Below are 56083 nucleotides of genomic sequence, written 5' to 3' on the forward strand. Positions count from 1 at the left end.
GTTCAGGTCGGTGAGCAGATCGAGAATCTCAACCTGATAGGTAATATCCAGGAAGGTCGTCGGTTCATCGAGAAACAGGATGTCTGTCTGCTGGGCCAGCGCCATGGCGATCCAGACGCGCTGCTGCTGTCCGCCGGAGAGCTCATCAATATTATGATTGGCGAACTCGGTGATATTCATAATCTCCATCGCTTCGGCAACGGCCTCATAATCCTTCCTGGACCATCCGCCAAGCAGGGACTGATGCGGAAATCTGCCCCGTCCCACCAAGTCGGCGACAGAGATTCCTTCCGGAACAATCGGAGACTGCGGCAGGAGCCCAATTACGCGGGCCAATGGTTTGGCGGGCATTTTGGAGATCGGCTTGCCGTCGAGGGTAACCTTACCCGAGGCAGGCTTGATAAGTCTGGCCATTGTTTTGAGCAGCGTGGACTTGCCGCAGCCGTTCGAGCCGATAATCACACTTATTTTATGATCAGGAATCACCAGGTCTATACCGTGGATAACCGTCTTATTCTCATAGCCCGCTACGAGCTGCTCGGCCCCGAAATGATGTGCCTTGTTCATTATAACTCTCCCTTTCGATTCATCCGGATTAACAGGAAGATCAGATATGGCGCTCCGAGTAATCCGGTAATGATGCCTACAGGGAATCTGTACTCAAAAGCAAATTGTCCGATGAGATCGGACGCCAGCACCAAATTAACTCCGACAAGACCCGCCGGAAGGATATTCGAGGAGCCTGTTCCAACCAGTCTTTTGGCAATCGGCCCCGACAGGAAGGAGACAAAGGCAATCGGTCCTGTAGTAGCCGTAGCAATCGCAACCATACAGACAGAACTGACAATCAGCGCAATTCTTGTCTTATCTGTGCTTACGCCGAGCGAGGTGGCCGATTGTTCTCCAAGCTCCAATATACTCAGATGCTTACCCAGCAGGATGATGATTGGCGTACAGATGATTACGATGATCACCAGCGGCGGAAGCTCGCGCATTTGCGAGCCGTTGAGACTGCCGGTCAGCCATCTGATGGCTGAGGGAACGTCTTTCTCGGAGCTGATCAGCAGCAGATAGGAGATTACAGCATCCAGCATAGCCTGCAAGCCGATCCCGATCAGGATCAGCCGCCCGATGGAGAAGGTCTTCCCTCTGGATAGTACATAAATCAGCAGCACCGTGGCCAGACCGGCAATTACCGAAGCAAGGGATATCACTGCTCCGCTTGCGTGAAGTATGACGATGCAGTACACCGCAGCTGCGCTTGAGCCGGACGTAATGCCAATCACATTCGGGTTCGCAAGCGGGTTACGCAGCATGGTCTGGAAGGTGTACCCGGCAATGCCAAAGGCAAATCCGGCGAACAGTCCCGCCAGCATCCGCGGCAGCCGGATAATATTCACCGCGAAAGAGACTCCCTTGAGCTCCTCTCCGGAGAGCGCCCGGATGACATCTGTCACCGGATAGATCGTGTTCCCGAGCAGAAGCATCGCGCAGCACAGAATAAGTGCAAGTACTGCGAGGAGGCTGGTCACCAGTATGCCCCGGCGGTGTCTGCGGCGTCTGCCTGCAATAATATATTCAATCGCCTGATTTGTCATAATGACCGCACTTTCGATTTCATCGCTAATAGAATTAGGATCGGTGCCCCTACAAACGCTGTAACTACACCGACTTCAAGCTCCCCGGGGCTTCCAATAAGCCTGCCGCCTACATCCGATATCGTCAGAATAATGGCTCCGGTAACCGCTGACATAGGGATAACGAAACGCAGGTCTGATCCAAGGATAAGACGTATGACGTGAGTTGATAACAAGCCGATGAAGCCGATCGGCCCGGCCAGGGCCGTAACGGCACCGCATAACAGAACACCTGCAAGCGCCGCAATGAGCCGCAGTGTGCCTGTCCGCACACCCAGACCCGTCGCCACATCATCGCCCAGTGCCAGCGCATTCAGGGCCGGGGCCGTAATGAACGCGATCAGCATACCTGCGAGCAGGAACGGGATAAATGTCGTAATGCTGCTCCAGGTTCCCGAGCCGACGCTCCCCACCTGCCAGAACCGGAACTGGTCCATAACATAAGAACGCGGAATCATGATGGCTGTGACCAGAGAAGATAAGGCAGCGCTTATGGCAGCACCCGCCAGAACGAGCTTAATGGGCGTGGCTCCGCCACGTCCCATTGAGCCGATTCCGAATACGAATACAGCAGTAATCGCAGCTCCGGCCAGAGCTAACCATATATATTGGTTCGCGGAGCTTATGTTCAAGAATGCAATTCCGCAAACCACAAACAAGGATGCCCCCGTGTTCACTCCCAGTATGCTCGGGTCGGCAATCGGATTGCGGGTAACCGCCTGCATCAGCGCTCCCGATACTCCGAGTGCCCCGCCGCACATTAAACTGAATACCGTCCGGGAAATCCGCTTGCGGACTACGTTTGCCCCATAGCTGTCCACCTCCGGATGAAATAAACCATCGATCAGTTCATTCCACCCCACGTGACGCGCTCCCAGTACAAGGGAGGCTATCACGCACAAGACAAGCAATACCAGGCAACTCATCAGGACCGGGGTAAAGTTCTTCGGGATATGCAATTTTAGCTGTTTATCGTCCGAAAGCGGTGAACTATTCATTTATTTTATCAATAGCTCCTCCAATTAAGGCAAGGTATTCATCAATCGTGTATGCAATAGACAGCGGGTTAGGCGTTCCGGCAGCTACCAGCGGTGTATCACTGTCGATGAAGGCAACCGAACCTCTTTCAATGGCAGGGATTTTGCCCAGCAGCGAATCTGCCTGAAGTGTCTTGAGCAATTCGTCATTCCCATATCCGACGATAAGATCAGCATCGTACAGGGCTTCCACATTCTCTGCGCTTAAGCTCAAAGAGTAGCTGGTAGGGTCCGTAATCTGGGAGGTAATGCTTTCCGGATAAACCATTCCCAGCTCATACAGGAACGAGACACGGGAATCCACAGGCGTATAAATATGCAGTTTGGACAGGTCCTCAGCGGAGAAGTTAACCCAAACCACTTTTTTACCGTTAATCTGCGGATATTTGCCCGCCTTTTCGTTAACCAGGGCTTCGGTGTCCTTGATCAGCTGCTCCCCTTCTGCCTTCATGCCCATCCCTTCTGCATTTAACAGGACCTGCTCGCGCCAGGTGGTTGCCCAAGGAGCCGTCGGATAAGCGACTACCGGAGCGATCTGGCTAAGCGTATCATAGTCTTCCTGTGTAATTCCGGAGTATGCGGCCAGAATGACATCCGGGTCTGCATCCGAGATGGCCTCGAAATCAAGACCGTCGGTATCCTGGAACACATTCGGATCGGTTACATTAAGCTCCTTCAGCTTATCTGCTGTCCAGGGCAACAGTCCGCTGTCATCCTGAACGCCGAAGTTCGCTGCCGAGAAGCCTACAGGTACAACGCCAAGCGCGAGAGCCACGTCATGGTTCGCCCATTGAATGGTCACTACGCGTTCAGGCTTGCTCTCAAGTACAGCTTCACCAAGCGCATGCTTGATGGTAATCGGATACTGCGTAGCATCCTGGGAGGCTGGTGCTTCTGTAGCAGCCGCTTCAGCAGATGCCGCAGCAGTTGCAGCCGGAGATGGTGAAGCGGCTGAATTAGACTCCTGATTCGAGCATCCAACCAGCGCTATAGTAAGTGCAAATGGAATTAATAATGTTTTCAAAGAGAACCTTCTTGTTGTGTTCATGCGTGTGGACCCTTCCTTATCTTATAATGTATTTTTGTTGTTCTGCTGCTGACTAAACGGCGGAGTGACCCCTCATCCCAAATAACATTGTGCAACTTTATACGATAATGAGAATCATTATCGATAAATATATAGTTGCCTGGACAGGTTGTCAATGTAAAAAATGGATTTCGCACGAAAAAAAACCGCAAGCGGGCACTGTTCAAGTGCTCCGTTTGCGGGGATTCTACGGTTAGGCTGAAGGGTTTATGGCCTCACCCTACATGCTTTTAGTTAGCGTGATGGATTTATCTCCACCCCATTGTACATCCCAGCCAAGCAGCTCCGTAATAAAGCGGAGAGGTACGACTGTTCTGTTGTCGTCGTTCACAAATACTTTGGCGCCAACAGATTGTCTCATCCCGTTGACCTCCATGAAGTCCTTGTTCATCCAGAATACCAGTGTGTCGCTGCCTGCCTTAATCGTGACCTGCTGCGCCCCTTTATCCCATTTCACTTCAGCCCCGATGCCTTCGCTCAGGTAACGAAGCGGAATGTAGGTCATGCCGCTCCAGATGAAGGGCTCTGTATCCATTTGCGTTACGGTGCCATTAATGTTCAGGACGCTGCTGCCTACCTGCATCCAGACCTGCATCATCGCTGTAGGATCAGCTGGTGCTGCGGGCACTGCTGCTTCCTGGAACTTGCCGTTATACTGCGTTACAATCGCATTGCCCAGCGCTTGTCCGACACTGAACATGGTCTTGTAGCCCTCGCGGCTCGTCTGGTAAGAAGCGGTGTAATCGCCCGCTGCATACTGCGTAAGCACCTGCTGTACCTGATTCTCGTGGGTTGTCAGTGCGGCTTGGCCTGCTGCCTTAGGCAGGTTGCCTGCGGTTGCCGAATCAAGGAACGCGGCGAATTCAGCAGTGAATCCGGCGATACGTGCCTCTACTGCGGCTTTGGCTGCTGCATCTTTAATTTTGACTGCCGATACAAAATCAGCTTGCGCGTTGACATGGTTCGTTACCCAGATTTGCTCGAATGCCGCTGCACCCTCTGCCCCATAGATGGAGGCAATGGCTGCTTTGAAGTCAGCCGTGTTCATGGCTTCCGCGCGGATCAGCGCATCTGAAGCGGCTCTTCCCTCATACTGCTCCTGCATTTGCAGAACCGACAGGGCGAAATGCTCGCCGGCCAATTGATTGAGTGCGGATCTCAGATCAGCTGCTTTGGTATCGGCCTTGGTGCTTTCAAATTTGGCAGGCATCTGGACAACGATTGCGCTCGACAATGCCTTACTGATGCCGAACATTTCAGCGTAGCCTTTACGGTAAGCCTCATAGGCGCCCTGGTAATCACCCGCTGCATAATCCTCGAATACCTCCTGGACATGATCCTCGTGACTGCGGATGACCTGCTTCGCTGCGGCTGCCGGAAGCTTGCCCTCTGTCGCCGCGCCGAGGAAATTGCCGAATTCGTCTACAAAGCCGCTTACTTTATCTTCTGCCATTTGAATTGCGGCTGCATCCTTGTTCTTCGTTGCCTTCACAAGCTCATCTGTGTACTGATTATGGGCGCGGAAGATTCTTTCGAATTCAGCTGCGCCTGCATCGCCATACAGCGAAGCAATAGCCGGCTGCATATCGAGTGCGTTCTGATCAAGCGCCTTGTAGGCGGCCGCCGCATCCGGTGTTCCGTCATAGGCTTTGGTCATGGCCGTTACCGCCAGGGTGAAATGCTCGGAGAGCAAATAATCCAGTCCGGCTCTCAGTTCAGCTGCCGGTGTGTTGACCGATGCCTTCACTGCTGTAGCAGCCGGCGACGCTGCACCCGCCATTGTCGGCATCAGCAAGGTCATGCTTAACATGGGAACGATCCATTTCTTCATTGTCATCTCGCTTCACTCCTTAGGTTAGTGTTATGAGTGTTACGCGGACAGTTCAGGTATGGATCACCCATAGATCAAAAAAAATCCCCACACGCTAAATTTAGCAAGTGGGGAATTTTTTGAAAATAGGCATCATAGGCTGCTATGCCGGGATAGGAGATTAGGCCAAAAGCTGGCGTACACCTTCACTAAGCGGTGTAAGCGGACGGTTCAGCAGCTTCTCCAGGTCACCGCTCTCGATATTCAGTGCACCGTCGCGGATCGCGCCTTGGATGGCAACTACAATCGGCAGCGCAGCTTCCGGTACGCCTGCACCGGCCATGATCTTCGCATAAGTAGCGTCATCTACTTGCTGTACGTTAACCTCTTGCCCGAGCACCTCACCAATCACGGCTGCCAGTTCAGCCTGGGTGAGCGGCTTGCCGGACAATTCGTAAATGACATTCTCACGGCCTTCACCGGCCAGAACCGCAGCAGCCGCCTGGGCATAATCGCTGCGTGTGGCCCAGCCCACCTTGCCGTCTTCCGCGGAGGTCAACCAAGGTGCGCCGGCTTTCACGGCCTGAATGGAGCTGGCTTCATTCTCCAGATACCAGTTATTGCGCAGGAAGGCATAAGGAATGCCGGATTCACGGATGAACTCTTCGGTAGCACGGTGTACCGGTGCCAGGAACAGGGAGCTGTTATCGGCATCGCCTACGCTGGTATAGACGATGAAGCCTACACCCGCACGGACAGCGGCATCCACAGCGGCCTTATGCTGGCGGATACGTGTATCATTGTCACCGTCTGCCGAGACAATCAGCAGACGCTCTACTCCGGCAAAGGCTGCATCCAGCGTCTCCGGCTGATCAAAATCGCCATGACGGACATCGACTCCGCGTGCTTGCAGCTCAGCTGCCTTCTCCGGGTTTCTGACACTGGCTACAATATTCTCAGCCGGTACGGTCTTGAGTAAGGTCTCTGCTGCGATGGAACCAAATTGACCCGTTGCTCCTGTTAATGCGATTTTCATTTCAATTCCTCCATTATGAGTATCTTTTATTTGAATAGCAGTTGTTATTTCCCGTAAACATAGGTGATTCGCTCTCCTGTAACCATTGTAGTTACATGTTGACGGAATGTCAAATGGATTGTTTCATCAGCTGATGACAGGTATGGGATGCGCATAACGCTGAATGGTTAGCATTCCCTTATCATGCTATTCTTAATAGACAAATTCCCTTTCAGAAAGGTTCTGCATAATGGAGAAACAGAGAGAAAGCATCTATACACGCTATGTTCCGGGATTGACTCCGGAATCTGAATTCACCGGCGAGGCCTGCCAGTTCATCTTCCAATCCGGCAAGCTGCTTGTTACGGAGCCTTCCTCCCCTCCCGGCATCCCTATGGCCCGCTCCCTTGAACAGCTGGCGGTTACGCCGCTGCGCATACTCTACCTTGGCACCTTCGCGGGTCTCCCCTGCTACGCCTCAGAGGTAAGCGCGGAAGCTCCCGAGCCGCCGGGCCTCGCTTTCCGTCCGCTGCGCTCCTTATATGAGGTGCTGGAGGAAGACCTGTTCCATCTTGCCGGGAAAGCGCTCCAGCTGCTGGTCTGGGACGGCAATCACCGGTTCTGCGGCCGTTGCGGAACCGAGACCGCCCACTCTCTGACGGAACGGTCCCGGATCTGCCCGCAGTGCGGGCTGGTTAGTTACCCGCAGCTTGCGCCTGCCGTCATTACAGCAATTCTGAAAGATAATCAGCTTCTGCTCGCCCATGCTCCGCATTTCCAGAACGGGATGTACGGGCTGATTGCCGGCTTTGTCGAGCCGGGTGAGACTCTGGAGGATTGTGTGCGGCGTGAGACTATGGAAGAGGTCGGCCTGAAGGTCAAGAATATAACCTATTTCGGCAGCCAGCAGTGGCCTTTTCCCAATTCCCTGATGGTCGGCTTCCTTGCAGAGTATGAGAGCGGGGAAATAACGGTCGACGGCGAAGAGCTTGATCATGCCGCATGGTTCCCTACAGATCAATTACCCGTTATTCCGCCGCCGGTCAGCATCGCCCGCAAAATCATCGACTGGGTCGTAGAGCAGCAATCTGAGTCAGGTGCAGCTGCGGACAAGGAAATTATAGACGGGACCCCATTCAGCCTACCGTCTTGAAATAGCGGTAAATCTGCTCCAGCTTACGGCTCTGCTTGCCCTTCGGACTCTCCATGCTGCCGAACTCGAAGAACTTCACCTTGCGGATGCCCACAAAATTAAATAGGGCTTTGCGCATCAGCGCCTTGTGGGAGTTATTCAGCCACAGCAGCGGATAGTGGGCCGGCCCCTTCATGCTGGAGATGCAGATAACGCTCTTCCCCTTGAGCAGCCCTTCCGGCAATAGTCCTCCCTTATCGCGGTACGCGAAGCCTGAAGCGAACATGCGGTCAATGTACCCCATCAGCATCGCCGGCGGTCTTCCCCACCAGATCGGATAGACCAGCACAATCTGATCGGCCCACAGCAGCTGTTCCCTGTATTCCTCAAGCTCCGGATCACGGTACATATCGCGTCTGCGCTTATTCTCATTAAACACCAGCACCGGATCAAATCCGGCCTCATACAAATCAAGCACTTTGACTTCGTTAATCTTCGTATTCTCCTTGCTGCCGCGCAGCACTTCCTGCAGAAAGGCATAGCTGAGACTGCGGTGGTTCGGATGTGTATAAATAACGAGTGTGTTCATCAGTGTATCCCCTTTAGTTATCATTTGATAACAAAAACATAGCATAGTTTTAATTTAGTTGTCAAATGATAATTGTTTTTTGATAATTAATTTGGTATGTTTTCCTCTGAGGTGATCTTATGGACAACAACCAGCTGTTCCAGAAATTCGTAGCCTTCAGTGCTGCCGTCCATCAAATAACAAACGATATTACCAAAGATGTGAAATCAGAGGCCTTAACGCCGCTGCAATATAAAATTCTCGAATACATCGCCGTCAGCCAGCCGGTAACACTCAGCGAGGTCAGTGACTGTATGCAGATGTCGATGCCCAATACGAGCCGTGAAGTGAAAAAGCTCAGCCAAAAGGGCGTCTGTACCCGGATCACCGACCCGGATGACCGGCGCAAGCAGGGTATTATGCTCTCTGCCGCAGGCGAAGCGCTGATGAACGAAGCCTTTCAGCAGATCGCCGTCCGGTTCGAGCAGCGTATTGCGGGTATAACGGCTGCAGAACGCAAAGAGATCGAGCAGGCGCTCGATCTCTTGCAGCAGAAAGTATTTTATTAAGCCTAGACTATCCTATCCCTATTACACCATTGGTTATTTCACAGCAACGCCCTTCGCCGGAATCTCGGCAGGGGCTTCCTTGCGTTTGATGAAGAAGGCCAGGATCAGCGCAGCTACTGCGGCTCCTGTCGTTACCATAGAAGCCACATTCATCCCGTGAATTAAGCTGTGGACATCTCCCGTTTGTTTCTGGCCGCCACCGCTATGGGTCATTATGGTGACAAGCAGCGCTGTTCCGATGGAACCGGCGACGGTCCGCAGCGTGGTATTCACGGGAATCCCATGCCGGATCAGGGCAGGCGGGAGGGAATTCATCCCGCTGGTGATGACCGGCAGCAAGGTCAGGCTGACGCCGACCATCCGCAGAGAGTAGCCGACCATCAGGAACGTATAGGTCGTATGCTCTGTCAGATTCGAGAACAGCAAGGCAGAGAGGACCGTCAAGCCGAGTCCGGTGATAACCATCGTCCGGGCACCAATTTTATCGAATAGCCTGCCCGCTATGGGCGACATAATACAGATGAGAATCGCACCGGGAAGCAGCATGAGACCTGACTTGAGCGCGGTATAACCAAGCATGGTCTGCATGTAAATAGGCAGCAGCAGCTGGGCACTCAGCATGATAATCATCAGAATCATACTGATCACTGTAGCCATAGTAAAAGCAGGACTGGTGAATACCCGCAGCTCCAGCAGAGGATTCTCCATGGTCAATTGCCGCCAGACGAACAGGCCCAGCGCAATGAACCCGGCCGCCAGGGAGATCAGCACCTCCGTGCTTCCCCAACCTCTGCTGCCGGAGACGCTGAATCCGTATAATACGCCGCCGAAGCCAAGCGAGGATAACGTCATGGATAACGCATCCACCTTGCTTTTCACCTGCGGGGTAACATTCTTAACGAGAAAGACTCCAATGACGGTGATTAGCAGCGAGTATGGAGCCAGAATATAGAACAGCAAACGCCAGGAATGATCCTCTACCAGCCACCCGTTCAATACAGGTCCGATGGCCGGGGCGAAATTAACTGCAAGCCCGATCATCCCCATCGTGAACCCCCGCTTGGCAACCGGGATCAGGATGAACGTTAACGTCTGCACCAGGGGAAGCATGATGCCCACTCCGACGGCCTGCACGATTCTTCCGGTGAGCAGCAGTCCGAAATTCGGCGAGACCGCACACAGGAGCGTTCCCGCAGTCAGCATACCCATGGCAAAGACGAAGACCTGCTTGGTTGTAAACCTCTGAATCAGAAAAGCCGTAATTGGAACCACAATGCCTGTAACCAGTGCAAAAGCCGTTGTCAGCCATTGGGCAGTACTCGTGGACACCTGGAAATCGCCCATAATGTTCGGCAGTGCTGTATTCAGTGAAGATTGATTCAGCAGCCCGAGCATAGTCCCGATAATTAGAATAGCCATGATTAGTACGGTTCCCTTTGGTATTTTCTCCATATTAATTCCCCTCCATTGATACGTATTGATAACCTTCTAAAAGTCCGCCTGATCTATGTCTGGTCGGCATAACGCCACCAGGCAAGAGTACCTATTACGCCAATGCCGCCGGTGAGATACGGAAGTATACGGCTAATCGCCTCCAGATGGGAGCTCTCCTCCCCCGAAGCGCCGCTGAACAATCCGGGAATGGCCCATGGAATATATTCCACAATGCCGAGCGCCCCGCCGAACTGGGCAACTACAATGGTCAGCAGAACCACACCTAGCGGAGTCATATAACCACGGCCGATACAAGCCATCCACGCCACAGGTATGCTCAGGCAGATCACCATGAGACTGACCTCCGCGTAACGTCCGAAGCCATGAAGAATGACCTCCAGGCTCCATCCATCCAAGCCGACAATCCTTGCTGTTAGGCAGCCGACGATGAACACCATTAGCGCCAGCCCCATGCTGAGGACAGCGGCAACAAGCAGCTTGGCGGCGGCCACCCCGTATCTGGACAGCGGCAGGGCCAGCAGATCCTTGAGCGTGCGGTCGGAATATTCCCGGCCGAAGATCCAGCTGAACACAAATCCGAATCCGATGAGGCCCCCCATAGAGATCACAATACCCAGCTCCTTCAGGAGTCCCGCCATATTGATCTCACCCTCGAAGCTGCTCTGGGAGCCAATCGTTCCCGAGAAGACCAGCCCGATCATGACCGGCACCATCATACTGGCGGCAAGCGAGATCCAGAACAGCCTGGAACGGCGAAGCTTCAGCACCTCTACCCCCAAGGCTGATATCCATTGATTCATCCTTTCTTTCCTCCTTCAGCCTCAATCATTCTTAGAAAATAAGCCTCCAAATCCTCTTCCTCCACCTGAATCAGCGTGGGCGGCATATCCGCATACACAAGCAGCTTGGAGATATGGTCCGGGTTCGCGATAGCACGTTCATCGGCAAGCAGCAGCGTTCCCTCTCCGGCTTCCTGCACAGCATATCCGGCCTGAATCAGCCTCTTCCGGGCACTGGCCGTGTCCCGGGTCTGCACAAGCAGGCGCTTGCGGAGCAGATGCTGCAGCTCCTTCACATCCGCCTCCTGCAGCAGCCGGCCCTGATGCACGATGCCAATCCGCGTCGTCAGCCTGGAGACCTCACCGAGAATATGGCTGGAGATAAAAATCGTTACACCGTGCTGAAGTGCAAGCTCCCGGAGCAGCTCCCGCACCTCTACAATCCCGGCCGGATCAAGCCCGTTCGTCGGCTCATCCAGTATCAGCACCTGCGGATGATGCAGCATGGCCTTGGCGAGACCCAGCCGCTGCCCGTTGCCGAGGGAGAGCGTCCCTGCCTTGCGGTCCCGGTAAGCGGTAAGCTGAAGCTTATCGATGATGCTGTCAATGGCCTTGCGGTCAGGAATACTCCGCAGCCTGCGGATAATCTCCAGATTCTCGCGGACGGTCAGCTCAGGGTAGGAGTAGGGCGTCTCGACCATGTACCCTACATTCGCCCACAGCTTATGGCTGCCCGCATCCACCCGCTGTCCGAATACATAGGAGGACCCCGAATCAGGGCGGATCATGCCCAGCAGCATGCGGATGGTTGTTGTTTTGCCGGCACCGTTCAGTCCCAGGAAGCCGTAGATTTCGCCCTGGTTCACCTCCAGCGACAGTCCATTCACAGCATGATTGCTGCCAAAATGCTTCGTTAACCGTTCCGTCTGAATCATTGCGGTCATAACATCACTCCTGCCTTTCTTTAAAACTAACTAGTTGTTTATATTTTGTCCAAAAGAACAGCCGCCTCTTACAGCAAAGACGGCTCCATAACGCCATGGATAATAAATTGCACGATCTGCCGGGTGGTCTCTTCTCTCATCTTTGGGGAATCGAGTGTCCCTAGCAAATGTTCAAACCGTGAAGACGACTGCAGGGTAGCTGTAGTCACATTCATAATCATAATCGGAAACAATGCCGGGTCCAGATCCTGGCGGAGGATTCCGTTCTTCTGTGCAGCTAAGGCCAATTCATGCATTTGTGTAGCATCGTCCGGACGATAGGTGATCTGATTCCAGGTCTTCCAGTCTTCAGCGGCCTCCCAGAATAGAATTCTCAGGTAACTCCGGTGCTCCAGGAGGAAGGACACCGTCTCCCGGGTCATAGATTCCAGGAAGCTCCTGAACGCCTCAGGGTCCGATGCAAGCTTCTCATTCTTCAATAATCCGCTAACGAACGTGCCTGTAATCTGTTCGCCAATCTGGTCCGCGCGTTTGACCACTTCTGTATATAGACCCAGTTTGTCGCCAAAATACTGATAAATCAGACTTTTATTGTACCCGGACGCCTTCGCAATGACATCAATCCTTGCCGCTGAATAGCCAAGTTCGGCAAAGATATTCTCGGCAGCATCAAGAATAATCCCTCTGGTTCGGGCAGCATCGTAAATTTTGGGGCTTCGTTTACTTTCTGCTGATGCTATACTTGCCACCTCCATTTATAACTAACTGGTTAGATTTTATGATGAATTCCTGCAGAAGTCAAGTGCAGCTCAATTAGGCCTGGCCCATTCCTCTTGGGTCGGCCTCCCCTTCCAACAATTGGCACAGAACCATTTCTTCCCCGCAACGTCCAATGTATAGAGTTAAATCTATCCATAAGGTGATGAATCCATGACAACAAGAAGAACTGCGCTGCTCTCCCTGCTCGGGCTGACCCTGTTAGCTCCAGCCTCTGTCCATGCAGAAGCAGCCACTACGATTAAGCCTATCTCCATCTATCTGGACGGGCAGCAGCTTCAGCCCGAAGCCCGGCCGCTGAATATCAGCGGTACTGTGCTCGTACCCATGCGTAACCTGTTTGAAGCCCAGGGCGCCGGGCTCTCCTGGAATAATACCAGCAAGACCGTGACGGCCACCAAAGGCGGCACTACCCTGACCTACACCCTTGGTTCAGCCACTGCCCGGCTGAACGGGCAACCGTTCACCCTGAGCGTACCGGGGCAGCTGTCGCAGGGCTACAGCATGATTCCTCTGCGCTTCGTCAGTGAGGCCCTGGGCAGCACCGTCACCTGGGAAGCATCCACAGGTTCCGTTTCCATCTCTTCGGCTGCTAACTATCATACCTCGGTCACTTGGGGCGTGAATCTGCGCAGCTCCCCGGACTCGGACAGTGAAGCCAACACGCTTGCCCTGCTACCCGCAGGCAGCAAAATCAAGGTCATCCGCGAAGTGAATGCCCTTTGGCTGGAGGTGCAGACGGAAGATCATGTGACCGGATATCTGTCCTCCAAGCCGAAATATACAGATTACAGAAGTACCTCTCTGCTGCAGAAGCAAGGGGACGCACTGATTGCCTACGGGAAGAAATATTTGAATGCGCCTTATGTATTCGGGGCTTCGCCCGATCAGACCGATACGTTCGACTGCTCGTCTTTTGTGAAACGGGTATTTGCGGACACGCTGTCGGTCGAGCTTCCCCGTGTGTCTTATGATCAGGCGCTGGAAGGCACTGAGGTTGGAGTGGACGAGCTGCGCACGGGAGATCTGCTGTTCTTCAGCGCCCGCGGGCTTGATATTGGACATGTGGCTATCTATGCCGGAAATAATCAGATGCTGCATACCTATTCCAAAGACCTCGGTGTACATATCGAGGCGTTCGGCAGCCAGTGGAAGAAACGTTTCGTTACCGCACGCAGAATTTTATAACATCAAGTACATTCTTACTCCTCTACCAAGGCAGGGCGCTGGAATCCATGCAATGCGTGACACGGTTCCGGCCCTGCTCTTTGGAGGTGTAGAGCGCCTGATCCGCTTGCCGCAGCAGGGTTGTCTCATTACCCGTGCCTGCGAATGTAGCAATACCCACGCTCGCTGTAATGCCGCCTGGGATATTTGATCCCCATGCCGCCCGGGCAATTTCATGACGCAGGTTATCGGCAATTAGTATCGACTCCTGGGCATTGATGTCCGGAAGAATAAGCACGAACTCTTCGCCGCCATATCTGGCAGCCATATCCTGCTCCCGGCAATGATAGCGGAGGATGCTCCCCACCTGCTTCAGCACATAGTCACCTGCCTGATGCCCCAGCGTATCATTTACTTGTTTGAAGTGGTCTATATCAAGGATCAGCAGCGAGAATAAACGTCCCTGCTCCCTATACCGTGCGATATGCTCCTCCAGTGCTTCCTGAAAATACCGTCTATTCTTCAGTCCTGTAAGCTTGTCCGTAGTGGAGCGTTCCACCAGAATGGCATTCAGCTCCAGCAGCTCCGCCTGCTTCTGCTCAATCTCGGCATGGAGCTGCTTCAGCTCGGCGAGCGTCTGCTCCTTCTCCCAGTAAGCTTCCTCTATCTGCTTCTTGGCAGACCGCAGCTCCCGCTCATAATCCATGCGCTTGCTCATCTGAACCAAGGCACAATCAATAACCTCTACGCCCTCATGCTCATACCGCCTGCCGTTCAGGATGTACGGAATGGACTGGCCGCCGCTGTGCTTCAAGCTGATGAACAGCTCATCCACCTGCCCGTGCAAATTGATATTAGGATAAAAGTACGAATGGAAAACAAGCCGGTTCGCTTTTGACATAATCGATTCCAAATGCTTGTGCTCCAGCCCTTCCCGCTTATAGCCCGTCATATCGAGGAAGGTCTGGTTCATCTCCGTGATTATACCCTCGTGTGTAATGGAAATATACCCGCAAGGGGCATATTCCAGCCGTTTATCCATGTTCCTATACCCTCTCCATACCTCTTAATGGCTTCAATCGCATTGCAGATATTCCCCGGCCTCTATCGGCACAATACTGTCATCAGAGCACTGCAGAATCAGTGCGGGAACGGTTGACTTGGCCAGCTCCGCCCGGTGATCAGACAGGAAGGTAACCTCGGCGAATTCTCTGGCAATGACCGGGTCCCCGGAAATGAAGGTCCGCTCCAGCTCCCTCGTGAGCTCAGGCAGCTCGGGATTCTTCATCGCCAGCGGCGCCATAAATCCGGCCCAGCCGGAGAAATTCATCTCCATCATTTCCAGCAGCTCGGCGATATCACTCCGCTCAAACCCGCCGATATAGTCTGCTCCCCTTCTCCAATAACCCTTACCTTGTTGCGTGCCATAACACTACTCATGCTCACTTGCTCCCTTTATTCATCACATTCCCTCCATTCTGGGGCGCACCTATGCAAAGTTCAAGCAATCATTATGTGTCTGCATGTATCTGCGCGTCTCATGGTGTCCATTGATCGTGAATAATACCAACCAGCGCATGATCATCACCGTTTGTCTCAAAAACAAGATAGAGGCTGCGCCAGTCCATCCCTTCCTCAGCCAAATCCAGCCCGCCGATGTAATATTCGACGAAATCATGGTTCGCTTCCGGATAGACTTCATTGAGATTTCCGGAGGTCTGCTCCTTACGCAGTTCCTTATTCACTGCAATCCCGGCATCCTGCTCAAAGTCAGCATCATAGATATACCACTTATAATAATCCGCAAAATTCAGCTCAATTACCTCACCCGTACCTTCGAACAACCGCCACACGCGTTTTGCAGGATCCTCCAACAAGGTGTCCACCTCATCTTTGGTGAATACAAGATCATTAGCTGTATCGACATAGGCGAAGGGTGAAAAACGGATTCCCCGCTCAGGATGTACCCAGTCGGCAAGCTGATCCATATCCTTCTCTTTAAGTGCGGTGATCACGGTTGCTGCTGCCTCCAGAATATCGGGCGGCTGTCCTTCTTCGGTTGATGGGGCTGATGGGGTTGATGATGCTGGCGATTGGACCGTTGTTGGATTGGGTGTCTGTAGCGGTGTCTGCTGCGGTGGGTCTACGGGGGCTGTCCCGGGAGTTGACTGCGGTGCTTCCTGTGTGTGCTGCGGCTCCTGCGAAGGCGCTGGTGCTCCCTCCGGTGTCCCGCTGCAGGCGGTAAGCCATAACATAGCTGCCATAAAGGCAGCGCATCCGATGTACCTTTTCATTGGGCAAGTTCCCTCCTACAAAGTTTGTGCGCATCAGCTTTTGGACAATGGGGGCCCGCCTGCTCCGGACGTCTGTACTACATCCTTCCCCTTTCAATAGAGGAATGAATCCCGAACTGCTGGTTATATGCTGAACGTGGGTAAATAACCATTATTATTAATAATTCGGGAGGGATTAGGATGCCAAGTTATGCAAAAAAGCCTGTGATTGTTCCCGTTGACCTGGACCAGCAGCCGTACCCGCTCATGTTCCGGCTGCCCGGATGGCATTATGTACTGGCAGGTGCCGGGGCAGTTATATCCAGCCTGTTTATTGCTGCCGGTTTTTATTTCACTTGGGAGGCCCGGGCTGCCGTGTGGATCTTTGCAGGCTTCGGCCTTTTGATGCTGGCAGGCAGTCTATGGTACTTATTCACAATCAAAGGCACCTTTATTGAACTGACCAAGGACCATATGCGCTACCGGGATTACCGCAAGGTGAAGGAAATCGACCTTAGCCGGATTTATGTGGAAATTATGAATAACACCTTTGTGCTCTATACCCCTGAACAGTCCCAGAAGGTTATCCCTTCAATCTATGATAATAACTCGCTGCTGCATTCCCTTCTCTTCAAACACAGTGAAAAAAATACCGCCCGCTCCGACTGGGAGAGGACCGGGGAAGACGGCGAATACCGCTCCTTTACCGATAAGATCTCCCGGCGCAACAGCAAGAGCTACAAGCTTAATACTGTATTTCTTATCCTCTGCTTCATCGCCGCCAATGTGCTGAATTATATCGGTAAGCCGGAGAAAAGCCTGAATTATCACCTGCTGTTCTTCCTGCTCATGACTGTTTTATTCGGATATGCCCTCTATTCCAGCCGCCGCAGGGCTGCCCGGAGCGGAAACAGCAATGGAAACGGAAGAAATACGGGGCGATGATTCTTTAGCAGCAGGAAATAGAAGGACCGGAATCTGCTGTCCGCTGGGGTTCAGATACCGGTCCTTCTGTTTTATGCTTTGCGGACAAACTCCGACTTCAGCTTCATCGCACCAAATCCGTCGATTTTGCAGTCGATATCATGGTCGCCTTCCACCAGCCGGATGTTCTTCACCTTAGTGCCTATCTTCAGAACGGATGAGCTGCCTTTTACCTTGAGGTCCTTAATCACCGTTACGGTGTCCCCGTCAGCCAGAACATTGCCGTTCGAATCCTTAACCACCTTCTGGTCCACGTTGCTTGCATTCTCTGTGTTCAAAGACCACTCATGTCCGCATTCCGGGCATACCAGAAGCGCTCCGTCCTCATAGGTGTACACGGAACTGCACTGCGGGCAGTTTGGTAATTCATTCATTATTTCTTTTCTCCATTTCTGCTTAAGCACTTTTTTTGGGATAATCCTGCTTAATTTTAGCATATAGCTTGCTAGCCAGCGACAATTATATTATCATCTAATTAGATATTCATCTAATAGAAAGCTGGTGGTTATCATCATCCAATTAGAAGAAGTTTCCGACCCCTTGTCTCCGGAAAGCCTTCAGATTCAAGCCTCAATCCTTAATTCCCAGCCTGCCTTCAACCTTATGGTGGAGCATAAAGCGTACCTCGATCCGCTGGAGATCCGCGAAGACAACAGGAAGAACCTCGAAATGGGAGAAAAGATGCTGTACATCAAGGCCCATAGCGGTTACGCCGGGCTAATTACCTACCTTCCCGATTACGGACAGGATCATCATCCATGGATCGGGCTTCTGGTAATTCACCAGCAGTATAGCCGGCAGGGTATCGGGAAGACTGCGGTTCATAAGCTGGAGCAGATATTTAAGCAGCAGGGCTTACCTGCGGCCAGGCTGGCGGTTCAGCTCGAGAATAAGGCCGGTGAAGCATTCTGGACTGCGAACGGTTTTGTCCGGATCAGAAGTGCCATGGATAACCACAATAATGAAGTGGATGTCTACGAGAAGCAGTTTAAGTAAAATGCCGGTGTGGTAATAACTATGATCCAGCTGATGCAGCTTGTCCGGGTACAAATAATCTTACGAGGAGTGAGTATGGCATGAATACATCTGATCGGATCAGCCATCTTCCCGCAAGCGGGGAGGAATATTCCAGCCTGGCCGCTGAGGCCGTAGACGCGATCGAGGAGCTGTCCGGGGTGCATCCCGGATACCGCCGCGCGCATGCCAAGGGAATCTGCTGCCGCGCTTTCTTCCGGCCAAGCGGCCTGGGCATGGAATTCACTACCGCAGCACATCTTCAGGAGCAGCAGGTGGACGCAGTGGTCCGTTTCTCGGGCAGCTCCACCGATCCGGCGCTGGCGGACCTTCTCTCGCCCGCCAAGGGTATGGCAGTCCAGTTCAGCCTGCCGGATGGAGGGATTACCAATCTGGTCGGAGTGACGATACCTGTCTTTTTTGCCCGCACCCCTGAGTCATTCATAGATATTGTCCGTACGGCCCACCGCGCACAGGCCGGCACACTCGGGACCCTGGAGCTGATCAAGGAGATCACGGTCCACTTCAGTGAGAGCAAGACGAGTCTGCTGGCCGTGAAACGGCTGAAGCCGCCTGCCAGCTATGCGGAGAGTCATTATCACTGCATTCATGCTTATTATATGGTGAATTCAGAGGGAAAGCAGCAGCCCGTGCGGTTCGAGTGGATTCCCGAGACGGGAGTGCGTACCTTATCGGCTGAGGATGCGGCTCAGCAGCCGGAGCATTACCTGGAGGATGAACTTGAGCTTCGCTTCAAAGATGAGTCGGCCATCTTCCAGCTTGTGGCTGTTCTCGGTGAAGAAGGGGACCCGACGGATGACCCTACCCGTGCCTGGCCTGAGGACCGCCGGAGAATCGATCTCGGCCGGCTGCATATCTCGGAGATCATTCCGGAACCGGAGGGGCTGGTAATGGACCCCACCGCCATCACGTCCGGGATACAGCTGTCGGACGATCCGATTCTTAACTTCCGCAGTGCAGCCTATGCCGATTCTCATCATAGACGGAGTGAAGGAAGATAATCCCGGCCGGAGCTGCGGTGAAGGCTGTCCGGATACAAATTAAGCGCCAAAGGGACTTTTTGCTGCCCTTTGGCGCTTTTGATTCAATCGCTAGGCCTGGTTGGGTAATGGATAATAATCCAGACACAAAGAGAGGAGTGCAGTATGCAGCAGGCTATGATTATCATCAACCCCGCGTCCGGCAAAGCAGACGCGCGGGACTATATCCGCAGTGCGGAAGAGATTCTGCAAAGCGCAGGATATCAGGTTACCATCCATGAAACCGCCGGGGAGGGGGATGCAACTGCGTTCTGCGTGCAGGCATGCAGCGGGGGCTATGATCTGGTGGTGGCCATCGGCGGAGACGGCACCCTTCACGAGACCATGAACGGGCTTGCCGATCAGGAGCACCGCCCTACGCTGGGGATTGTGCCCATGGGAACGGTGAATGACTTCGCCCGTGCCCTGCAGATTCCGCTAAGTCCTGCGGATGCCATCCGGACGCTCTCTTCCTCCCGTACGCAAAGAGTCGACATGGGCCGGCTGAACGACCGGCTGTTCGTAAATGTGGTTGCTGCGGGCTCACTGGCCGGCTCACTCTCTTCTGTTACCACCGAAGACAAAACCCGGCTGGGTTTCCTGGCTTATCTGAAAGAAGGCATTAAGGAGCTGGCCAGCAACAGCGCACACGCTCTGACCATTACGCATGACGGGGAGATCTGGGAAGGCTCTTCGCCGCTGTTTATCGCGGCGCTTACGAATTCAGTAGGCGGCTTCGAGAAGCTTGCGCCCGGTGCTGCTGTAGATGACGGGCTGCTTCACTGCTTCATCGTCAAGGATCTTAATCTGCTGAACACCGTTACAGTCAGCATCTCTTTGCTGCTCGGCAACCTGAGAAATCATAAAGATGTTATCTACTTCACGGCCAGAGAAGTCGCGGTGCACTCTCCAGAGCCGGTGAAGACCAATGTCGATGGTGAAGAAGGCCCGCCGCTCCCAATCCGGCTAAGCACGATTCCGCGTCACATCCGGGTTATTGTTCCGGAGCAGTGACTGGCCAGCCGGTTATGAATGGCTACTCCCGTGCAGATCGCTGAAATCCTCATTCAGCGTCCACTCCAGACGCCGAACCCACTCACGCTGCACCTCTTTGGGAGCAATCCGCAGCCGGTGCAGCACATTCCATACTTTATATAGGCTGGATGCCTTCAACTGCTGCGGTGTGAACGACAGCGGATTCCCGGACAGGTAGCCCCGGATGAAGGCTGCATTCAGCTTCTGGGCTTGCCCGGGGTAATGCAGCTTCGTGAACCAGCAGACCCAGGCCACGTCATTAAGCGGACCGCCCCATTCTGCCCATTCCCAGTCCAGCACATGAAGTGTACCTTCCGGTTCACAAAGTATATTATGTACCCCGTAATCCCCATGCGTCAGAACCCAAGGCTGGTCCTGGGCATCGGCAGCCGACAGGAGCTGGAGCGAATCCCTGCTCAGGGGACTCGGTACGAATTCTAACCTCTTAATCATCTGACTAAGTGCGGACCTGTTGCTGAGGCGCAGACCTTGCTCCAGCAGTTGATACGGCTGCGAATGAATCTGGGAAGCCAGCAGCTGGCCCATTCTGCTGTATATTTGTTCCGCTCTTGCCCAGTCTCCTGCATCTAGGACGGATTGTGCACTTACGCCCGGCATGCAGTCCATCACGAGTATCCGCATCCCGTCCATCTCTGACACCTCATGTATGGCGGGTGTATCACAGCTTCCCTGCACCAGCTTCATTGCCTGGATCTCATTGAGCGTGTCTTCGTTGGACAGATTCGTTACTTTGGCTACAAGCGGAGGCTCCGCCCCCGCCATCAGATAGGCGAAATTTGTATACCCTCCTGTAAGCCGCTCCAACCGGCAGGCATATCTTATTTCCAGCGCTCTGATGATATTAGCATTCATGATATGAAATCCCTCTCTTTTTCCTTCAGTAGACAATAATCCAAGAATATCACATGCTCCAGTTTATTACAGATTAAGGCTTTCTGCACAAGCAGCCCGGCGGTCAACTTCAGGTATCAAGCTTCAGGGGAAATTGTGTGCAACATATACATTCTTATATTTGCAGCATAAACAGACCCGCAAGTAACTTTACGGGTCTGTTCGGGATGCTTCTTATCGTTCCGGCAGTATTTACGCAGATAGGTTACTGCCGAAGCGTGATGTATAGCTTGTGTAACACAACCATTTGGCCGATATGGTAGGCATTATGCGTAGCCGCATTGCTGATGATTTCCCACCAGGCAGCCGGTTCAGGGAATCCTTCCACCTGCCCCTCCAGTCCCTCTTCGGACAACAGGGTCTGCCATTGCAGCAAGACCTGCAGCAGGCTTCCCCGCAGCTCGCTGAATGCAGTACCCTCCGGAACCACAAAGCTGCGGTTGTTATCACCAACCGGAGGGACAGCATCCACCCGCCCCGCCCGGTACCTGCTCTGCCAGGTCTCATTCCAGTACAGCAAATGCCCGGTGAGTTCAGCAATACTGTTCAAGCCCGCTCCGGGCTTCCAGAAAGCTTCTTCCTCTGTAACCGCCTCTACCGCCTGAATGAACGGAAGATGCCAGCTGGGGTCATTGGCATTCGCCAATAATTGATTGGCAAGCACATCCTTGGCATGAACCATACTTCCACTCTCCTTTTCTTACTGAAAATACCACAATCCGGACATCCTAAGCCAGGCAGGGTTCAACTATAATTAAAGTCCTCTTCCCTTAACGGGAACGAGGACTTTCTCTACATCCCAGAAGGCTGATAATCGCTTAACTTACCGTAATAAACCAGCTCCAGCCGGTCGCTCTGCCGGAAATCATCCGGGGTCACGAGTGCAGGCAGCTTATTCCACAGCTTAATTCCTGAGCGCTCCAGAATCTCGGCAACAAACTGCGAGCAGAAGTAGGAGTTGCTGAATTCAACCGGTTCCTTCAGCGCTATGCCGATGACACCGAGAATATTATAGAGATACTTCTGGCGGCTGCGGATGAAGACATGCAGAACCCGCTTCATTTTCTCCACCTCACGGTCTGTAACCTGAAGCCTGTAGATGACGCATGTTGTACCCGGATACTTGCTGTATGTACCTGTACGGATATCCTCCTTCACGAACCCGCCGTTCAGCGGATTGGCCGGATGCTTCCGCCCGAAGCTGTACAGCTCTGACAGCTCCCGGTTAAACGAGATGGAGGCATGATTATACGGAGCCTTGGTGTAGCCCTGGATCAGCTTCGTAAAAAGCGTACCTGTATTGGTGAGCAGAATATAGACCGAAGAATCAGCTGACATTACAATTTTCCCCTTATAGTCTGGTATATAGGCCTTATGTGGCAGTGATCCGGTAACTCGCCAGAATCCTGCACATAATACAACATTTCCCTCATTAAATCGGCTCAAACTCAAAATTGTTGTACAAAAGGCAGCATTTCGCCTCTTCCAAGCGGCTTAGCGGGACTTATTCTTGTATTTCATACAACAATTCTCCCGTACACCCGGCTATTAATGATTCTGAGTTGTAGAACGTACAACATTCATGCCTGCAGTGCCTACTAAGAAGGCTACAGACTGCCGGAAACGAATCAGATCAAGTGTAAGCTTCAAAATAAGCTGGACACTCTGTTTATTCTAACATAAAATTCCTTTATTGAAATTCCACCCATAGATAAGTTGGTGATTGCTGATGAACCGCTCGTTATTTACGCTCGTACTTATTTTCGCAGCTTTATCGGTTATACACTTATTGTATCTTGCTGTCAGCAGACTGCAGAAGGACAAGGACTATACCGGAATCGGCTTCCGGATCAAAACCTGGTGGGGCATGCTGTTCATCTTCTGCCTGGCTACCCTGTCCAATTCCGTCGTTTCCCTGCTGTCCCTGATGGTACTGGCCTTCTTCGCGCTCAAAGAGTATTTCTCCATGATCCGGACAAGAAAGGCGGACCGCAGGCTGTTCCTCTGGGCGTACCTGTCTATTCCGCTGCAATTCTACTGGGTCTATATCGAGTGGTACGGGATGTTCATTGTCTTCATTCCGGTCTATGTGTTCCTGCTGCTGCCGCTGCCCAGGCTGATTAACAAAGGAACGCTGGGCTTCCTGCGCAGTGTCAGCGCCACCCAGTGGGGGCTGATGCTGATGGTCTTCGGGCTAAGCCACCTGGCCTACTTCCAGTTTGCGTCGCCGGAATATGGGGCTGGTCTTGTCCTGTTTCTGGTCGTGCTGACCCAGCTTAATGATGCCGTTCACTATCTGGCCTCGATCTATTTCGGCAAACACAAAATCGTCCCTACCTCCAACCCCTACCTGACCTGGGAAGGATTCGCCTGCGCGTTCGTTGTGACTACAGCGGTGTCCTATCTGATCTATCCGCACCTCACACCGCTGAACCCGGCCTTCGGGTATCTCTCCGGCATGCTGATCAGCCTCAGCGGCTTCTTCGGCAGCCTGACCGTATCTGTGCTCAAGCGCGATCTGCTGATCGGCGATGATGATAAATTCGCTGCGCTGAAGAAAAGCTACCTCAGCCGCATCGACAGTCTTACCTATACCGCTCCGGTATTCTTCCATGTGATCCGTTACTTCTTCGACTTCATGTAGCCGTCCGGCAGGCCTGCTGCCGCCCGGGAACACAGAAACAGAGACTATCCGCTAAAGGATAGTCTCTGTTGTGCTGTCAGGCTACAAATGCTCAGCCTGCTTATTTAGTGCTGGCCGCTGCATCTGCAGGAGCTGTGGTGCCTGCATCCGCCGGCTTGGTAGTCCCTGCGTCTACTGGCTTCGTGGTGCCTGCATCCGCAGGAGCTGTGGTGCCTGCATCCGCTGACTTGGTAGTCCCTGCGTCAGCTGGCTTGGTAGTTCCTGCATCCGCTGGTTTCGTTGTCCCTGCGTCTGCTGGCTTGGTCGTGCCGGCGTCAGCTGGCGGTGTGCCGCCTTGGCCGCCTTGACCGCTGCCTCTGCCGCCTCCACCGCCGAATCCGCCTCCGCCGCCAGGGCCGCCCATGCCGCTTGGGGCAGTGGTTATACCGGATTCATTGACCCAGGTTACACTGCCGGTGATATCAAAGGTCACGAATTCGTTGCCTCCGCTGTACTCGCCATCCGTATACAATCCGTCTACGGCTGTTCCGGTAGAGCTGCCTCCGGTATAGACAGTGTATGAGCCTTCTTTCAGCTCAGGGGAGCTCACAACTACCGTCTGGAAGCTCTTCGATGGAGTAAAGATCAGGATGGTAGTTCCGTCAGCGTCTTCCAGGTGAACCATTGTACCCGCTTGCTGGGTTTCCGAAAAGGTCATGCCCACCGAATACTGGCTGGAGTCTTCACCAGGGGCCTGTGCCATACCGGAGGCACCTGCTGCTACCAGATATCCGCCCGTCATGTTGAAGGTTCCGTCATAATCCAGTGCGCCGTTGCCCGAGTTCTCAGGTCCATTCACAATTGCGGTTCCGCCGGTCATCGTGATTGAGCCGTTCGAATCCAGACCGTCGCCTGCTGCATCCACGGTCAGGGTTCCGCCGCTGATGGTCAGCAGGTTGCTTCCGGTGCCGGCAGTGAATTGATCTTGTGCCTGCGTTCCCCCAGCAGCCGCATTATCATCGTTGCCGCCGGCCACATTCACGCCGTCATCCGTCGCGACTACATGAATCTCACCGCCGGATACGGTAATATTTCCTCCTTCAATCCCTTCATAGCTCTTCGTAATGTTGATCGTTCCGCCGGACAGGGAGGTCAGGGAATCGGCATGGATACCGTCATCGCCTGCGGCAATCCCGAATTGGCCGTCCGTGATGGAGACATTGCTGTTGCTGTGCACCGCATCATCTGCGGAATCAATCTTGAAGCTTCCTCCGTTCACGGTGAGGTCTCCGCCTGCTTTCAGCCCCTTGGCACTGGTCGATTCAGTCTCCGTGGTGGTAGCGGCACCGGTGCTGGCAGCTGCAGCCTGGTCTGTTGTTGCCGCTGCATCCATCGCAGGCGGAGTTCCTCCTGCTGCTGCCTGATCCCCGGAAGTCTCTGCTCCCGGACGTTGGCCGCCGAAGCCACCGCCGCCCATGCCCATTCCGCCTTCACCAGCCTTCACTTCCGCATTTACACTGCCGCCGCCGGTTACCAGGGTGTAGGTTCCGCCGTCAATTACAGCCGCCGTCTCGGCCTGAATGCCGTCATTGCCTGCGATAATATCAAAGGTTCCTGCTGCAATCGCGATGAAGCCTTTGTCCGCTTCTTCGTCGTTGGTCGATTTAATGCCATCGCCCTCTGCGTTGATCGTAATCGTACCGTCTTGTACGGCGATCAGGTCTTTGCCGACGATGCCATCATCTGCTGCCTTCACTTCAATCGTGCCGGACATGATCTTCAGATCGTCTTTGCTTGAAATACCATCGTTGTAATTACCGGTTACCGTCAGCTTGCCGGTACCGTTAATGGTCAGATCAGCTTTACTGAAGATGGCCGCGCCTGGTTCATCGGTAGCCGCATCTGCGAACACATAAGCCGCTCCGTCAGTCACGCTATTCTCTGTGCCTTCCTGCAGGGTAATCACTACTTTACCCGCTTCCTTAATATAGATGGGTGCACTGTCGCTCTCCGTCAGCTGTGCACCGTTCATTATCAGCCGTACGGTTCCCTTCGCCTGCTCGTCTACAATAATCTGTCCGTCACTGAGCGTGCCGCTGAGTACATAAGTCCCTGCTTCCGTAATCGTTACTGTTCCGCCTGCAGCTGTGGCACCGGCGCCGTCGACAGCAGCGCTCGTTCCGGCCAGTGTAACCGCGGTCGAAACCGCCTCCGTCCAGGCCGTCTCAGCATCGTCTTCATCAAAAGCTACCAGATCCGTCAGCTTCACACTTGCCAGCTGCACTGCGGCAGACGTACTGCTCTGCTCAGCCGTTACTGCAGTACCTGCGTTGTTACTTGCAGTATTTTGCGTAGCGGCGTTTGTGCTGCAAGCCGACATGACTGCGGCGCATAACAGTACCAGTCCTATTTTACTGCCTAAGATTAAGTTCTTCATCTGTCATCGTTCCCTTCTAGTCCAGCATTAATAGTCATTCATGACCGGAGCCATGGTCAGTGAGAGGTCAAGGTTACCGTTGCGTGTGCGGATAGCATCTAGCAGTTCCTTCTGGCTGGTGTGCTCATCAATCGTTACGGCATAGACCAGTTCATACAGGCTGCCTAGTTCGGTGGTTCTGATTTTCTTAAGCTCGTAAGCCACACCAAACTTGTTGAAGACTTCCGCGAAAGCTTCCTCATACCCCAGATTCTCGGGAATGGTCACTTTCAGTGTCTTTTGCATCGACTTTCTGAGGCCAAAGCCTGTGCGGTTCAGCACGACCATCAGGATACAGAGAATAATGGTGAAGAGTACCGCATATCCGAATGATCCAACCCCGCAGGCCAGGCCGGAGGCCATAGTGAACAGGACGAAGGTGATATCCTTCGGATCGCCGGGTGCGCTTCTGAACCGGATGATAGAGAAGGCGCCGGCAAGGCTGAAGGCCCGGGCCACGTTGCTGCCGATGAGCAGAATGATGATGGCTACAATGACCGGCAGCAGGACCATCGTAAGCGTGAAGCTCTGTGAATATCCGGCAGGGTTCGTCTTCATGTAGGTGAAGCTGATGAGTCCGCCAAGTACAATCGAGATCAATATGGTTAGAATTGCATTAGTGAAGGTTAGCTCCGTAGTGGTCAGGGCTGCGGAAAAAATCGAATCAAGCATATAGGGCACTCTCTCTTTCTGCTTTGCTGTTCTTCAGCATTTTTTTATATTCGTTGCCGTATTTGGAGAAGCTGGTGCGGTACATCTGGTGCTCCGAGAGCATTTTGGCCAGCCAGACCGGAATCGTCTTCTCCGCCTTCACTTCCATCAGCCATTGGCCCGGCTCCAGCAGCTCTTCGCCGTATACGCCGTGCTCCATCTTCAGATCGTACCGCCGGCAGCGGATGTTCGTATCGAAGGTGATGCGCAGGTCGCGGTTGTTTTTGCAGAACATCGCCTTGCGGTCATAGGACAGGTACAGCTTCGGCTGCAGGTCATAGCGGGTCAGCATGTACTTGATTTCTTCAATCACCTGCTTGTTCATGTAGCTCTTGAATTCAGGCTCGATCCCGCTGGCGACAAACTCATAGGCTTCATTCAGCTTGAGCGGGGTTCTTCTCTTGTTCACCAGGCCGAACACCTTTTTCTTAATTTCCAGATAGACCTTGGTCTCGCCGGTAGGAATGCCATATGCTCTGATGCGAAGCTTCTCCTTATATTTCGGCTTGGCCAGGCTGCTGCGGATCAGGGAATCATGGGGTGTGTCATAATATAGATTGGTGATGGAGTAGTACTCATGCTGTTTGTTGTACTCATCGGGTTCCATGTATTCGAGCAGTTCGTTATAGAGCTTCATGTAGGATTCAGTGCCAAGCAGATATTTGTTCTCGTAACGGTTGAACACTTCGATCGCCATATGGGTTCAGATCCTTTCGGGTTGTGTAATGGAGACTGCCTTTATCTGCACTTTCGTGTGTGCCTCGCTTGCTTATGAATGTATCTTAGCCCCCGAACCTTTAATGAATCTTAAATGGTTTTACACTGCGCTGACTTTTTAACACAGGGATAACACTTCCGGATATATCTTCTATATAAGTGCCCTGGAACGATTGGAATTTCATCCGATGATTTCGCCCTGAATACCTCCGGCAGCACCTGAACAGCAGTACAGTTAAGGTTGATTAAAGGTAATCTTGCTATAATGGCTTCAGCAGCAAGTACATTACTTATGAAGAGGATGAGTCATCCCATGAGAATATTAATTGTAGAAGACGAGATTCATCTGGCGGAAGCCCTGACCCAAATATTGAAGAAGCACAATTATTCGGTGGACGCCGTCCATGACGGCAGATCAGGTCTCGATTATGCGCAGAGCGGGATCTATGACCTGCTGCTGCTCGATATTATGATGCCGGAGATGGATGGAATCAGCGTGCTGAAGGCCCTGCGGAAGGACGGCATCTCCACGCCGGTGATCATGCTGACAGCCAAAGGGGAGATCACCGATATGGTCACCGGACTCGATCACGGAGCAGACGACTATATCGCCAAGCCGTTCTCTTCGGAGGAGCTGCTGGCCAGAATCCGGGCCGCCCTGCGGCGCAAAGGGGAAGTGATTCCTGAGGATGGCCTGAAGTTCGGAGATATTGAGCTGAATACGGCGAATCCGAAGCTGACCGTGAAGGGCAAGGAAATCAAGCTGAACCTTAAGGAAACCGAGCTGCTGGAGCTGCTGATCTTAAGGAAGCAGGCCGTAACCTCGAAGGAGCAGATCATTGAGAAGCTGTGGGGCTTCGATTCCGAAGCGGAGCATAATAACGTGGAGGTCTACATCTCTTTTTTGCGCAAAAAGCTTACCTTCCTGAATTCAGAGGTACGCATCAGCACGATTAGAGGCGTGGGTTATGTATTAGAGGTGAATACTTAATGTTCAATAAACTCAGAAACCGGTTCCTGATTGTCAATCTCGCTACCATCTCCATCATGATGCTGCTCGCCTTTGCCACGATCTATATCATCATGTACGTCAATGTGCAGAGCGATATTAATATGGCGCTGCACCGGATTGCGGACAATGAGCAGAAGGGACCCGGCGGCGCACAAGGAGGGCCCCGCGGTGCAGCAGACGGCGGCATGCCCATGGATAAAGGGCCAATTGATGCTTACCAGCCTGACCGTTCCGTCTCGTTCACCATACAGACCGATGCAAGCGGCACGCTGATCAGCAAGGACTCCAAATTCACGATGGATGATGACTTCTATACCGCTGCACTTAAGGAAGCCCTAAGCTCAGGCAAGGACATCGGCCGCTTCACGCTGGACGGCAGCCGCTGGATCTTCATGGTTAAGCATACGGGGGATAAGGAGCAGATCGTCTTCATGGACATCTCTTCCCAGCAGAAGATCCTGACCAACCTGATTTACACCTTCACAGCTGTCGGCCTGCTGATGCTGATCATTCTCTATTTCACCAGCCGGTTCTTCGCGAACCGCTCGATCGCGCCGGTCCGGGAGGCCTTCGACAAGCAAAAGCAGTTCATCGCCGATGCCTCGCATGAGCTGAAGACGCCGCTGACGATCATCAACACCAACGCGGATGTGCTGCTCTCGAACAGCGACGATACGATCCGCAATCAGGCGAAGTGGCTGCAGTATATCAAGTCGGAAACCGAGCGCATGACCCGGCTGACCAACGACCTGCTGTACCTGACAGAGATGGACGATTCCCGGACTGGAATGATCCACAGCAAGTTCAATATGAGCGATGCGGTAGAGAATATTATTCTGACCATGGAGGCTGTTATCTTCGAGAAGAATATCTCCTTCGACTACAACATCGAACCGGAGCTTACCGTACTGGGGAACAGCGAACAGATTAAGCAAGTGGTGATGATTCTGCTGGACAACGCAGTGAAATATACGAATCCTAAGGGCGCTGTAACCATCTTACTCAAAAAGCAAAATAACGATGTCCTCCTCTCCGTCTCGAATACCGGGGAAGGCATCGCTACCGAGCATCTGACGCGGATCTTTGACCGCTTTTACCGTACGGACACTTCCAGAGCGCGCAAGCAGGGCGGCTACGGCCTGGGTCTGGCTATCGCGAGGTCGATCGTCGATCAGCACAAAGGGAAGATTTACGCGAAGAGTGTGATAGGAGAGTCAACGACGTTCTATGTGCAGCTGCCTTGAGGGTTGCGACAAGCATACCCATCTTATATTCCCAGTAAATGAGCCTCTCCCTTACCGGAAGAGGCTCATTTACTGATTATCTCTAAAGATAAGGGTTCCTTGTTAATCCCGCTGCCGGCATTATACGTTCATCTGCTTCAGCCCCGCTGCTGCGGCCCGGATCTTCAGCCATGCGTTCCTCTTTCTTCTGCAATACAATCGTGAATTCACCTAATCCGGGAACGTAGATCCGGGCTTCAGAATTCACTTGGTCCATGCCAGACAGCTGGATCATAATGTCTTCTGCCGAGTTTATTTCTATCATATCCTTCACCCCCTGCGGTAAGATGATGAACGCCTACGGATTGACACCGACGGAGAACGGACGCGCACCAACCGGAATAACGCTTATTACAGCCTGGGTGACCCCATCAATAACCGATACCGTGTTATCATCCTGATTAGTAATATAGATACGGTTCGTCAATGGATTAGCGCCTGCACCATTAGGGTTATTCCCCACCGGAATGGTAGTAATCACCGTATTGGTTAATCCGCCAATCACCGATACATTGTCGTCATCCCGGTTCGGTACATAGATGGCATTGGTAGAGATGTTCACTCCCAATTCACCCGGAGTCGTACCGACGGGTACGTTAGTTATCACCGTATTGGTTGCTCCATCAATCACGGAAACGGTGTTGCTGGTTAGGTTCGAGACATAAATCCGGTTCGTCAAGGGATCAACACCCACCCGGAACGGGTTCACCTGCACGGGAATCTGTGTAATAACCGTATTCGTAGCCCCGTCAATGACGGTAACAATATCCGAGTTGAATTCAGCTACATAAATAGTATTGGTTAATGAATTCACGCCGATTCCCGTTGGAAAAGGAGAACCGCCAGCGGGAATAATGGTAGTCACCACAGTGTTGGTTAATCCGTCAATGACAGTGACCGTATTATCATTAAAATTCGCAACATAGATGGCATTGGTAGCCGTATTGACCGCAACTCCGCCTGCTCCGTCCCCCGCAGGAACGGTGGCCAGCACCATATTGGTTACTCCGTCGATAACGGATACGTTATCGCTGTTCAAATTAGCAACATAGATGCGGTTGGTTAACGGGTTCACCGCGACTCCTGCAGGACTCACACCTACAGGGATGACTGCGATCACCGCATTTGTTGCGCCGTTGATCACAGAAACATCATTGCTGTTGAAATTGGCAACATAGATACGGTTGACGGAGCCTGTGACTCCCCCCTCTTCAGCACCCAGCAGCTCGGCTGAGACAAGACGGTGGGCGGTAACCAGCTGCCCGGCTGAATTTTTACCCCACACTGAGGTTTCCGTCTGCAATTCGGCAAGACCTTCCGTTGTAAAGACAAATTCATAGGCATCCAGATCGGCAAAATAATTTCTTGTAATCACCTCGTCCGGGGAAACCGTAATAAGCTCGCTCACATATAGCGTCCTTGTGAGGATTAGATTGTACCCTTGGATCAGAATAGCGGACGGATTCACCGCGTTCCGGTTATCGATCTTAACCGTCACCTGCACAGTAGGCCTGACACCGCTCACTTCATTATTTTCAATAGGTCCTGTTGACAGAATAGCCATTCTAGCGAATCCTCCCTTGTAATCAGAGATTAAAAACTACCAGTCTCTCATAAGGTATGTAAGAACTGGAGTCCGGATTGGACTATACTATAGCTAGAATTAAATTATGGCTCGACTGCCCATTTATCCAAGAAAGGTGTGACTCTATGCATTCTATTGGCCCTAACCCGAACGAGGTCCATCCCAATCCCCATATCAGGCAAGTCCGTTTCATCAAAAATACAATCACACGTCCCAACATTATTGCGGGAGATTTCTCCTACTATGATGACCCTGACGAATCGGTATCCTTCGAGAGCCGGGTTACCCATCATTATGAGTTCATCGGGGACAAGCTGATCATCGGCAAATTCTGCGCCATCGCCCGCGGTACCGAATTCATTATGAATGGGGCCAACCACCGGATGGGCTCGGTGACCACCTACCCGTTCAATATTATGGGCGGCGGCTGGGAGCAGGCGACGCCTGAGCTGGCGGATCTGCCCTACAAAGGCGATACCGTTATCGGAAGCGATGTCTGGATCGGCCAGAATGCTACAATCATGCCGGGCGTGACGATTGGCGACGGGGCGATCATCGCCGCTAATGCTACTGTCACCAAGGACGTTCCCGCGTACCATATCGCCGGGGGCAATCCGGCCCGGATTCTGCGGCAGCGCTTCAGCGATGAACTGATCCGGCTGCTGCTGGAGCTGAAATGGTGGGACTGGAGCCCGGAGAAGATTACGGCGAATCTTGAGGTGCTGTGCAGCAGTGATCTGGAGCGGATCAGAAGTCTTGCGGCTGGCAGCTAAACTCGCAGCACCGGACTACAGTTAAATACAAAAACGGCTGTCCAAGGGTATTACTACCTTCCCGGACAGCCTTTTTTCTGCTATTAAGTTCAGTAAGATGCCTTATCCCCGCCCGCGCCCAGTCTGGCCCGCATCTCCGCATACGCCTCCGGGGTGCCGACATCATCGATCGTCCCCTCCGTATAATAGGCCCGCATCTCCTGGCGGGAATGCAGCCACTCCGGGAAATAACTCGGCGCATCCGGGTTGCCTCCCTCGGCAAGATAGCGGGAGATCAGCGGCAGGGTAGTCCGCTTGTAGATATAGAGGGCAAACACGCCGATGTTGGAACGCGGCTCCTGCGGCTTCTCCTCCAGCGACAGGACCCGCATCTCTGCGTCCAGCTCAGCTACACCGACACTGCGAAGCTCTTCTATATTGTCGACGGTACGGACCAGAATACAGTCCCTATCTATTTTATGAAAATAGTTCAAATACCCTTCCAGGCCGAATCCGAGCACATTATCGCCTGCCAGTACCAGCAGATCATCCTGCAGCTGCTCCCGCTCCAGCACATATTGGATATCGCCAATTGCACCTAAACGTCCTTCCGGGGAGGAAGTACCGTCATTCAGAATACGGATCGGCTTCGATCCCCGATACTGCTGATGCCACTGCCCAAAAGCATGAACGAAACGGTCATTCGTCACAATGAGAATCTCCGTGATGTCCTCCAGCACCTCCAGGCGACCTATCAGCAGATCCAGAATCGTCCGGTTCCCTTGAACAGGGAGCAGCGGCTTGGGTGTGTCCCGGGTTAACGGATAGAGGCGGGTCGCGTACCCCGCAGCCAAGATTAGTGCAATCATCCCTTGTTCGCTCCTCTACCCCGGCTTGATGACGCAAACAAGGACTCAGACAGCAAACCCATTGTTTGTCTGTATATGGTATGGGCTGCCTCTACATCACCAAGGAACCCGCCCATATACAGGTGGATTACACCATGCAGCGATGCCCATATCGTGCTGACCAGGGTCCCCGTCTCTTCCTGATCCGAAATCTGTCCTTGTTCCTGGGCAGTGCTGATTAGAACCAGCAGACGGTGTATGGCTGTCATCGTGCCCTGCATACTCTCCGCATCCGGCTTGAACTCGGCAAAAGCCCCCCCAAACATCAGCTTATAGTAGCTGGCGTAGTCCTGTCCGAACTGCCAGAAGGCTTCGCCCAGATCCAGCAAATGCTGCAGCAAATCCGATGATGGCGGCACTTCTTCAAAACGCTGGGCCAGCAGTTTGCAGCCCTCCAGATACAATTGCTGGGCCAGTCCCTCTTTATTGACAAACAAACTGTAAATGATCTTGGTGGAGCAGCCCATCTTCTGCGATACTCTGCGCACAGTGACGGCCTCCGGCCCCTCTTCCTGCAGAATGGCAGCGGCGGCATCCACCACAAGCTTACGGAGATTCTCCGTATTTTGCAGACGGGCTTCCTGATATGTTTTTAATACCCGCCCCGTGGAGGGTGTGGGTTTGTCTTCGGTACTGATAAGAATCACCTTCATCCGGTTATCATGTTATTGACCAGCAACAGAGTTGCCGGGTTCTAACAGGAATTCTAAACATTTGAACATAGGTTGTCAATTGAACCTTCACGCTGAAAAAAATGAGTTGACACAGTTGTGTCATTTTGGTTACTATGATTCACATAGGAAACACCGTTACCAATTGTATTCATACCGCTGAGAACGGACTTATGCCATTGAGAACGGACATTACGGCCGCTAAGATCGGTCATATTTTTTTCGAATCCGGTAACGTTGTTTCCATAACAAAACATTGTAACAGAGGAGTAGAAACTATGAATACTAAAGGGAAATGGTCACTGATCACTGGAGCTTCTTCGGGAATCGGTGAACAGTTCGCAAGACAATTAGCCAAGGAAGGCAGTCATCTGGTGCTTGTAGCCAGAACCAAAAGCAAACTCGATGCGCTCGCAGCGGAATTGACGCGCAGCCATGGAGTCCAGTGCCGGGTCATTCCCCTGGATCTATCGCTCGAAGGCGCTGCCGGAGATCTGTACCAGCAATGCCAACAGCTTGGCCTGAGTATCGATCTGCTGGTTAACAATGCGGGGTTTGCTACCCATGGCCTGTTTGAGGAGGTCTCCGGCGAACGCCAGCATGAAGAAGTGATGCTCAACGTCACCGCTGTAGTCGATATGACTCATTTATTCCTTCCCGGAATGCTCCACAGAGGGGCAGGCGCTGTGATCAATGTATCGTCTACCGCAGGCTTTCAGCCGCTGCCTTATATGGCCGTCTACGGGGCGACCAAAGCTTTTGTCTTGTCCTTTACCGACGCCCTGTGGTGGGAGAATCGTAATCGCGGCGTACAATTCTTCGCCCTGTGTCCAGGCTCGACGGAGACCAATTTCTTCAACGTGGTGGGTACGGAGGATGCTTCTGTCGGCGGCGCGAAGGACTCACCGGAGCGGGTAGTGGCCCTTACACTGCGCGCTATGGCCAGAGGGAAACAGTACATTGTTCCGGGACTCCGCAATTACCTGAGTGCCCAGATTACCCGGTTCATGACCCGCAGACAAAGTCTGCGGCTGGTCGGTGGTATGCTTCGCCCCACACACCCTAAGGAGGATCTATAATGTCTACAGAAACCAATCCACGTAAACGTTCCACCGGTCAACACATTCGCAGATGGGGCTTGATCCTGCTCGGGGTAATTGTGCTGGGAATAGCCGGATTCCTGCTGATGCCTGCCCCGGTAGAGCCTGCTGAATGGTCTGCACCTGCCGCCCCTTCTTTTGAGAAGGAGGGTCCCTGGAAAGAGAACAGCAAGCTTAGCTCCGCAGAGCTTGTGACAGACCGCGCGAAGTTCCCGGAATTTATCACTTTTGATTCTACGGGGCGGCTGTATACAGGCGACTCTGACGGCACAATCTACAGAGTGGCCTTCGATGCGGAAGGCAAGGCGCAGCCAGCCGAAGTGTTCGCCGATACCCAGGGAACACCTAACGGGCTGAAATTCGATGCTGACGGAAATTTGATTGTGGCGGATATTCAGAAGGGGCTGCTGTCGATCGACCCGAATGGAAAGATTGAAGTATTGGCCACTGAAGTAGATGGAGGACCGATCTATCTGGCGAACGAGCTGGACATCGCGCAAGACGGATCGGTCTATTTCTCCGATACCTCTAACTATGGTAAGGTCATGTTCAAAGAAATTGCCGAGAACAAACCGCATGGACGGTTGTTGAAATATGATCCGCAGACCAAACAGACAACCGTTCTGCTGAAGGATTTATATTTCGCCAACGGAGTCGTATTGTCTGCTGAAGAAGATTTCGTGCTTGTTGCTGAATCGTACCATTACCAGCTGACAAGGTATTGGCTGAAGGGGCCCAAACAAGGCACCTCTGATATTTTTGCGGAGAACCTGGCGGGGTTTCCAGACAATATCACCCGCGATGCTCAGGGACATTTCTGGGTGGGGGTATTCACAACCCGTCTGGCTTTTGCCGATTACATGCATAGTCATCCCTGGGTAGCAGCGACGATGTCCAAAGTTCCGCAGGCCTTGTTAAATGGAGCAAGTGCGCCGGTGAAGCACGGACTTGTCGCAGAATATGGACCCGAAGGAGAGCTTGTGAACAGCTGGCATGATCCTGAAGGAACCTTGTATGGCATCACCACTGCCGTAAGCCAGGGAGGATATTTATATCTCGGAACCGCACCGGGAGGAAGCCAGGGTGTTCATCGGGTGCTTCTGAAACCATAGGGATTGGATTGCTGCATTCATCTATCCACTGCCGCTTGTAGTATCCCAAACAGCAGCTCACTCTGACAGGAGGGGCTGCTATTTGGCTTGAGGCATCTTCTTCTTAACCTCCAAGCACTACGCGCGTGAACGATACGCCACACCGTCGATCTGAACCTTAAGTCCATCCGGGCCGCCAATATGCGCGAACTCGGTGGATATGGTTTTGCGTGCCGGATAATTGCCTTGGAATCTGCGCTTGAACACCTCTTCCATGACCGGAATATCCCATACATCCCGCAGCAGAATATCCATCTTCACCACATCTGTTAGCGTAAGACCCACCTGCCCCAGACGGTCCCTCATATCATTCAGCGCACCTTCTACCTGCTCTTCCACCGTTCCGCCTACATTGCCCACACAAAAGCTGAGGAAGATGAAATCCCCCGCTTCAACAAAACCTGAATACGCATAGTCCTTGTTCACATCATGTCTGATGATTTCGCTCATATTCGCTTGTTCGCCCCTTGTCATCTGAGATAAGCCCAGTATAACGTTGGAAACCGGACAGCTGTGTGTCGTGGTTTTGTAGGATAATTATGGTAATATTAAACTGATTGAAAAGGATTGCACCTGAAACGGAGGAGAACCATGAAACGATTTCTTACCTCAAAATCTTTCCTGATTACATCTGTTCTGTTTAGCCTGCTGTTTATTGTGAATCTGACGGCAACTCCTGACAGCACGGCTACAGATATTGTAATCAGTATCCTTAAATCCATATTAGCCGGGGTAATCAGCGGGTTTTTGGTTGGCGGGCTGATCTTTCTTGTGCAGAAGAAGAAGACGGTCTGATTCTAGACTCCCGCATGCGGAAGTTCTGGAAGCTCCATAACAACCTGTCCCAGACACGCTGCCAGTACCTCATGATACCGCCGCTCCTCTTCTATCGTCACTTCCTCACGCAGTGATTCGAACAACGCCAGACAGCGTTTGAAGTTGCCGTCATGCCTGGACTGGTGGGCCAGCCTTAAAGAATGCATCGTCCAGTCCAGCGCCTCCGGCGCTCTGTTCCGCGAATCTATACAGCAGATCATCGACATCAAGCCCATACTGAACCGCAGCCTGTAAAATTACACCGAGACCTGGCAGCAGCTCCTCTGGATTAAAAATGATACAAAGATTATAACTCCCCGCTTAATATCGATAATGGGTTTCTTCTCCGCTAGTAGTATTTTGCCCTCTTAACCTTTGGAAAAGGTGATTACTATGACAGACTTACGGAATACTGTCGGAGCTCGAATTCGAGCTATAAGAAAAGCGAAGGGACTTACACAACAACAGTTAGCGGAATTATCCAACTTGGATGATGCATACATGGGGGCCGTAGAAAGCGGCGAACGGAATTTCTCGATTGATACACTGGAGAAAATCGTGACAGCACTAAAAATCCAACCCGCAGAATTATTTCAGAATAAGGATGACTTGAGCGAGCCGGAAGCTGCGCAGCGGAGAGCCATTGATGAGTATGCGGTTACTGTTGGTGAGTTAAGTGTTAAGCAAATAAGTACTTTGAATAGGATTGTTAGAGAGGTACGGAGAGCTTTTGTGGATTGAGCATACCCTGAGGTGAGCCCGTTAATTTACCAGAAAGTGTAGGAAATCAGATACGTGAGCTTCGAAAAGCAAAAGAATGGACCCAGGAACAACTGGCGGAAGCAGCATCACTTCATTACAGTTATATCGGCGGGGTTGAACGAGGGGACCGCAACTATCGTTAGAGGAATCATTCCGCTACATCGGTCCCCTGAAACACAGAGAAACACTCCGGTATGCTTGTTTATAATTGCTTTCTAGAAAAGAGGAAAACTATGGGCTCACCTGATGGAATGATTATTTTCTCAGCAATATCCACTATATTTCTGGCATTATGGGTTATTGGCACTCTATTTATAACCATATTTCCCAAGAGGTCGTGGAAGTTCTTACAGGGGTGGAAGTCGGACCGGGAACCTTCGGGCTCGTATTTTATAATGGTAAGAGTCCTTGCCGCCATTCTGTTCATAATTGGAGTTACTCTGCTCTTGATAAGCAAGTTTAATCATTGACCCTTCAGCCCTGATTATTCCGCGCTGCGTGTAAATCAAACACATCAAACATCCCCAAATAATCTCCCGATTATCTGGGGGCAGTACTCTCAAGCTCTATTGAACTACCATTTTCTGTAATATTATCCTCTTCTATTTTGGAGGCCTTTTCCTTTTCCCACCTACCAGTTATTCCCGCCCCCGACACTGTGAAGCCCGTTGAAGTATTCAGGAACTTCCCGGAAGGCGCGCCGTTCACGGTATTGCTGTTGAACAGCGAAGTACCGGTAGCGGAGCCTTGGATGTACACGCCATAAGTCCCGTCGTTAATGATGTTGTTCGAAGCATAGGTCACCGAGATATTCGGTGCCGGTTCTTCGATGAAGATTCCGGAGTAGGTGCTGTCCTGGATGGTGTTGCCGGACACGGTGACATTAAGGTTCTGGGCTTTGCCGCTGTTGTTCAGCCAATAGGCCCAGATCGCGCCGATCTGGTAGCCGTAGTCACGGTGAGCCGATCCTGTACGCAGCAGCATGTTGTTCTGAATATTCAAGGTTCCGGTCATCGACGGAGAATTGAAGTTGGTCCCGAAGGAGATGCCGGTAAAATAAAACGGGAACTGTCCTATAAAACGGCATTCCCCGTTTCTATATGCCAATCAAGCGACCCGCTTAATCCAGCTCCGCACGCGAGAATAGATCCCGGATCAATACATCGTCCTCACAAGCCCGCTTGAATGCGGAGGCGAAGGCTATGACCGCAGCTCCATCGGAGGAGTACGCGCAGAACATACCGGCCTCCGGGTCAAACCGGATGATTCCGGCCAGTTCAGACATCTGTTCCTCCAGGAATACCGCAGCCAAAGAGCCCCAGTCATATCCATTGCCTTCGAATCCCTCTTCTTCCCGCACAGCAAACACTTCGGCCTTGTAGCTGCCTACGTTCAGAATCACAGACTTCCCGCCATTCTCCTGCTCTACTATAATAAAAGGCTCAACATCCACAGCTTCCGTGGCTTCCGCCTCCCTCAGCTTTTCAAGCAATTGTTCCTCTGCTATATCCGTGAACCGCAGTGCTCCCTCACTCTCCACGATCATTCCCTGCCGCACCCGTTCATCCAGCCAGTCGGAGATGAAGCCCGGGGCGTATCCGCCTGTGCTGAATTCTCCGCCGAACGCGATTATTTTCGAATAGTCCTCAAGATATTGGTCACGGTTCGTCTGCGGATAGGCGCTGGTGTACAGCCAGAACTGCAGATCATACATCAAGGTCGAGCGTTCGTCTGCATGAAGAGAGAAATGACCCTTCTCTTCAACGATGGCGGTGCAGTTGCTGCGGATGATCCCCTCTATGTTGTCCACTCCGGTGACTTTATCGCATAGCTCCTGAAGCAGAGGAGAGAATTGCCCGGCCGCTACCTTCCGCAGATCGTCCTGCTTATCTTCCTCCGATGTGTCATAGACCTCCTCGCTCACCAGCCCGCGGATGAAGGTCTCATAATCCTTGGCCAGGAACGTAATTTCATAGTTGTTCTCCTGGTCCACATGAATGACCTCGGGTTCTCCCTCCGGCCCGCAGTAGCGGTAATCCAGCATCACCACATCGTGGCCTGCAGACGGACAGTCCCCAATAACCACTCCAATATCGGGGTATCCCCACTCCTCGATCATGAACTGGCTGCCGAGATCGCCGCAGAGGGCATAACTTTGGTCCCGGCCGATACCGGCAATTCCCGAGATTGCGATATGATCTTCAGCCCAGGAGGTGGATTCCTCCACCGGGAAGCAGGTGTTGCGGGGAATCCCGCCGTTCTGCTGCTTCATCATCGCGATGTAAGAAGACGGCAGCTTATAGCCCAGCTCCTGCTCCACAGAAGCAATCAGTTCGTCACTAGGCGGCGCCGACACATACTCCTTCCGGGCATAGTCGCTGTCCTCCCAGAAATCCGCGCAGTATTCGATGAAAGAGTTCAGCTCTCTTCCGTCCGCATCCCCCTGTGCATTAGAGGCACGCAGCGCTGCGGCACGCCTTGCCTGCTCCCGCTTCTCCCGCTGCGCGCCGCTCCGGCTCCACTTCAGCAGCATGTGGGTATCCCCATCCCCGGGAGCCAGTTGGTCCGCCTGTTCAAATGCGCTTATAGCCTGTTCATACTGCTTCAGATAATAATAGGAATACCCTATGCGAAAATGCCACAGCGGATCATTCCCGCCCTCCCCCGCAATACTGAGCAGCTGCTCCAATGCCTCCCCGTAATATTCCAGGTTGTTGTAGGCTCTGGCTAACTGGCTGATAGTCTCATAATCTCTTGCATCCGGCGGAATCTCCTGAATGCGGTCCACAATCTGCTGATACTCATTATCTTCATGCCAGCGTTTCAGCTGTGCCAGCAACTCCTCATCCATGCCTTCGGCCTCCCCATTGTGACACTGCAAATAAGCCCGTACCCGATCGCTGCCGGACTGCTTGCAGTCAGTTAAATCGCTATTACCCATTCACCCTGAATGGACAGGTCTAAACATAGGTTTGGGATATACCCCCAATATATAAATCTGTATTTTCAAAAAAGAGACCATCCCCCGCCGACATCCGGCAAGGAAACAGCCTCTTCGTATTATCGCTCTTACTACATTTATCTGCTCCGCTGCCCGTCCGGTTACTGAATCGCTTGCAGATGCTCCTCGAGGCGGTCCCAGGTTTCGGTAATCCCCTGCTCCATCCCCATATCCATCACCGTCTTGAGCGCTTCCGCGGAATCGTATTTCGACCGGCTCACCAGCTTCGTCTTCCCATCGTATTCTTCAAAGAACATGCTGACCAGCGTGGAAGGCATGCCTTCGGTTTCGTTGCCTTCGGCATCCGAGAAGTAATCGGTATAGACAAAACTTTCGCCGTCGGTGATCTCATGGTAGACCCCTTTGCCCCAGGATTCCATGCCGAAGAAGTCACCCTGCTTCTCATCCACACATTTCATACAGTAGTGCCAGACGCCGCCCGGACGAAAATCAACGCTGCAGAAGGGAACGATCCAGCCGCGCGGGCCCCACCACTGCTTCAGATGCTCAGCCTCGGAGAATACTTTGAATACAAGCTCACGCGGTGCATCGAATACACGTTCAAGAACCAGTTCAAGACCTTCTACTCTCGAAATCATTTTGCTGGACATTGCTAATCCCTCCTGATAATCATGAATTGTCTTTGGATTGCAGCTTCCGGAGATACTCATCCAGATTGTCGAAGCGTTCACTCCACAGCTTACGGTAGGCCTCCAGCCAAGCATCCATAGCCTCCAGCGGCTCTGTACGCAGCCTGTAATTCCGGCGGTTCGCTGCCGCCTCTACCTCAACCAGCCCGGCTTCCAGCAGTACGCGCAAATGCTTCGAAGCCTGAGGCTGCCGCAGCTCCAGCCGCTCAGCGATATCGCCTACGCTCAGCGGCCCCTCCTTCAGAATCTCTACCATCCGCAGGCGGGTCGGTTCGGCAAGTGCGCTAAATGTCGTTGTGTCCATTTCAGATGTTCCTTTAGTAAAGCTTGTATTATTTATTGGTGGTGTACAATTACAATATACCCGAACAGGAATATTCCCGTAAAGGAATATTATAATTTATTCTGCTAAACCAGGTTATTGATTCGTTGAATAGACCTTACTCATACCGCCACCCGCTTACACTCCTGCAAACGTCAGCGTTACGGTTGTACCTTGTCCCGGCGTGCTGTCGATGGCGATGGAGCCGCCATACCGCTCCATGATTGCTTTGGCAATGGCCAGACCCAGGCCCGAGCCGCCCTGCGAGCGGTTGCGTGAAGCCTCCGTACGGTAGAAGCGCTCGAAGATATGCGGCAGCTGCTCAGCGGATATTCCGATGCCTGTATCGGCTATGGTCAGGATCACCTTCCCGTCGTCTGAACGGGAATGCCCGATCATTACCGCCCCGCCTTCAGGCGTATATTTCAGCGCATTCTCCACGATGTTCCGGAGCACCTGATAGCAGGCGCTGCCAGGCATCCGTATGGGTAACGCCCGTTCACCGGGGCCGCCGTCATAATCAAGCCGCACCCCCGGATTGACATGAACAGTCTGAGGCAGCAGTTCGTTCAGCACAGACTTCAGATCGCAGGTTTCTTCTCCGTCCTCCGGGGCCAGGGCCTCCGCCTCTGCTTCCGCAAGCAGAAGTAGCTGGGAGATCAACTGCTTCATCCTCCGCGTCTCATCCATCATGAACGCCAGCGACTCATCCAGCACCTCCGGCGATTGCTTGCCCCAGCGCTGGATCATATGCGTATGGCCTTCAATAATGGCCAGCGGTGTCTTAAGCTCATGGGAAGCATCGGCAATGAAGCGGCGCTGCTGGTCGAAGGAAACCTCCAGCTTATGCAGGAACCCGTTGAAGGTCTCGCCCAACTGCTGGAGCTCATCCTGGGCAGCAGGGACATGCAGCCGCCGGGACAGACTGTTCGTCCCGATGCTGCGCACTTCGCCAATCATGCTGCGAATCGGCTTCAGCGCTGAACGGGAGACGATGCCCCCTGCAAGCACAGCCATTCCGGCAGCCAGCAGCAGCCCCAGCAGCAGCAGTCTGCCCACCTCCTTCTCGGCGGTGGCGCTGCGTGATTGCCCGCTGTCCGTAAGCTGCAGCCGGACAAGGCCATATACGGGCAAGGACAGCTCCTTCTCTGCGCTGTAGACATCAGAGCCGGGCGCCGGTTCGCCTTCGCCCGCTTCTGCGAGCACACGCCCGCGTGCATCCAGCATTTGCAGAACCTGGCCTTTATCCAGCTCAGGGGCAAAGACAGAGAAATCCGGCTTCAGAAAAGCCGCTGCACCGCTACCCTTGCCCAATCCGGGCTGAAGCAGGGACGGCAGAAATTCCACCTCACCGACCCGCAGCTCAAACTGTCTAAGCTTGGCATCCAGCAGCCGGGTCTCCTGGCTGTCTGTCCAATGTTTGAAGGTAATATAGACAAATCCGCTGACCACCGCCGCAACGGCCAGTGCAGTGAGCGCAATCGAAGCGCTGACTTTACGGGAGAACGTCCATGGCTTCATTCGCTCACCTCAGTCTCTCAGAATATAGCCGCTGCCCCGGACCGTATGAATCAGCTTCTCGCTGAAGCCTTCATCCACCTTCATACGCACATACCGGATATAGACATCCACCACATTCGTCTCGCCTTCATACGAGTAGCCCCAGACCAGGTTCAGCAGTGCCTCACGGTTCATCAGCCGGTTCTTATGGACCAGCAGGCAGTGCAGCAGCTCGAATTCGCGCTGTGAGCATTCAATCTCGCGCCCGGCTCGGCTGACCCGGTGCGAAGCCCTGTCCAGTATCAGATCCTTGGCATGCAGGACTTCATCCCCGGCTTCTGCGGCGTGCAGCCTGCGCTGCAGGGAACGCATGCGGGCCAGCAGCTCTTCGATGGCGAAGGGCTTCGGCACATAATCATCCGCCCCGGTGTCCAGTCCCCGTACCCGGTCACTGACCGTATCCCTGGCAGTCAGCATAATGATTGGAGTCTGCTTCACCGCGCGTACCCTCTTGCATACTTCTATTCCGCTGATGCCCGGCAGATTCAAATCGAGCAGAATGATGTCAAAATGCTCTCCCAGCGCTTGCCCGGCACCCGTAAGACCATCGCACGCAACCGTAATGTCATAACCTTCATAGGACAGCTCCAGCTCCAGCAGGCGGATCATGGCAGGCTCATCCTCAATAACCAATACGCGTTCCTTCAACCTCTCGTCCACCTCTTCGCAAGATCAGTTCTGCATTAGCGACAACCCGGCCATAGATTTGGCGCGGATCTGATACGTACCTGCGCCCAGCTTCCCGCTGGCCCGGTGATTCTTCACTGTCAGCGGGAAGTCCGTTTCAATCTCTTCAAAAGCGGATTCCGCATCGACCACGACTCCCGCATTCCCCGGCCAGGCCAGCTCTGCGTCCCCTACCGCTGTAGTTACCTGCCAGTCTCCGCCAACCTTCCGGCTCTTCATATGAATGTTCCCGGCTACGGTAACCGCTTCTACAGCAGCCAATGCGTCCTTCACCGACAAATTGCCGTTTGTGGCCTTCAGGGTCAAGGCTCCGGCAATTTGCTCCGCCTTCACGTTGCCGTTGGTAACTGTGACTTCTACGCGGTCCTTCGCTTCAGAGACCTGCACATTGCCATTCACCGTATGTAATTTGAGCGCATTGCCTATGCCTGAAGCAGATATATTTCCGTTCACAGCCGCTAACTCAATTCTACCTGTACTAGAAACTTTTGACAAAGAAAGATTGCCGTTCTCCGTCTCTGCCTGAAGCTCGGCCTTCATGCCTTGCGGCAGTGTAACCGTCAGATCAAGGCTTGGATATCGCCAATTGCCATAAGACTCGCTGTAGGTTCTAATCTCCAGATCAGCCCCTTTGCTTACCTTCATCCCCGCCTTGTCCGCTACGGCCTTCGCCTCTTCCGCGGTTGCCTGATGGACGGTCACTGTCATATGGACCTCCATTTCCTTGACATCGCCCTGCTTAATTTCGATGGTTCCGTTCGTGTTGGCAATAGAGACACTTTGCGTGCCGGCCGGCAGGCTGACGCGGGTAATGCCTTTGTCAAAAGAGTACCCCGTCCCCGTCTTCTTCCCCGCTGTCTGCAGAGAGACTGCAGCCGCCGGAGCTGACACCGAGGCCTGTGCTGGCGCGGATTCAAAGTCCGCCTCGGACAGCGGCCGCGCACCGGCGCTCCCTCCATCCGCTATGCCCATGTACATTAATACCGCCGCCAGCGAGGCGCTTGTGATTAGCCGTTTCCACGTCATTCTCATATTCTCTCTCCTCCAGTTCATGTGATTACCCTTAGGGTAAACCATCCTTGATGAGAAAGACTTTGCAGGGAGATTAGAGTTTGATGAGAATATCTGGGGACTCCGCCCCAAGTTCTAAAGAGCCCTATTGTTTATTTTCTATTTAAGCAGGTTTACACTTGCTTCCTCCAGCGAAGGAATGAGATTTTTAGGCTCAATAGGGGAGGACATGACGATTAGAATCGTATAATTCCCGTATTTATCACACTGATTTCCAAACTCCTCAAGACCCTGAGTGGAGTCTGACATGACTTTTAACAGATAATTGTGTTCTCCGCTGATGCGATAGCATTCAACGACATCGGGATGGATACGGCAGAAGTCCAGAAAGGCATGACACTCTCTGGAGTGGAAAAGGATATAGGCAGCTGCCTGTTTCCCGATTTTCTCCGGAGAAATGATCGTCCGGTACTCCTTGATCACCCCACTTTCCTCCATCCGCTTCACTCTTTCCGTTACTGCGGGCTGAGACAAGCCCACGCTTTTCCCCAGCTCTGTCATGGAAATTCTCGCCTGACTTTGAAGATGAAACAGAATTTGCTTATCAATAGAGTCCATTTTTGACCACTCCTTTAATTTTAAGATTATCGGTATAAAATGCCTTTATTTTAAATGTTATATGTGGGTTTTACCTTTATCGGCTCATGTATTCAAGTTAATTTATTTTATATACTTTACTTACAATAGTAAAGCGAAGACAGTTGCTGCTTTAACTATGCGAAAGGATGTTGAGTATGCCCTATTCGAACACAATCAACCCTAACCGTATTCCGGAGCGGATCGACAAGGTCATTGATGAGACACTAACCGACAAACGCCTGGCAGGTGTTGTCATAAAGGTAGCGTTAGATGGACAACTCATCTATAGCCGTGCTGCTGGTTATGCTAGCCGTGAGCTAAACCACCCTATGCGGGAGGACGCGTTGTTCCGGCTTGCCTCGGTTTCCAAACCGATTACCTCTACGGCAGCCCTGATTCTGGTGGCGCAAGATCGCCTGAAGCTGGATGACCGTGTAGACCGGTGGCTGCCGGACTTTAAGCCACGGCTGGAGAATGGAGAGACTGCAGCAATGACTGTCCGTCACTTAATGACGCACACTGCTGGTCTGACCTACCGCTTCTTTCAGGAAGAGGGCGGTTCCTATGAGCAGGCAGGTGTATCTGATGGCATGGATCAGTCTGGTATCACGCTTGAAGAGAACCTGAAGCGCCTCGCGTCTGTCCCACTTCTCTATAAACCAGGCACCCAGTGGAGGTATTCTATTGCCACAGATGTGCTGGGGGCAGTAATTGCTAACGTTAGCGGGAACACACTCAGTGAAACGATCCGCTCACTTATTACTCAACCCCTCGATATGACGGATACCAGTTTCATAGCCGTGGACCCGAAGCGCCTGACCACAGCTTATGCCGATGACATTCCGGGACTGCGGCCTATGAAGAATCCCGATAGGCTGGCCTTTGTAGAAGGAACTGCGGGCTTCCGGCTCGCCCCGGGCAGGGCGTTAGACAGTACTGCCTACGCTTCCGGGGGAGCCGGTATGGTAGGCAGCGCCGGAGATTTTCTGCAGCTGCTGGAAACGTTGCGGAAAGGAGGAGCGCCCCTGCTGCCGGAATCCCTGGTCCGCGAAATGACCACCAACCAGATTGGTGACCTGCCCATGCCCTTCTGGCCGGGACGGGGTTTCGGCCTGGGGATCACAGTCCTTAAAGATCCTGCTGCCGCAGACACAGCGGAGTCCCTTGGTACATGGCGCATGGGCGGCACCTATGGCCATTCGTGGTTCGTCGATACCAGGCAGCGTCTAAGCGTGGTAGCCTTCACCAATACCGCACTAGAGGGCATGTCGGGTCCGTTCACGGTTGATCTTTGCAATGCTATCTATGGCAGATTGGACCCGTCATGAACAACATAAAAGAGAACGCCGGGAGGAGCAGCACAATTGCTTCCCCGCAGCAAAGCTCCAGTGCCCCTGCTTCCGTACGCCTTCCCTGGACCGGATTACTTGCTCTGGCAATGACCGGGTTTATCTGTATTCTGACTGAAACGATTCCCGCCGGACTCCTGCTTCAGATCAGTAAGGGGCTTGGAGTAACAGAGGCCATGGCGGGTCAGCTTGTTACCCTCTATGCCCTGGGTTCTTTACTCGCCGCCATTCCATTGACCACGGTAACACGCGGCTGGAGGCGGAGACCCTTGCTACTCATTTGCATCCTTGGTTTTCTCATATTCAATACCGTTACTGCCTTATCTTCGAGCTATCCCCTGACGCTTGCGGCCCGTTTCTTCGCGGGTGTGTCCGCTGGTGTCCTGTGGGGAATGATCGCAGGCTATGCACGGCGCATGGTACCGGAGCAGCTTAAGGGACGGGCTATGGCTATTGCAATGGCGGGAACGCCGCTTGCTCTGGCTCTCGGTGTCCCTGCCGGAACGTTTTTGGGTGATCTTGCAGGCTGGCGTAATATCTTTGGAGTCTTGTCGCTGTTCGCTCTGCTGCTGACCAGTTGGATACTCTGGAAGCTGCCGGACTATCCGGGAGAAGCTGCAGATAAGCGGCTCCCTCTAAATAAGGTCTTCACAAGCCCCGGAGTGCGGCCGATCCTGTTTGTCGTGCTGGCCTGGGTACTGGCCCACAATATCCTGTATACCTATATAGCACCGTACCTTACTCAGGCCGGGCTAACCGGACGCGTGGACCTGGTGCTTCTTATTTTCGGTATTACAGCACTTCTTGGCATCTGGTTAACAGGTATCTGGATAGATCGTCACCTGAGGCTGCTGGTTCTGATTAGCCTCACTGCATTTGCATTGGCATCTGTTCTGCTCAGCATAGGCAGCGGCAAGCCTGTTGTAATCTATCTAGTAGCTGCTGTATGGGGCTTAACGTTCGGGGGAGCAGCCACGCTGCTGCAAACAGCAATGGCTGCAGCAGGTGGAGAGAGTGCAGATGTAGCGCAATCCATGCTTGTAACCGCATGGAATCTGGCCATTGGCGGAGGCGGTATAATCGGTGGAATTCTTCTTGAAACAACGGGTGTCATGTCATTCCCATGGGCGTTGTTTGTCTTGCTGGCCCTCTCTGTATGGATAGTCCGGCGCAGCAGAACGCATGGATTCCCTCCAGGAACCATGGACATCCATCGCGATAAATAACTTCACGACCTCGTTATTCCTCATTTGCAGGTGCTGTATAATCTTTCTGTCCACAAGTGGAAACGAGAAAATAGAAGGATAAGTTATCATGTGAAACCTATAAATTCTTATATTTGTGCAAAAACAGCCGGGAACCCTCCCGGCTGTTCTTCAATATACATTAGGTTCCCGCCAATATCGGCATTGCGGAATTCAGCTGCTACCCCTGCTTAATCGGCGCTGCCAGAATGATCTGTCCCCGCGGGGCGTCTCCCCCGTCATCCGGCTCCAGCGTAATTGCCACGGTATCGTAGGCCTTCGGATCAAACGAATAATAGAGTGCCCCGTTTCCGTCCTGTGAGATGAAGGTGCCCGCATTCTGCGGCGTATCCCCTTTGATCAGCCATACCTGATAGACCTCTGTGCCTGTAAGCTCCGGCAGATCCTCCGCCTGGATTACGAGGTGGGTCCCGGATGTATCAGTGACAATGGTCGCTACACCCTTGGCCGAAACAGCCTCTCCCGCCGGGCTAAGCGCCACCGTCTCATTCACCTTAAGCCCCTGCAAGGGCCCGGTGCCGGAGGCAATCTGCCGCTGCAGCTGGTCTACATCGCCGCGCAGCTGGCCGGTATAGACAATCAGCAGCAGCACGGCCACAGCCAGTCCGAGGCTTAAGTACCCCCAGAAGCGGGTCTTTCTAGGCTCCGGGATTCTCGCCTTGGGCAGGCCCTGTTCTATAGGTGCCACCTTAACGGACTCACGCTCAATGGTGCGTTCTGCCGCAGGCTGAATATTAGGGCTGGCTTTCGGCGGAGCAGCCGGTGTACTCAACTTTTCCGACTCTAATACCCGTGATAATATCCGATCCTTCATTCCGGAAGGCGGCTCTGCGGGCTCGGAAGCAAGGGGAAGATGGTCCAGTACCTGCCGGTATTCACTTACCAGCTCCTTGCATTCACTGCAGGCTTCTGCATGGGCAGCGAACTGCGCTGTCTCTTCTGGCGTCAGTGCGCCCAGAACATATAATTCGGCCAGTTCACAGAGATCATCCTTATGTTCACTCATGCGCATGATCCCTCCTTCCCCAGTGCCGTAATGATTTGTGCAGCTGCTTCATTGCCAATCGGACCCTTCCTTTGACCGTCCCCAGCGGAATTGCCGCAAGGTTCGCTACTTCCTGCTGGGTATAGCCCTGATAATAAATCATATCCATCACCTGCTGCTGATCCCGGCTGAGCCCCAGCAGCGCGTCCCTGATCTGTTCCCCGGCCATCTGCAGCTCAACGAGATCCTCGGTCAGCTTTGTATGGTCCTGAATCATATCCAGATTCCCGGAGTCTGCAGATTGCTGCGGCAGCCGGGAGCTGCGTTTGCGGAGATCATCAATCGCCAGATTGCGGGTAACTGCGAACATCCAGGTAAGCAGCTTGCCCCTGCCGAAATCAATCTGCTCCGCATTCTTCCATACCCGCAGGAACAGTTCCTGCATTACTTCTTCAGCGGCCATCGAATCCTTCACGATCTGGTAAGCGAAACTATAGATTACCCGTTCATATCGGTCATAGAGCAGTTCGAGGGCATTCGAGTCTTTCTGTGCAATAAGCAGAATTAACTGCTTATCGTCAGCTGTGTCATTCAATTGCCATCCCCCATTCAACAAAAATTTAGTACCCCGGCACTCCAGCGCTGAACTTCCTGCGTTTCACTGAGTATAACCGCTTTGCACAAGCGGCTCAACTTTGAATCAAAGATCATGCCCTCCGGAATTGAAGCCAGGCCGGCTTCCATATATGATAGCTATATCATATCCGCAAAGGGAGGATTCATTTCCGTGGACGTACTTATTAATGAACAGATTAGAGCAGCTGAGGTCGAGCTTACCGGGCTGAAGGGCCAGAAGCTCGGCACCGTATCCAGAGACGAGGCGCTGGCTATGGCCAGATCCGCAGGAGCCGATCTGGTCTGCACCTCGCTGATGAGCAGTCCGCCGCCCTGCAGCCTGGTCGCCAAGGGCAAAGGCAAAGCCGCTGCGCAAGCGGCCCGCAAGGGCGATACCAGCCGTCCGCAAGGCGGCGGAGGCAGCCATGAGAAGGTGAAGGAGCTGCGCTTCACCGCCCATATTGAAGAGCATGACTACGACACGAAGCTGCGTCAGGCGGACAAGCATCTGCGCTCCGGCAAGCCGGTGCAGCTGGTTGTGAAGTCTTCCGGTGCGAAGGAAGCGGCTGCCGCGAAGACAGTCCTGGAGCGTCTGCTTGCAGATCTGAAAGAGGCCGGAAGCAAAACCACCGGAATTCAGACCAGCGGCAAAGGTGCACAGGTACGGGTAAATCCGCGTACGTAATATTGCTGTGAGAGCAACAAGTGGAAAAAGGTATCTTAATTCACCTATTTCTGAGGGATGGACCGAAGCAAGTGGAAAAACAACATCTAATATTGTTAGGTTTAGCTACTGTGAGTGAAAAGGGAGGATTTAAGTGCTGTTTTTCCAACTATTATTGGAGCAGGGTTCTATCGTTCATCAGCAAGTGGACAATATCCATAACTGCTTCCGGCCCTCATAGCATCCGAGCTTGTCCGTTCGTTCTCTCTAGTTCGGAGCATATACATTCTTATCTATGAAGTGGAAACGGCTTTGCCGTCCTATTACAGGAAGGCAAAGCCGTTATTCTTGAACCCCATCTTCTTCCACTCATCTTGCCCCGCCTGGCCGCTCATCTTCTACTCGTCTTTCATACATCTCCCGCTCATCCTAGGGTTATCTTCAACTGCCAAGCCGCCCAGCAAACCGCAACCTTTCCAGCACATGCAGCAGCTCACCGTTGCAGTCCTCATAATCGCCGGTTAGTCCGGCCAGCTCACGTTTAAACCGGAAGCCCAGCTTCTGGAATACTCCGAGCGACGCTGTGTTCCGCGGATCTGCCTTGGCATATAACCGGTCCAGCCCGATTACATTGAAGGCATAAGCCGTGAGCGCCCGGGCGGCCTCGGTGGCATACCCCCGGCCCCAATGCTCACGCCCGATCAGATAATACAGCTCGGTATCCGGTGCGCTGAAATCCAGTACGCCGAGGCCGCACCAGCCGATCAGCTGTCCGGTTGCCTTGCTGCACACCGCGAACGAATATTTGAACGGCAGCTCAAACGGCGTATGATAGCTGAACATCAGCCAGCGGAACATTCCTTCATATTCATGCCGCTGCATGACCTCCATATGCATGAAGGTTAGCACCTCCGGATTCTGCATCAGCGCGAAGGAGGCGCCAAGATCACTTTCAATATAAGGACGGATGATCAGACGCTCTGTTTCGAGCCTCATCGCAGCTAACGTTATATTCATTTAGGTGGCCCCGCTTTCAAGTCCTGTCTGTAACCCAGCATAGTACAAGCGAAAGAAGGTCCACAAGGTAAAAGATGATTTAATCCGTTTGCCCCCTGCCGTTATTCCACAGCGTTCTGAAGGCATCACAGCTGCGGATCAGGGAATCGAAATCCCCCTCCCCTACCAGCCTTCCCTGCTCCATCACCAGAATCTGATCTACTCCGCTGATGAAATTCAGCCGGTGCGCAATAATAATAACCGTCTTGTTCCTGAACTCTGCAAACACCGTTTCCATCAGGCTTTTCTCCGTAATATTATCCAGCGCCGAGACCGGTTCATCGAGGATGATCAGATTCCGCTTCTGCAGGAGCGCCCGGGCAAAAGCCAGCCGCTGCCGCTCACCCCCCGACAACTTCAGGCCCCGCTCACCCACCATCGTCTCCAGCCTCTCCGGCAGCTCCAGCACCTTCTCCTTCAGATGGACCTTATCCAGAACCGCATACAGCTCCTCATCCGGCACATCCTGGTCAAACACCATATTGCCCCTGATCGTAGTATCGAATACCGGACTGTCCTGCGACAGATAAGAGATATGATCATAGTAGCTGTTCAGGCTCAGCTCATCGATATCCGTGCCGTCCACCAGCAGCTTGCCGCCGCTTTTCTTCAGCAGGCCCGTAATCAGCTTAATGACCGTCGACTTTCCGCTTCCGCTTAAGCCAACCAGTGCAACCGAGGTTCCGTGCGTGATGGAGAAGGACAACCGGTCCAGCACCTGAACCTCCCCGTAGCCGAAGGACACGTCCCTGAATTCAAGATCGCCCTGCAGCCCGGCCACCGCCTTCCCCTTCTCCAGGTTGGCGTCCTCCGGAGCGTTCAGAAATTCACCGAACCGCTGATAGGTCACCCTGTTCAGCTTGTAGCCGACGAATAACACGTTGAAGATGGCAATCGGTGTATATATTTTCTCAATGAACATGAACAAGGCCACTATCACCCCGACCGAGGCCTGCCCGGACACCACATTCTTCACTCCATAGAGCAGGACAATCACTTTAATGACCGTAATGAACAACTCGAATAAGGCAAAAAAAGACTCATGGATCATCTGCAGCTGAGCGCTTTTGCTGATAATCTGCCGTGCGGTCTCGTTCAATCTGCCGATCTCCTGCGCATACTTCTTATTGGTCCGGAACACAACCAGCTCCATGAATCCGCGGATTGAATAGCGGGACATGGACTCCTGCTCCTTAAGCACAGCCGCTTTAATCCGGTAGAGGTATTTCAGCAGCACATTCGTGATCACGAAGATCACCACATACCCGCCCGCAATCACCAGCATGATTCTGAGGTCATAATAGCTGATGAAGAACAAGCTGAAGAGGATGGTAGGCAGCAGCTCGTGCAGTGTCCCCAGAATAAAAGTAAACAGAATGCTGTTCCCGGCCGCCGCGCCGTTCTCAATTACCTTGATCATCTGGCCTGTGCCCATATTCTGATAGGCGGTATAATCCATTCTGGAGATTTTGGACAAGGCCAGGATCTTCAGCCTTTCCGTGATGCTGTTTGACAGATGGGTGCCCGGATATTCATCCGCATAATTCAGAAGTACATTCGCGCCCAGCAGCACCCCGTATATGACAATCCAATGTGTGATTTCGCTGAAGCCCGTTCCATCCACCGCCTGATCGAGAATCTTCTGAAAGACCACTATGCCCAGACTGCTTATGAACTGAATGATGAAACCAAGAAGGATATACAGAGCAATCCACCCTTTGAGGTGGACAAGACATTTCCGCAGCATAATTACAATCTCCAATCTTGAAATGAGTATGAAAAAGCCGGGACCACGCTTCGCCACCCCACGCTAATGAACCACCTGCATATGCGGTGTGGTCTGTACGTTGAATAACTCAGTGTCCCGGCTCTAAAAATGAATGCCTGGCACCGTCCAAGGTTATAGTTATCATGTGATCAAAAAGGCAGACTGCCCCCTTGATGGCTGGTACGCGTTCAACCCAGCCTGATAACTAGTTCCTTGCGACGGTACGGTATGGCATCCATTTCACCCCGATTGTAAGATTGTCTTGTTCCTAATCCAGCATGGAGCGCAGCCAAGCCGCCGATTGCTCCATATAACCCAGCTGGTCTACAGCATCGAAATGCTCGATGGCCAGCGTATCTGCGTATCCCTCTGCCTTCAGCAGCCGGAGCACCTCGGCGATCCGGATGCAGCCTGAGCCTACAGGGGACGGATACAGCGGAATCCCGCTTGCGCTGATTCTGGGCTCCCCGCCGCTGTCTTCCAGCGACCGGTCCTTGCAGTGGACATGGATTATCCGGTCCTTCAGCTTCGTGAACGCTTCCAGTTCATCCTCGCCGCGGTAGATGAAGTTCCCGGTATCGAACGTGATCGCCAGCTTAGGCACCTGCTCCAGGAACCAGAGCAGCTCGTCCGCCGACGAGAACGGCGCCCGGATATCGTCGAAGTCCTCCATCGTTACACGGATGCCCTTACGCTCCGCGTAATCACAAATGGTATTCAGCGCAGCAGCCATGCTCTGAAGAGCCTGGCCCCGCGCCTCCGGGGTGGCCGTCTCTTCCATGAAGCCCGGAATGACAAGTACCTTACCGGCCCCGAGGTAGGCTGCCGTATCAATAAATACATACCCCGGCTCCGGTGCAGGCTGATTGCCGAAGTCAAAAAAAGCATACATCGACGCCACGGAGATCGACGCTGCATCCAGCCTTTTTTTCATCGCCTCTGTACCGGTCAGCGCCTCTTCCAGATCAAGCTCTACCGCCTCAATGCCATAGGCATACACTTTGTCCAGTACATCCGTAAGCGGCAGGCCGCTCTGCTCGCTTGCCTTCACAATATGATTGTAAAATACCGATAGCTTCAAGCTCTCCAGCCCCTCTCAGCCTAGCGCTTAGTATCCTCAGCATCCTTAGAATCCGAGTTACCGTCCGCTTCTTCGGCCGAATCCTCAGCATCCCCAGAATCCTCAGAATCGTCAGGACTCTCCTGCACGCCCGCTTCATTCCGGCTCCATTCCAGGAACTCAATAATGTCCTGATCCTCAGGGTCCAGCTTATGAGCCTTTTCAAAAGCCTTGATCGCCTCATCATACTGGTCCAGATAATAATGCGCGTAACCGACGCGGAAATGCCACAGCGGATCTTTTTTGCCTTTGTCGGCAGTCTTGTTGAACCATTTAAGCGCTTCCTTATAACGTCCCAGATTATTGAGCGCCCGGCCCAGATGAACCGCCAGCTCATCATCGATCAGCGGGGTAGGAACCTCTTTGATGCGGGATACGATTTGTTCGAATTCATCTTCCTCATGCCAAGCATTCAATTGTGCAATTAACTCTTGTCTCATTACAAACAGCCTCCCGGTTAATATATCCATTCCTCTAAGAGTTACTTTATCATTTTCACGGAGAGTTTCCCACTGTTGCCCTGTCCGTCCTAAGCCGGGATGGCGATCTCAAAGGTGGTCCCCTTTCCTTTTTCGCTTCTAACCTCGATAACTCCCTTAACTTTGTTGATCGCACTGTAAGCCATGAGCATTCCCAGACCCGTACCTTCTTCTTTGGTGGAATAGTAGGGTTTGCCCAGACGTGAGATTTCATCCTTCGTCATCCCGATACCGGTGTCGCGGATGCTAATAATAATATTCTGTTTTCTTTCGGAGATATCAATGGTCAGAACGCCGTCATCCATTCCCTTCATCGCTTCGATTCCGTTTTTGTACAGATTAATCAGACATTGCTGCATCAGATTCCGGTCATAATGGGCGCAGAGTGAGTTGTTGAAGCTGAACTCGACCGCTACTTTGTGGATTGTGGCATACGGCATGATGACATTCTTGGTGTACTCACACTCGGCCTGGAGGTTGGAGTAGACCATATTCTCCGACTGCGGCTTGGCAAAAGAGAGATAATCGCTGATGATCTTCTCCGCCCGGTTCAGCTCCAGCAGCGACAGTTCAATATATCCCTTCTCTTCGGGCGTAAGCGTCTTCGATTTGTTCAGCAGCTGAAGGAACCCGCTCGTCACGGTTAACGGATTCCGCATCTCATGGGAGACGCTGGCCGCCAGCTCGCTAACCACATTAAGCCGCTCCGACTGCATAATCCGGTCACGATTCTTAAGATTGGTAATGATCTGCTCCAGCAGAATCATTAAGACCGCCATCACCGCTGCATGAGTGGTCAAAGCATAGAAGGTGAGCATCCAGAACTGCATATCCAGCGACTCCATAACCATGCTCAGCACAATCAGATAACAGCCCATCGTAAGCACGGCAATGACGGTTGCCCAGCTGATCCGTGTCCTTGGCTTCGAACGGATAAATCTTGAACTTAATAACGGCACAACGATCAGAACTGCTGTTGAAAAAAGAAACGAGTGAATCGTTCCCTCTCCGCCTATATAGAAACGGTATACGTTTAGTATCAGATAGAGCGGAAGAACATTTTTGTACCCTCCATACAAAGCTGCGATAAGAAACGGAACATACCGCAGG

At 52.8% G+C, this 56083-nt stretch carries 59 protein-coding genes and 2 pseudogenes (2 of these 61 cut by a window edge); 19 read left to right on the plus strand and 42 right to left on the minus strand.

The window, feature by feature from the left end:
- From P40081_RS34990 to P40081_RS35015, 6 genes are all read right to left on the minus strand, one after another.
- Positions 1–567, minus strand: partial view of an ABC transporter ATP-binding protein gene (locus tag P40081_RS34990; protein ID WP_042140443.1) — the 5' portion only. 252 nt of this gene lie to the left of the window's left edge; 567 of the gene's 819 nt are visible here — the first part of the coding sequence; it begins with the start codon at positions 565–567; its stop codon lies off the left edge, out of view.
- Complete coding sequence (locus tag P40081_RS34995) at positions 567–1598, minus strand: FecCD family ABC transporter permease (RefSeq protein WP_042140444.1); 1032 nt, start codon at positions 1596–1598, stop codon at positions 567–569. Before P40081_RS34995 ends, P40081_RS34990 begins: the two co-directional genes overlap by 1 nt.
- Entirely contained in the window at positions 1595–2635 is a 1041-nt protein-coding gene (locus P40081_RS35000) for a FecCD family ABC transporter permease (RefSeq protein WP_042140445.1), read from the minus strand. Before P40081_RS35000 ends, P40081_RS34995 begins: the two co-directional genes overlap by 4 nt.
- Positions 2628–3722 carry an iron-siderophore ABC transporter substrate-binding protein gene (locus tag P40081_RS35005; RefSeq protein WP_042140446.1) on the minus strand — a complete coding sequence of 365 codons (1095 nt, stop codon included), beginning with the start codon at positions 3720–3722 and terminating at the stop codon, positions 2628–2630. The genes P40081_RS35000 and P40081_RS35005 overlap by 8 nt, the downstream gene beginning before the upstream one ends.
- Before the next feature lie 259 nt (positions 3723–3981).
- Positions 3982–5598 carry a copper amine oxidase N-terminal domain-containing protein gene (locus P40081_RS35010; RefSeq protein WP_042140447.1) on the minus strand — a complete coding sequence of 539 codons (1617 nt, stop codon included), beginning with the start codon at positions 5596–5598 and terminating at the stop codon, positions 3982–3984.
- 154 nt (positions 5599–5752) lie between these two features.
- On the minus strand, positions 5753–6607 hold the full coding sequence (locus P40081_RS35015; protein WP_042140448.1) for an SDR family oxidoreductase: 855 nt from the start codon (positions 6605–6607) through the stop codon (positions 5753–5755).
- A gap of 229 nt (positions 6608–6836) precedes the next feature.
- Between P40081_RS35015 and nudC the strand changes: the two genes are divergently transcribed.
- Positions 6837–7739 carry an NAD(+) diphosphatase gene (gene nudC / locus P40081_RS35020; protein ID WP_081970353.1) on the plus strand — a complete coding sequence of 301 codons (903 nt, stop codon included), beginning with the start codon at positions 6837–6839 and terminating at the stop codon, positions 7737–7739.
- Here nudC and P40081_RS35025 read toward each other — a convergent pair.
- Positions 7723–8307 carry an NAD(P)H-dependent oxidoreductase gene (locus tag P40081_RS35025; protein ID WP_042140449.1) on the minus strand — a complete coding sequence of 195 codons (585 nt, stop codon included), beginning with the start codon at positions 8305–8307 and terminating at the stop codon, positions 7723–7725. The two genes, nudC and P40081_RS35025, sit on opposite strands and share 17 nt — an antisense overlap.
- 119 nt (positions 8308–8426) lie before the next feature.
- Here P40081_RS35025 and P40081_RS35030 point away from each other — a divergent pair, with 119 nt between their 5' ends.
- Complete coding sequence (locus tag P40081_RS35030; RefSeq protein ID WP_042140450.1) at positions 8427–8855, plus strand: MarR family winged helix-turn-helix transcriptional regulator; 429 nt, start codon at positions 8427–8429, stop codon at positions 8853–8855.
- Positions 8856–8888: 33 nt separating this feature from the next.
- Here the strand turns inward: P40081_RS35030 and P40081_RS35035 are convergent, their stop codons facing one another.
- The 4 genes from P40081_RS35035 to P40081_RS36910 form a co-directional block, all read right to left on the minus strand.
- Positions 8889–10307: a DHA2 family efflux MFS transporter permease subunit gene (locus P40081_RS35035; RefSeq protein WP_042140451.1), complete on the minus strand. Its 1419-nt coding sequence runs from the start codon at positions 10305–10307 to the stop codon at positions 8889–8891.
- 53 nt (positions 10308–10360) lie between these two features.
- Entirely contained in the window at positions 10361–11110 is a 750-nt protein-coding gene (locus tag P40081_RS35040; protein ID WP_052422158.1) for an ABC transporter permease, read from the minus strand.
- Positions 11107–12033, minus strand: coding sequence for an ABC transporter ATP-binding protein (locus P40081_RS35045; RefSeq protein ID WP_042140452.1), 927 nt, complete (start codon positions 12031–12033; stop codon positions 11107–11109). The genes P40081_RS35040 and P40081_RS35045 overlap by 4 nt, the downstream gene beginning before the upstream one ends.
- 68 nt (positions 12034–12101) lie before the next feature.
- On the minus strand, positions 12102–12788 hold the full coding sequence (locus P40081_RS36910; RefSeq protein ID WP_052422159.1) for a TetR/AcrR family transcriptional regulator: 687 nt from the start codon (positions 12786–12788) through the stop codon (positions 12102–12104).
- Positions 12789–12963: 175 nt separating this feature from the next.
- Between P40081_RS36910 and P40081_RS35055 the strand changes: the two genes are divergently transcribed.
- Positions 12964–13998, plus strand: a complete 1035-nt coding sequence (locus P40081_RS35055) for a C40 family peptidase (protein ID WP_042140453.1) — start codon at positions 12964–12966, stop codon at positions 13996–13998.
- Positions 13999–14020: 22 nt separating this feature from the next.
- Here the strand turns inward: P40081_RS35055 and P40081_RS35060 are convergent, their stop codons facing one another.
- From P40081_RS35060 to P40081_RS35070, 3 genes and pseudogenes are all read right to left on the minus strand, one after another.
- Positions 14021–15019 (minus strand): sensor domain-containing diguanylate cyclase, encoded by a 999-nt coding sequence (locus tag P40081_RS35060; RefSeq protein ID WP_042140454.1) that lies wholly within the window; start codon positions 15017–15019, stop codon positions 14021–14023.
- A 45-nt stretch (positions 15020–15064) separates the two neighbouring features.
- A pseudogene (locus P40081_RS35065) lies at positions 15065–15361 on the minus strand (alpha/beta fold hydrolase); the annotation flags it as partial.
- 154 nt (positions 15362–15515) lie between these two features.
- Positions 15516–16271 carry a hypothetical protein gene (locus P40081_RS35070; RefSeq protein WP_042140455.1) on the minus strand — a complete coding sequence of 252 codons (756 nt, stop codon included), beginning with the start codon at positions 16269–16271 and terminating at the stop codon, positions 15516–15518.
- Between the two features lie 180 nt (positions 16272–16451).
- On the opposite strand from P40081_RS35070, the gene P40081_RS35075 reads away from it, so the two are divergent.
- On the plus strand, positions 16452–17195 hold the full coding sequence (locus P40081_RS35075; protein WP_042140456.1) for a YdbT family protein: 744 nt from the start codon (positions 16452–16454) through the stop codon (positions 17193–17195).
- A gap of 71 nt (positions 17196–17266) precedes the next feature.
- Here the strand turns inward: P40081_RS35075 and P40081_RS35080 are convergent, their stop codons facing one another.
- The gene (locus P40081_RS35080; protein ID WP_042140457.1) at positions 17267–17608 is read right to left on the minus strand and encodes a zinc ribbon domain-containing protein YjdM; all 342 of its coding nucleotides are present in this window, start codon (positions 17606–17608) and stop codon (positions 17267–17269) included.
- Between the two features lie 166 nt (positions 17609–17774).
- Between P40081_RS35080 and P40081_RS35085 the strand changes: the two genes are divergently transcribed.
- From P40081_RS35085 to P40081_RS35095, 3 genes are all read left to right on the plus strand, one after another.
- Complete coding sequence (locus P40081_RS35085) at positions 17775–18230, plus strand: GNAT family N-acetyltransferase (RefSeq protein WP_042140458.1); 456 nt, start codon at positions 17775–17777, stop codon at positions 18228–18230.
- An 80-nt stretch (positions 18231–18310) separates the two neighbouring features.
- On the plus strand, positions 18311–19270 hold the full coding sequence (locus P40081_RS35090) for a catalase family peroxidase (RefSeq protein WP_042140459.1): 960 nt from the start codon (positions 18311–18313) through the stop codon (positions 19268–19270).
- Between the two features lie 144 nt (positions 19271–19414).
- Positions 19415–20302, plus strand: coding sequence for a diacylglycerol/lipid kinase family protein (locus tag P40081_RS35095; RefSeq protein ID WP_042140460.1), 888 nt, complete (start codon positions 19415–19417; stop codon positions 20300–20302).
- A gap of 12 nt (positions 20303–20314) precedes the next feature.
- Here P40081_RS35095 and P40081_RS35100 read toward each other — a convergent pair whose 3' ends face one another.
- The 3 genes from P40081_RS35100 to P40081_RS35110 all read right to left on the minus strand — a co-directional run bounded on the left by P40081_RS35100 (position 20315) and on the right by P40081_RS35110 (position 22573).
- Complete coding sequence (locus P40081_RS35100; RefSeq protein ID WP_042140461.1) at positions 20315–21196, minus strand: phosphotransferase family protein; 882 nt, start codon at positions 21194–21196, stop codon at positions 20315–20317.
- A 244-nt stretch (positions 21197–21440) separates the two neighbouring features.
- Positions 21441–21917, minus strand: a complete 477-nt coding sequence (locus P40081_RS35105; RefSeq protein WP_042140462.1) for a DinB family protein — start codon at positions 21915–21917, stop codon at positions 21441–21443.
- A 110-nt stretch (positions 21918–22027) separates the two neighbouring features.
- Positions 22028–22573, minus strand: coding sequence for a hypothetical protein (locus tag P40081_RS35110; RefSeq protein ID WP_042140463.1), 546 nt, complete (start codon positions 22571–22573; stop codon positions 22028–22030).
- 391 nt (positions 22574–22964) lie between these two features.
- Between P40081_RS35110 and P40081_RS35115 the strand changes: the two genes are divergently transcribed.
- Positions 22965–23879: a phosphatidate cytidylyltransferase gene (locus P40081_RS35115; protein ID WP_042140464.1), complete on the plus strand. Its 915-nt coding sequence runs from the start codon at positions 22965–22967 to the stop codon at positions 23877–23879.
- Positions 23880–23979: 100 nt separating this feature from the next.
- Here P40081_RS35115 and P40081_RS35120 read toward each other — a convergent pair whose 3' ends face one another.
- Genes P40081_RS35120 through P40081_RS35130 form a run of 3 tightly spaced genes read right to left on the minus strand, consistent with a single transcriptional unit; the run spans position 23980 to position 27742 of the window.
- Positions 23980–26295: a carbohydrate-binding domain-containing protein gene (locus tag P40081_RS35120; protein ID WP_081970355.1), complete on the minus strand. Its 2316-nt coding sequence runs from the start codon at positions 26293–26295 to the stop codon at positions 23980–23982.
- Positions 26296–26322: 27 nt separating this feature from the next.
- Positions 26323–27006, minus strand: a complete 684-nt coding sequence (locus P40081_RS35125; protein ID WP_042140465.1) for a DUF4956 domain-containing protein — start codon at positions 27004–27006, stop codon at positions 26323–26325.
- Complete coding sequence (locus P40081_RS35130; RefSeq protein WP_042140466.1) at positions 26999–27742, minus strand: polyphosphate polymerase domain-containing protein; 744 nt, start codon at positions 27740–27742, stop codon at positions 26999–27001. Before P40081_RS35130 ends, P40081_RS35125 begins: the two co-directional genes overlap by 8 nt.
- 333 nt (positions 27743–28075) lie before the next feature.
- Here P40081_RS35130 and P40081_RS35135 point away from each other — a divergent pair, with 333 nt between their 5' ends.
- Both P40081_RS35135 and P40081_RS35140 read left to right on the plus strand, forming a co-directional pair.
- Entirely contained in the window at positions 28076–28753 is a 678-nt protein-coding gene (locus P40081_RS35135) for a response regulator transcription factor (protein WP_042140467.1), read from the plus strand.
- Entirely contained in the window at positions 28753–30018 is a 1266-nt protein-coding gene (locus tag P40081_RS35140) for a sensor histidine kinase (RefSeq protein WP_042140468.1), read from the plus strand. The genes P40081_RS35135 and P40081_RS35140 overlap by 1 nt, the downstream gene beginning before the upstream one ends.
- Before the next feature lie 82 nt (positions 30019–30100).
- On the opposite strand, the gene P40081_RS35145 is transcribed toward P40081_RS35140, so the two are convergent.
- Positions 30101–30322, minus strand: a complete 222-nt coding sequence (locus P40081_RS35145; protein WP_042140469.1) for a hypothetical protein — start codon at positions 30320–30322, stop codon at positions 30101–30103.
- A gap of 33 nt (positions 30323–30355) precedes the next feature.
- Positions 30356–31621, minus strand: coding sequence for a beta-propeller fold lactonase family protein (locus P40081_RS35150; protein ID WP_042140470.1), 1266 nt, complete (start codon positions 31619–31621; stop codon positions 30356–30358).
- 146 nt (positions 31622–31767) lie between these two features.
- Here P40081_RS35150 and P40081_RS35155 point away from each other — a divergent pair, with 146 nt between their 5' ends.
- The gene (locus P40081_RS35155) at positions 31768–32415 is read left to right on the plus strand and encodes a Vat family streptogramin A O-acetyltransferase (protein WP_042140471.1); all 648 of its coding nucleotides are present in this window, start codon (positions 31768–31770) and stop codon (positions 32413–32415) included.
- A gap of 89 nt (positions 32416–32504) precedes the next feature.
- Here the strand turns inward: P40081_RS35155 and P40081_RS35160 are convergent, their stop codons facing one another.
- Together P40081_RS35160 and P40081_RS35165 are read right to left on the minus strand one after the other, a co-directional pair.
- Positions 32505–33263 (minus strand): nucleotidyltransferase family protein, encoded by a 759-nt coding sequence (locus P40081_RS35160; protein ID WP_042140472.1) that lies wholly within the window; start codon positions 33261–33263, stop codon positions 32505–32507.
- Positions 33260–33955, minus strand: coding sequence for a TetR/AcrR family transcriptional regulator (locus tag P40081_RS35165; RefSeq protein WP_179093497.1), 696 nt, complete (start codon positions 33953–33955; stop codon positions 33260–33262). The genes P40081_RS35160 and P40081_RS35165 overlap by 4 nt, the downstream gene beginning before the upstream one ends.
- A gap of 296 nt (positions 33956–34251) precedes the next feature.
- On the opposite strand from P40081_RS35165, the gene P40081_RS35170 reads away from it, so the two are divergent.
- On the plus strand, positions 34252–35052 hold the full coding sequence (locus P40081_RS35170; RefSeq protein ID WP_042140473.1) for an SDR family NAD(P)-dependent oxidoreductase: 801 nt from the start codon (positions 34252–34254) through the stop codon (positions 35050–35052).
- On the plus strand, positions 35052–36185 hold the full coding sequence (locus P40081_RS35175; protein ID WP_052422160.1) for an SMP-30/gluconolactonase/LRE family protein: 1134 nt from the start codon (positions 35052–35054) through the stop codon (positions 36183–36185). Before P40081_RS35170 ends, P40081_RS35175 begins: the two co-directional genes overlap by 1 nt.
- A 117-nt stretch (positions 36186–36302) precedes the next feature.
- On the opposite strand, the gene P40081_RS35180 is transcribed toward P40081_RS35175, so the two are convergent.
- Positions 36303–36674, minus strand: coding sequence for a RidA family protein (locus tag P40081_RS35180; RefSeq protein WP_042140474.1), 372 nt, complete (start codon positions 36672–36674; stop codon positions 36303–36305).
- A gap of 141 nt (positions 36675–36815) precedes the next feature.
- On the opposite strand from P40081_RS35180, the gene P40081_RS35185 reads away from it, so the two are divergent.
- Entirely contained in the window at positions 36816–37019 is a 204-nt protein-coding gene (locus P40081_RS35185; protein WP_039295077.1) for a hypothetical protein, read from the plus strand.
- Positions 37020–37021: 2 nt separating this feature from the next.
- Here the strand turns inward: P40081_RS35185 and P40081_RS35190 are convergent, their stop codons facing one another.
- Positions 37022–37276: a hypothetical protein gene (locus P40081_RS35190; RefSeq protein ID WP_042140475.1), complete on the minus strand. Its 255-nt coding sequence runs from the start codon at positions 37274–37276 to the stop codon at positions 37022–37024.
- Between the two features lie 157 nt (positions 37277–37433).
- Between P40081_RS35190 and P40081_RS35195 the strand changes: the two genes are divergently transcribed.
- Both P40081_RS35195 and P40081_RS38090 read left to right on the plus strand, forming a co-directional pair.
- Positions 37434–37781: a helix-turn-helix domain-containing protein gene (locus P40081_RS35195; protein ID WP_042140476.1), complete on the plus strand. Its 348-nt coding sequence runs from the start codon at positions 37434–37436 to the stop codon at positions 37779–37781.
- Between the two features lie 50 nt (positions 37782–37831).
- Positions 37832–37936 (plus strand): annotated as a pseudogene (locus tag P40081_RS38090) (helix-turn-helix domain-containing protein); the annotation flags it as partial.
- Positions 37937–38342: 406 nt separating this feature from the next.
- On the opposite strand, the gene P40081_RS35205 reads toward P40081_RS38090, so the two are convergent.
- The 8 genes from P40081_RS35205 to P40081_RS35240 all read right to left on the minus strand — a co-directional run bounded on the left by P40081_RS35205 (position 38343) and on the right by P40081_RS35240 (position 45651).
- Positions 38343–38909 carry a right-handed parallel beta-helix repeat-containing protein gene (locus tag P40081_RS35205; protein WP_042140478.1) on the minus strand — a complete coding sequence of 189 codons (567 nt, stop codon included), beginning with the start codon at positions 38907–38909 and terminating at the stop codon, positions 38343–38345.
- A gap of 13 nt (positions 38910–38922) precedes the next feature.
- Positions 38923–40653: an Imm51 family immunity protein gene (locus P40081_RS35210; RefSeq protein ID WP_042140479.1), complete on the minus strand. Its 1731-nt coding sequence runs from the start codon at positions 40651–40653 to the stop codon at positions 38923–38925.
- A gap of 251 nt (positions 40654–40904) precedes the next feature.
- On the minus strand, positions 40905–41414 hold the full coding sequence (locus P40081_RS35215; RefSeq protein ID WP_042140480.1) for an SRPBCC domain-containing protein: 510 nt from the start codon (positions 41412–41414) through the stop codon (positions 40905–40907).
- A gap of 19 nt (positions 41415–41433) precedes the next feature.
- On the minus strand, positions 41434–41757 hold the full coding sequence (locus P40081_RS35220) for an ArsR/SmtB family transcription factor (protein WP_042140481.1): 324 nt from the start codon (positions 41755–41757) through the stop codon (positions 41434–41436).
- Between the two features lie 156 nt (positions 41758–41913).
- Positions 41914–43296, minus strand: a complete 1383-nt coding sequence (locus tag P40081_RS35225; protein WP_052422161.1) for a sensor histidine kinase — start codon at positions 43294–43296, stop codon at positions 41914–41916.
- A 9-nt stretch (positions 43297–43305) separates the two neighbouring features.
- Entirely contained in the window at positions 43306–43983 is a 678-nt protein-coding gene (locus P40081_RS35230) for a response regulator transcription factor (protein ID WP_081970357.1), read from the minus strand.
- Positions 43984–44007: 24 nt separating this feature from the next.
- On the minus strand, positions 44008–45054 hold the full coding sequence (locus P40081_RS35235) for a DUF4097 family beta strand repeat-containing protein (protein ID WP_042140482.1): 1047 nt from the start codon (positions 45052–45054) through the stop codon (positions 44008–44010).
- Between the two features lie 138 nt (positions 45055–45192).
- Positions 45193–45651 carry an Lrp/AsnC family transcriptional regulator gene (locus tag P40081_RS35240; protein ID WP_042140483.1) on the minus strand — a complete coding sequence of 153 codons (459 nt, stop codon included), beginning with the start codon at positions 45649–45651 and terminating at the stop codon, positions 45193–45195.
- 176 nt (positions 45652–45827) lie between these two features.
- On the opposite strand from P40081_RS35240, the gene P40081_RS35245 reads away from it, so the two are divergent.
- The gene (locus tag P40081_RS35245; RefSeq protein ID WP_179093498.1) at positions 45828–47000 is read left to right on the plus strand and encodes a serine hydrolase domain-containing protein; all 1173 of its coding nucleotides are present in this window, start codon (positions 45828–45830) and stop codon (positions 46998–47000) included.
- Complete coding sequence (locus P40081_RS35250; protein WP_042140484.1) at positions 46997–48247, plus strand: MFS transporter; 1251 nt, start codon at positions 46997–46999, stop codon at positions 48245–48247. The genes P40081_RS35245 and P40081_RS35250 overlap by 4 nt, the downstream gene beginning before the upstream one ends.
- A gap of 199 nt (positions 48248–48446) precedes the next feature.
- Here P40081_RS35250 and P40081_RS35255 read toward each other — a convergent pair whose 3' ends face one another.
- Positions 48447–49292, minus strand: coding sequence for an anti-sigma factor (locus P40081_RS35255; RefSeq protein WP_042140485.1), 846 nt, complete (start codon positions 49290–49292; stop codon positions 48447–48449).
- Complete coding sequence (locus tag P40081_RS35260) at positions 49285–49866, minus strand: RNA polymerase sigma factor (protein WP_042140486.1); 582 nt, start codon at positions 49864–49866, stop codon at positions 49285–49287. Before P40081_RS35260 ends, P40081_RS35255 begins: the two co-directional genes overlap by 8 nt.
- Positions 49867–50058: 192 nt before the next feature.
- Between P40081_RS35260 and infC the strand changes: the two genes are divergently transcribed.
- Positions 50059–50571, plus strand: a complete 513-nt coding sequence (gene infC, locus P40081_RS35265) for a translation initiation factor IF-3 (RefSeq protein WP_042141812.1) — start codon at positions 50059–50061, stop codon at positions 50569–50571.
- 420 nt (positions 50572–50991) lie between these two features.
- On the opposite strand, the gene P40081_RS35270 is transcribed toward infC, so the two are convergent.
- From P40081_RS35270 to P40081_RS35290, 5 genes are all read right to left on the minus strand, one after another.
- Positions 50992–51567, minus strand: a complete 576-nt coding sequence (locus P40081_RS35270) for a GNAT family N-acetyltransferase (protein WP_042140487.1) — start codon at positions 51565–51567, stop codon at positions 50992–50994.
- Between the two features lie 79 nt (positions 51568–51646).
- Positions 51647–53353 carry an ABC transporter ATP-binding protein gene (locus P40081_RS35275; RefSeq protein WP_042140488.1) on the minus strand — a complete coding sequence of 569 codons (1707 nt, stop codon included), beginning with the start codon at positions 53351–53353 and terminating at the stop codon, positions 51647–51649.
- Positions 53354–53642: 289 nt separating this feature from the next.
- Entirely contained in the window at positions 53643–54455 is an 813-nt protein-coding gene (locus tag P40081_RS35280; RefSeq protein ID WP_042140489.1) for a sugar phosphate isomerase/epimerase family protein, read from the minus strand.
- A gap of 20 nt (positions 54456–54475) precedes the next feature.
- Positions 54476–54934: a tetratricopeptide repeat protein gene (locus P40081_RS35285; RefSeq protein ID WP_052422162.1), complete on the minus strand. Its 459-nt coding sequence runs from the start codon at positions 54932–54934 to the stop codon at positions 54476–54478.
- An 89-nt stretch (positions 54935–55023) separates the two neighbouring features.
- Positions 55024–56083 carry the 3' portion of an ATP-binding protein gene (locus P40081_RS35290; RefSeq protein ID WP_042140490.1) on the minus strand. The gene runs 179 nt beyond the window's last position, so the window shows 1060 of its 1239 coding nt (coding positions 180–1239); its start codon lies off the right edge, out of view; its stop codon occupies positions 55024–55026.

This window comes from Paenibacillus sp. FSL P4-0081 (assembly GCF_000758565.1).
Taxonomy (GTDB): Bacteria; Bacillota; Bacilli; order Paenibacillales; family Paenibacillaceae; genus Paenibacillus_AQ; species Paenibacillus_AQ phytohabitans.

Excerpts from the sequence above, each read along its gene's own strand:
- P40081_RS35125 (WP_042140465.1), bottom strand. The coding sequence starts at position 27,006 with ATGCTTGATTCGATTTTTTCCGCAGCCCTGACCACTACGGAGCTAACC.
- P40081_RS35185 (WP_039295077.1), top strand. The coding sequence starts at position 36,816 with ATGAAACGATTTCTTACCTCAAAATCTTTCCTGATTACATCTGTTCTG.
- P40081_RS35075 (WP_042140456.1), top strand. The coding sequence starts at position 16,452 with ATGCCAAGTTATGCAAAAAAGCCTGTGATTGTTCCCGTTGACCTGGAC.
- P40081_RS35150 (WP_042140470.1), bottom strand. The coding sequence starts at position 31,621 with ATGGCTATTCTGTCAACAGGACCTATTGAAAATAATGAAGTGAGCGGT.
- P40081_RS35215 (WP_042140480.1), bottom strand. The coding sequence starts at position 41,414 with ATGTCCAGCAAAATGATTTCGAGAGTAGAAGGTCTTGAACTGGTTCTT.
- nudC (WP_081970353.1), top strand. The coding sequence starts at position 6,837 with ATGGAGAAACAGAGAGAAAGCATCTATACACGCTATGTTCCGGGATTG.
- P40081_RS35040 (WP_052422158.1), bottom strand. The coding sequence starts at position 11,110 with ATGAATCAATGGATATCAGCCTTGGGGGTAGAGGTGCTGAAGCTTCGC.
- P40081_RS35100 (WP_042140461.1), bottom strand. The coding sequence starts at position 21,196 with ATGAATGCTAATATCATCAGAGCGCTGGAAATAAGATATGCCTGCCGG.
- P40081_RS35060 (WP_042140454.1), bottom strand. The coding sequence starts at position 15,019 with ATGGATAAACGGCTGGAATATGCCCCTTGCGGGTATATTTCCATTACA.
- P40081_RS35010 (WP_042140447.1), bottom strand. The coding sequence starts at position 5,598 with ATGACAATGAAGAAATGGATCGTTCCCATGTTAAGCATGACCTTGCTG.
- P40081_RS35225 (WP_052422161.1), bottom strand. The coding sequence starts at position 43,296 with ATGAAGCCATGGACGTTCTCCCGTAAAGTCAGCGCTTCGATTGCGCTC.
- P40081_RS35130 (WP_042140466.1), bottom strand. The coding sequence starts at position 27,742 with ATGGCGATCGAAGTGTTCAACCGTTACGAGAACAAATATCTGCTTGGC.
- P40081_RS35115 (WP_042140464.1), top strand. The coding sequence starts at position 22,965 with ATGAACCGCTCGTTATTTACGCTCGTACTTATTTTCGCAGCTTTATCG.
- P40081_RS35195 (WP_042140476.1), top strand. The coding sequence starts at position 37,434 with ATGACAGACTTACGGAATACTGTCGGAGCTCGAATTCGAGCTATAAGA.
- P40081_RS35070 (WP_042140455.1), bottom strand. The coding sequence starts at position 16,271 with ATGAAAAGGTACATCGGATGCGCTGCCTTTATGGCAGCTATGTTATGG.
- P40081_RS35025 (WP_042140449.1), bottom strand. The coding sequence starts at position 8,307 with ATGAACACACTCGTTATTTATACACATCCGAACCACCGCAGTCTCAGC.
- P40081_RS35090 (WP_042140459.1), top strand. The coding sequence starts at position 18,311 with ATGAATACATCTGATCGGATCAGCCATCTTCCCGCAAGCGGGGAGGAA.
- P40081_RS35145 (WP_042140469.1), bottom strand. The coding sequence starts at position 30,322 with ATGATAGAAATAAACTCGGCAGAAGACATTATGATCCAGCTGTCTGGC.
- P40081_RS34995 (WP_042140444.1), bottom strand. The coding sequence starts at position 1,598 with ATGACAAATCAGGCGATTGAATATATTATTGCAGGCAGACGCCGCAGA.
- P40081_RS35105 (WP_042140462.1), bottom strand. The coding sequence starts at position 21,917 with ATGGTTCATGCCAAGGATGTGCTTGCCAATCAATTATTGGCGAATGCC.
- P40081_RS35220 (WP_042140481.1), bottom strand. The coding sequence starts at position 41,757 with ATGGACACAACGACATTTAGCGCACTTGCCGAACCGACCCGCCTGCGG.
- P40081_RS36910 (WP_052422159.1), bottom strand. The coding sequence starts at position 12,788 with ATGGAGGTGGCAAGTATAGCATCAGCAGAAAGTAAACGAAGCCCCAAA.
- P40081_RS35120 (WP_081970355.1), bottom strand. The coding sequence starts at position 26,295 with ATGAAGAACTTAATCTTAGGCAGTAAAATAGGACTGGTACTGTTATGC.
- P40081_RS35240 (WP_042140483.1), bottom strand. The coding sequence starts at position 45,651 with ATGGACTCTATTGATAAGCAAATTCTGTTTCATCTTCAAAGTCAGGCG.
- P40081_RS35285 (WP_052422162.1), bottom strand. The coding sequence starts at position 54,934 with ATGAGACAAGAGTTAATTGCACAATTGAATGCTTGGCATGAGGAAGAT.
- P40081_RS35160 (WP_042140472.1), bottom strand. The coding sequence starts at position 33,263 with ATGATTGCACTAATCTTGGCTGCGGGGTACGCGACCCGCCTCTATCCG.
- P40081_RS35170 (WP_042140473.1), top strand. The coding sequence starts at position 34,252 with ATGAATACTAAAGGGAAATGGTCACTGATCACTGGAGCTTCTTCGGGA.
- P40081_RS35210 (WP_042140479.1), bottom strand. The coding sequence starts at position 40,653 with ATGGATGAGGAGTTGCTGGCACAGCTGAAACGCTGGCATGAAGATAAT.
- P40081_RS35005 (WP_042140446.1), bottom strand. The coding sequence starts at position 3,722 with ATGAACACAACAAGAAGGTTCTCTTTGAAAACATTATTAATTCCATTT.
- P40081_RS35175 (WP_052422160.1), top strand. The coding sequence starts at position 35,052 with ATGTCTACAGAAACCAATCCACGTAAACGTTCCACCGGTCAACACATT.
- P40081_RS35080 (WP_042140457.1), bottom strand. The coding sequence starts at position 17,608 with ATGAATGAATTACCAAACTGCCCGCAGTGCAGTTCCGTGTACACCTAT.
- P40081_RS35095 (WP_042140460.1), top strand. The coding sequence starts at position 19,415 with ATGCAGCAGGCTATGATTATCATCAACCCCGCGTCCGGCAAAGCAGAC.
- P40081_RS35180 (WP_042140474.1), bottom strand. The coding sequence starts at position 36,674 with ATGAGCGAAATCATCAGACATGATGTGAACAAGGACTATGCGTATTCA.
- P40081_RS35000 (WP_042140445.1), bottom strand. The coding sequence starts at position 2,635 with ATGAATAGTTCACCGCTTTCGGACGATAAACAGCTAAAATTGCATATC.
- P40081_RS35235 (WP_042140482.1), bottom strand. The coding sequence starts at position 45,054 with ATGAGAATGACGTGGAAACGGCTAATCACAAGCGCCTCGCTGGCGGCG.
- P40081_RS35045 (WP_042140452.1), bottom strand. The coding sequence starts at position 12,033 with ATGACCGCAATGATTCAGACGGAACGGTTAACGAAGCATTTTGGCAGC.
- P40081_RS35155 (WP_042140471.1), top strand. The coding sequence starts at position 31,768 with ATGCATTCTATTGGCCCTAACCCGAACGAGGTCCATCCCAATCCCCAT.
- P40081_RS35255 (WP_042140485.1), bottom strand. The coding sequence starts at position 49,292 with ATGAGTGAACATAAGGATGATCTCTGTGAACTGGCCGAATTATATGTT.
- P40081_RS35190 (WP_042140475.1), bottom strand. The coding sequence starts at position 37,276 with ATGGGCTTGATGTCGATGATCTGCTGTATAGATTCGCGGAACAGAGCG.
- P40081_RS35035 (WP_042140451.1), bottom strand. The coding sequence starts at position 10,307 with ATGGAGAAAATACCAAAGGGAACCGTACTAATCATGGCTATTCTAATT.
- P40081_RS35165 (WP_179093497.1), bottom strand. The coding sequence starts at position 33,955 with ATGAAGGTGATTCTTATCAGTACCGAAGACAAACCCACACCCTCCACG.
- P40081_RS35250 (WP_042140484.1), top strand. The coding sequence starts at position 46,997 with ATGAACAACATAAAAGAGAACGCCGGGAGGAGCAGCACAATTGCTTCC.
- P40081_RS35135 (WP_042140467.1), top strand. The coding sequence starts at position 28,076 with ATGAGAATATTAATTGTAGAAGACGAGATTCATCTGGCGGAAGCCCTG.
- P40081_RS35270 (WP_042140487.1), bottom strand. The coding sequence starts at position 51,567 with ATGAATATAACGTTAGCTGCGATGAGGCTCGAAACAGAGCGTCTGATC.
- P40081_RS35140 (WP_042140468.1), top strand. The coding sequence starts at position 28,753 with ATGTTCAATAAACTCAGAAACCGGTTCCTGATTGTCAATCTCGCTACC.
- P40081_RS35275 (WP_042140488.1), bottom strand. The coding sequence starts at position 53,353 with ATGCTGCGGAAATGTCTTGTCCACCTCAAAGGGTGGATTGCTCTGTAT.
- P40081_RS35245 (WP_179093498.1), top strand. The coding sequence starts at position 45,828 with ATGCCCTATTCGAACACAATCAACCCTAACCGTATTCCGGAGCGGATC.
- P40081_RS35110 (WP_042140463.1), bottom strand. The coding sequence starts at position 22,573 with ATGTCAGCTGATTCTTCGGTCTATATTCTGCTCACCAATACAGGTACG.
- P40081_RS35030 (WP_042140450.1), top strand. The coding sequence starts at position 8,427 with ATGGACAACAACCAGCTGTTCCAGAAATTCGTAGCCTTCAGTGCTGCC.
- P40081_RS35055 (WP_042140453.1), top strand. The coding sequence starts at position 12,964 with ATGACAACAAGAAGAACTGCGCTGCTCTCCCTGCTCGGGCTGACCCTG.
- P40081_RS35015 (WP_042140448.1), bottom strand. The coding sequence starts at position 6,607 with ATGAAAATCGCATTAACAGGAGCAACGGGTCAATTTGGTTCCATCGCA.